The 54,803-nt window shown below is 60.9% G+C and carries 58 protein-coding genes (2 of these 58 cut by a window edge); 34 read left to right on the top strand and 24 right to left on the bottom strand.

The window, feature by feature from the left end; genetic code table 11:
• Window positions 1–745, bottom strand: the 5' portion of a protein-coding gene (gene trpB / locus J5M57_RS16110) for a tryptophan synthase subunit beta (RefSeq protein ID WP_207848714.1). The gene continues 488 nt to the left of window position 1, outside the view; 745 of the gene's 1,233 nt are visible here — the first part of the coding sequence; its start codon is at window positions 743–745; its stop codon lies off the left edge, out of view.
• Between the two features lie 113 nt (window positions 746–858).
• Between trpB and J5M57_RS16105 the strand changes: the two genes are divergently transcribed.
• Window positions 859–1,776, top strand: coding sequence for a LysR family transcriptional regulator (locus J5M57_RS16105; RefSeq protein ID WP_083367410.1), 918 nt, complete (start codon window positions 859–861; stop codon window positions 1,774–1,776).
• On the opposite strand, the gene J5M57_RS16100 is transcribed toward J5M57_RS16105, so the two are convergent.
• The gene (locus J5M57_RS16100) at window positions 1,749–2,075 is read right to left on the bottom strand and encodes a DUF883 family protein (RefSeq protein WP_003220391.1); all 327 of its coding nucleotides are present in this window, start codon (window positions 2,073–2,075) and stop codon (window positions 1,749–1,751) included. The two genes, J5M57_RS16105 and J5M57_RS16100, sit on opposite strands and share 28 nt — an antisense overlap.
• 170 nt (window positions 2,076–2,245) lie before the next feature.
• Here J5M57_RS16100 and J5M57_RS16095 point away from each other — a divergent pair, with 170 nt between their 5' ends.
• Together J5M57_RS16095 and J5M57_RS16090 are read left to right on the top strand one after the other, a co-directional pair.
• On the top strand, window positions 2,246–2,461 hold the full coding sequence (locus J5M57_RS16095) for a dodecin (RefSeq protein WP_083367411.1): 216 nt from the start codon (window positions 2,246–2,248) through the stop codon (window positions 2,459–2,461).
• A 124-nt stretch (window positions 2,462–2,585) separates the two neighbouring features.
• Window positions 2,586–2,807 (top strand): DUF1161 domain-containing protein, encoded by a 222-nt coding sequence (locus J5M57_RS16090; protein WP_207848713.1) that lies wholly within the window; start codon window positions 2,586–2,588, stop codon window positions 2,805–2,807.
• 72 nt (window positions 2,808–2,879) lie between these two features.
• Here J5M57_RS16090 and J5M57_RS16085 read toward each other — a convergent pair whose 3' ends face one another.
• Window positions 2,880–3,881: an LLM class flavin-dependent oxidoreductase gene (locus tag J5M57_RS16085; RefSeq protein WP_207848712.1), complete on the bottom strand. Its 1,002-nt coding sequence runs from the start codon at window positions 3,879–3,881 to the stop codon at window positions 2,880–2,882.
• Window positions 3,882–4,121: 240 nt separating this feature from the next.
• Between J5M57_RS16085 and J5M57_RS16080 the strand changes: the two genes are divergently transcribed.
• On the top strand, window positions 4,122–4,553 hold the full coding sequence (locus J5M57_RS16080; protein ID WP_207848711.1) for an OsmC family protein: 432 nt from the start codon (window positions 4,122–4,124) through the stop codon (window positions 4,551–4,553).
• A gap of 221 nt (window positions 4,554–4,774) precedes the next feature.
• A complete protein-coding gene (locus tag J5M57_RS16075; RefSeq protein WP_207848710.1) occupies window positions 4,775–5,014 on the top strand; it encodes a DUF1161 domain-containing protein in 240 nt (79 codons plus the stop codon).
• A gap of 6 nt (window positions 5,015–5,020) precedes the next feature.
• On the opposite strand, the gene J5M57_RS16070 is transcribed toward J5M57_RS16075, so the two are convergent.
• Window positions 5,021–5,440: a hypothetical protein gene (locus tag J5M57_RS16070; protein ID WP_169842787.1), complete on the bottom strand. Its 420-nt coding sequence runs from the start codon at window positions 5,438–5,440 to the stop codon at window positions 5,021–5,023.
• Window positions 5,441–5,480: 40 nt separating this feature from the next.
• Complete coding sequence (locus tag J5M57_RS16065; protein WP_207848709.1) at window positions 5,481–5,903, bottom strand: hypothetical protein; 423 nt, start codon at window positions 5,901–5,903, stop codon at window positions 5,481–5,483.
• A 58-nt stretch (window positions 5,904–5,961) separates the two neighbouring features.
• On the opposite strand from J5M57_RS16065, the gene J5M57_RS16060 reads away from it, so the two are divergent.
• Window positions 5,962–7,053: an aminopeptidase gene (locus J5M57_RS16060; RefSeq protein ID WP_207848708.1), complete on the top strand. Its 1,092-nt coding sequence runs from the start codon at window positions 5,962–5,964 to the stop codon at window positions 7,051–7,053.
• A gap of 100 nt (window positions 7,054–7,153) precedes the next feature.
• On the opposite strand, the gene J5M57_RS16055 is transcribed toward J5M57_RS16060, so the two are convergent.
• Both J5M57_RS16055 and J5M57_RS16050 read right to left on the bottom strand, forming a co-directional pair.
• Window positions 7,154–7,804 (bottom strand): HAD family hydrolase, encoded by a 651-nt coding sequence (locus tag J5M57_RS16055; protein ID WP_207848707.1) that lies wholly within the window; start codon window positions 7,802–7,804, stop codon window positions 7,154–7,156.
• A 28-nt stretch (window positions 7,805–7,832) separates the two neighbouring features.
• Complete coding sequence (locus tag J5M57_RS16050; RefSeq protein WP_169842791.1) at window positions 7,833–8,378, bottom strand: gamma carbonic anhydrase family protein; 546 nt, start codon at window positions 8,376–8,378, stop codon at window positions 7,833–7,835.
• Window positions 8,379–8,466: 88 nt separating this feature from the next.
• Between J5M57_RS16050 and prlC the strand changes: the two genes are divergently transcribed.
• Window positions 8,467–10,518, top strand: a complete 2,052-nt coding sequence (gene prlC, locus J5M57_RS16045) for an oligopeptidase A (protein ID WP_207848706.1) — start codon at window positions 8,467–8,469, stop codon at window positions 10,516–10,518.
• A complete protein-coding gene (locus J5M57_RS16040; RefSeq protein ID WP_064585299.1) occupies window positions 10,515–10,802 on the top strand; it encodes a YheV family putative zinc ribbon protein in 288 nt (95 codons plus the stop codon). The genes prlC and J5M57_RS16040 overlap by 4 nt, the downstream gene beginning before the upstream one ends.
• Window positions 10,803–10,847: 45 nt before the next feature.
• On the opposite strand, the gene J5M57_RS16035 is transcribed toward J5M57_RS16040, so the two are convergent.
• Entirely contained in the window at window positions 10,848–11,492 is a 645-nt protein-coding gene (locus J5M57_RS16035) for a dual specificity protein phosphatase family protein (protein WP_083367416.1), read from the bottom strand.
• Window positions 11,493–11,797: 305 nt separating this feature from the next.
• Here J5M57_RS16035 and J5M57_RS16030 point away from each other — a divergent pair, with 305 nt between their 5' ends.
• From J5M57_RS16030 to J5M57_RS16020, 3 genes are read left to right on the top strand one after another with little or no spacing between them, the layout of a single operon-like run.
• The gene (locus J5M57_RS16030) at window positions 11,798–12,544 is read left to right on the top strand and encodes a gluconate 2-dehydrogenase subunit 3 family protein (RefSeq protein WP_169842793.1); all 747 of its coding nucleotides are present in this window, start codon (window positions 11,798–11,800) and stop codon (window positions 12,542–12,544) included.
• A gap of 2 nt (window positions 12,545–12,546) precedes the next feature.
• The gene (locus tag J5M57_RS16025; protein WP_064585294.1) at window positions 12,547–14,331 is read left to right on the top strand and encodes a GMC family oxidoreductase; all 1,785 of its coding nucleotides are present in this window, start codon (window positions 12,547–12,549) and stop codon (window positions 14,329–14,331) included.
• A 12-nt stretch (window positions 14,332–14,343) separates the two neighbouring features.
• Window positions 14,344–15,642, top strand: a complete 1,299-nt coding sequence (locus tag J5M57_RS16020) for a cytochrome c (RefSeq protein WP_207848705.1) — start codon at window positions 14,344–14,346, stop codon at window positions 15,640–15,642.
• 55 nt (window positions 15,643–15,697) lie between these two features.
• On the opposite strand, the gene J5M57_RS16015 is transcribed toward J5M57_RS16020, so the two are convergent.
• Window positions 15,698–15,967, bottom strand: a complete 270-nt coding sequence (locus J5M57_RS16015; RefSeq protein WP_207871973.1) for a hypothetical protein — start codon at window positions 15,965–15,967, stop codon at window positions 15,698–15,700.
• A gap of 260 nt (window positions 15,968–16,227) precedes the next feature.
• Between J5M57_RS16015 and J5M57_RS16010 the strand changes: the two genes are divergently transcribed.
• Complete coding sequence (locus tag J5M57_RS16010) at window positions 16,228–16,773, top strand: hypothetical protein (RefSeq protein ID WP_169842796.1); 546 nt, start codon at window positions 16,228–16,230, stop codon at window positions 16,771–16,773.
• A gap of 105 nt (window positions 16,774–16,878) precedes the next feature.
• On the opposite strand, the gene J5M57_RS16005 is transcribed toward J5M57_RS16010, so the two are convergent.
• Window positions 16,879–17,181 (bottom strand): hypothetical protein, encoded by a 303-nt coding sequence (locus J5M57_RS16005; RefSeq protein ID WP_169842797.1) that lies wholly within the window; start codon window positions 17,179–17,181, stop codon window positions 16,879–16,881.
• A gap of 241 nt (window positions 17,182–17,422) precedes the next feature.
• Here J5M57_RS16005 and J5M57_RS16000 point away from each other — a divergent pair, with 241 nt between their 5' ends.
• The 3 genes from J5M57_RS16000 (at window position 17,423) to J5M57_RS15990 (ending at window position 21,067) form a co-directional block, all read left to right on the top strand.
• Window positions 17,423–18,481 carry a PA0069 family radical SAM protein gene (locus J5M57_RS16000; protein WP_207848704.1) on the top strand — a complete coding sequence of 353 codons (1,059 nt, stop codon included), beginning with the start codon at window positions 17,423–17,425 and terminating at the stop codon, window positions 18,479–18,481.
• A 237-nt stretch (window positions 18,482–18,718) separates the two neighbouring features.
• The gene (locus tag J5M57_RS15995) at window positions 18,719–19,450 is read left to right on the top strand and encodes a carbonic anhydrase (protein WP_207848703.1); all 732 of its coding nucleotides are present in this window, start codon (window positions 18,719–18,721) and stop codon (window positions 19,448–19,450) included.
• Window positions 19,451–19,540: 90 nt separating this feature from the next.
• Window positions 19,541–21,067: a SulP family inorganic anion transporter gene (locus tag J5M57_RS15990; protein WP_064585287.1), complete on the top strand. Its 1,527-nt coding sequence runs from the start codon at window positions 19,541–19,543 to the stop codon at window positions 21,065–21,067.
• Between the two features lie 123 nt (window positions 21,068–21,190).
• Here the strand turns inward: J5M57_RS15990 and J5M57_RS15985 are convergent, their stop codons facing one another.
• Window positions 21,191–21,823, bottom strand: a complete 633-nt coding sequence (locus J5M57_RS15985) for a hypothetical protein (protein WP_169842800.1) — start codon at window positions 21,821–21,823, stop codon at window positions 21,191–21,193.
• Window positions 21,824–22,193: 370 nt separating this feature from the next.
• On the opposite strand from J5M57_RS15985, the gene coxB reads away from it, so the two are divergent.
• The 4 genes from coxB (at window position 22,194) to J5M57_RS15965 (ending at window position 26,610) form a co-directional block, all read left to right on the top strand.
• On the top strand, window positions 22,194–23,321 hold the full coding sequence (coxB, locus tag J5M57_RS15980) for a cytochrome c oxidase subunit II (RefSeq protein WP_064585283.1): 1,128 nt from the start codon (window positions 22,194–22,196) through the stop codon (window positions 23,319–23,321).
• A gap of 82 nt (window positions 23,322–23,403) precedes the next feature.
• A complete protein-coding gene (gene ctaD, locus J5M57_RS15975; RefSeq protein WP_083367421.1) occupies window positions 23,404–24,990 on the top strand; it encodes a cytochrome c oxidase subunit I in 1,587 nt (528 codons plus the stop codon).
• 155 nt (window positions 24,991–25,145) lie between these two features.
• Window positions 25,146–25,697 (top strand): cytochrome c oxidase assembly protein, encoded by a 552-nt coding sequence (locus tag J5M57_RS15970; protein ID WP_064585280.1) that lies wholly within the window; start codon window positions 25,146–25,148, stop codon window positions 25,695–25,697.
• 25 nt (window positions 25,698–25,722) lie between these two features.
• Complete coding sequence (locus tag J5M57_RS15965; RefSeq protein ID WP_064585278.1) at window positions 25,723–26,610, top strand: cytochrome c oxidase subunit 3; 888 nt, start codon at window positions 25,723–25,725, stop codon at window positions 26,608–26,610.
• Window positions 26,611–26,617: 7 nt separating this feature from the next.
• Here the strand turns inward: J5M57_RS15965 and J5M57_RS15960 are convergent, their stop codons facing one another.
• A complete protein-coding gene (locus J5M57_RS15960; protein ID WP_041073718.1) occupies window positions 26,618–26,821 on the bottom strand; it encodes a twin transmembrane helix small protein in 204 nt (67 codons plus the stop codon).
• Between the two features lie 70 nt (window positions 26,822–26,891).
• Between J5M57_RS15960 and J5M57_RS15955 the strand changes: the two genes are divergently transcribed.
• Genes J5M57_RS15955 through J5M57_RS15935 form a run of 5 tightly spaced genes read left to right on the top strand, consistent with a single transcriptional unit; the run spans window position 26,892 to window position 30,800 of the window.
• Window positions 26,892–27,632 (top strand): SURF1 family protein, encoded by a 741-nt coding sequence (locus tag J5M57_RS15955; protein WP_207848702.1) that lies wholly within the window; start codon window positions 26,892–26,894, stop codon window positions 27,630–27,632.
• Complete coding sequence (locus tag J5M57_RS15950) at window positions 27,598–28,191, top strand: hypothetical protein (RefSeq protein WP_064585274.1); 594 nt, start codon at window positions 27,598–27,600, stop codon at window positions 28,189–28,191. The genes J5M57_RS15955 and J5M57_RS15950 overlap by 35 nt, the downstream gene beginning before the upstream one ends.
• A 10-nt stretch (window positions 28,192–28,201) precedes the next feature.
• Window positions 28,202–29,281, top strand: a complete 1,080-nt coding sequence (locus J5M57_RS15945) for a COX15/CtaA family protein (protein ID WP_207848701.1) — start codon at window positions 28,202–28,204, stop codon at window positions 29,279–29,281.
• Complete coding sequence (gene cyoE, locus J5M57_RS15940; protein ID WP_207848700.1) at window positions 29,269–30,168, top strand: heme o synthase; 900 nt, start codon at window positions 29,269–29,271, stop codon at window positions 30,166–30,168. Before J5M57_RS15945 ends, cyoE begins: the two co-directional genes overlap by 13 nt.
• Complete coding sequence (locus J5M57_RS15935) at window positions 30,165–30,800, top strand: SCO family protein (RefSeq protein WP_169842802.1); 636 nt, start codon at window positions 30,165–30,167, stop codon at window positions 30,798–30,800. Before cyoE ends, J5M57_RS15935 begins: the two co-directional genes overlap by 4 nt.
• Window positions 30,801–31,031: 231 nt before the next feature.
• Here the strand turns inward: J5M57_RS15935 and J5M57_RS15930 are convergent, their stop codons facing one another.
• From J5M57_RS15930 to J5M57_RS15920, 3 genes are all read right to left on the bottom strand, one after another.
• Entirely contained in the window at window positions 31,032–31,805 is a 774-nt protein-coding gene (locus J5M57_RS15930; protein WP_207848699.1) for a MetQ/NlpA family ABC transporter substrate-binding protein, read from the bottom strand.
• 75 nt (window positions 31,806–31,880) lie between these two features.
• Window positions 31,881–32,591: a methionine ABC transporter permease gene (locus tag J5M57_RS15925; protein WP_162276305.1), complete on the bottom strand. Its 711-nt coding sequence runs from the start codon at window positions 32,589–32,591 to the stop codon at window positions 31,881–31,883.
• 5 nt (window positions 32,592–32,596) lie between these two features.
• Window positions 32,597–33,604: a methionine ABC transporter ATP-binding protein gene (locus J5M57_RS15920; protein WP_083367424.1), complete on the bottom strand. Its 1,008-nt coding sequence runs from the start codon at window positions 33,602–33,604 to the stop codon at window positions 32,597–32,599.
• A 260-nt stretch (window positions 33,605–33,864) separates the two neighbouring features.
• Between J5M57_RS15920 and katE the strand changes: the two genes are divergently transcribed.
• Window positions 33,865–36,006 carry a catalase HPII gene (gene katE / locus J5M57_RS15915; protein ID WP_207848698.1) on the top strand — a complete coding sequence of 714 codons (2,142 nt, stop codon included), beginning with the start codon at window positions 33,865–33,867 and terminating at the stop codon, window positions 36,004–36,006.
• Window positions 36,007–36,085: 79 nt separating this feature from the next.
• Here the strand turns inward: katE and J5M57_RS15910 are convergent, their stop codons facing one another.
• The 4 genes from J5M57_RS15910 to J5M57_RS15895 are packed head-to-tail and all read right to left on the bottom strand — an operon-like array spanning window position 36,086 to window position 38,885.
• Window positions 36,086–36,799, bottom strand: coding sequence for a PA5502 family lipoprotein (locus J5M57_RS15910; RefSeq protein WP_207848697.1), 714 nt, complete (start codon window positions 36,797–36,799; stop codon window positions 36,086–36,088).
• A 37-nt stretch (window positions 36,800–36,836) separates the two neighbouring features.
• Entirely contained in the window at window positions 36,837–37,625 is a 789-nt protein-coding gene (gene znuB / locus J5M57_RS15905; RefSeq protein WP_041073699.1) for a zinc ABC transporter permease subunit ZnuB, read from the bottom strand.
• Window positions 37,618–38,403, bottom strand: coding sequence for a zinc ABC transporter ATP-binding protein ZnuC (gene znuC, locus J5M57_RS15900; RefSeq protein WP_169842805.1), 786 nt, complete (start codon window positions 38,401–38,403; stop codon window positions 37,618–37,620). The genes znuB and znuC overlap by 8 nt, the downstream gene beginning before the upstream one ends.
• Window positions 38,403–38,885 (bottom strand): Fur family transcriptional regulator, encoded by a 483-nt coding sequence (locus J5M57_RS15895; RefSeq protein ID WP_064585259.1) that lies wholly within the window; start codon window positions 38,883–38,885, stop codon window positions 38,403–38,405. The genes znuC and J5M57_RS15895 overlap by 1 nt, the downstream gene beginning before the upstream one ends.
• Window positions 38,886–38,942: 57 nt before the next feature.
• Between J5M57_RS15895 and J5M57_RS15890 the strand changes: the two genes are divergently transcribed.
• Entirely contained in the window at window positions 38,943–39,872 is a 930-nt protein-coding gene (locus tag J5M57_RS15890) for a zinc ABC transporter substrate-binding protein (protein WP_207848696.1), read from the top strand.
• 127 nt (window positions 39,873–39,999) lie between these two features.
• Here J5M57_RS15890 and J5M57_RS15885 read toward each other — a convergent pair whose 3' ends face one another.
• Complete coding sequence (locus J5M57_RS15885) at window positions 40,000–40,953, bottom strand: homoserine kinase (RefSeq protein WP_064585255.1); 954 nt, start codon at window positions 40,951–40,953, stop codon at window positions 40,000–40,002.
• A 62-nt stretch (window positions 40,954–41,015) separates the two neighbouring features.
• The gene (locus tag J5M57_RS15880) at window positions 41,016–41,312 is read right to left on the bottom strand and encodes a DUF2782 domain-containing protein (protein ID WP_064585254.1); all 297 of its coding nucleotides are present in this window, start codon (window positions 41,310–41,312) and stop codon (window positions 41,016–41,018) included.
• A 74-nt stretch (window positions 41,313–41,386) separates the two neighbouring features.
• Between J5M57_RS15880 and polA the strand changes: the two genes are divergently transcribed.
• Window positions 41,387–44,191, top strand: coding sequence for a DNA polymerase I (polA, locus tag J5M57_RS15875; RefSeq protein WP_207848695.1), 2,805 nt, complete (start codon window positions 41,387–41,389; stop codon window positions 44,189–44,191).
• A gap of 410 nt (window positions 44,192–44,601) precedes the next feature.
• On the opposite strand, the gene yihA is transcribed toward polA, so the two are convergent.
• Complete coding sequence (gene yihA / locus J5M57_RS15870) at window positions 44,602–45,246, bottom strand: ribosome biogenesis GTP-binding protein YihA/YsxC (RefSeq protein ID WP_047597033.1); 645 nt, start codon at window positions 45,244–45,246, stop codon at window positions 44,602–44,604.
• Between the two features lie 191 nt (window positions 45,247–45,437).
• Here yihA and J5M57_RS15865 point away from each other — a divergent pair, with 191 nt between their 5' ends.
• The 7 genes from J5M57_RS15865 (at window position 45,438) to J5M57_RS15835 (ending at window position 52,770) form a co-directional block, all read left to right on the top strand.
• Window positions 45,438–45,743, top strand: a complete 306-nt coding sequence (locus tag J5M57_RS15865) for a c-type cytochrome (protein ID WP_025112302.1) — start codon at window positions 45,438–45,440, stop codon at window positions 45,741–45,743.
• Between the two features lie 32 nt (window positions 45,744–45,775).
• On the top strand, window positions 45,776–46,387 hold the full coding sequence (locus J5M57_RS15860; RefSeq protein WP_064585251.1) for a c-type cytochrome: 612 nt from the start codon (window positions 45,776–45,778) through the stop codon (window positions 46,385–46,387).
• Between the two features lie 200 nt (window positions 46,388–46,587).
• On the top strand, window positions 46,588–47,229 hold the full coding sequence (locus J5M57_RS15855; protein ID WP_169842809.1) for a thiol:disulfide interchange protein DsbA/DsbL: 642 nt from the start codon (window positions 46,588–46,590) through the stop codon (window positions 47,227–47,229).
• 14 nt (window positions 47,230–47,243) lie between these two features.
• Entirely contained in the window at window positions 47,244–48,122 is an 879-nt protein-coding gene (locus J5M57_RS15850; RefSeq protein ID WP_064585247.1) for an endonuclease/exonuclease/phosphatase family protein, read from the top strand.
• A complete protein-coding gene (locus J5M57_RS15845; protein ID WP_207848694.1) occupies window positions 48,119–50,200 on the top strand; it encodes a GGDEF domain-containing protein in 2,082 nt (693 codons plus the stop codon). The genes J5M57_RS15850 and J5M57_RS15845 overlap by 4 nt, the downstream gene beginning before the upstream one ends.
• A gap of 100 nt (window positions 50,201–50,300) precedes the next feature.
• Entirely contained in the window at window positions 50,301–51,080 is a 780-nt protein-coding gene (locus tag J5M57_RS15840) for an N-acetylmuramoyl-L-alanine amidase (RefSeq protein WP_207848693.1), read from the top strand.
• A 76-nt stretch (window positions 51,081–51,156) separates the two neighbouring features.
• On the top strand, window positions 51,157–52,770 hold the full coding sequence (locus J5M57_RS15835) for an EAL domain-containing protein (protein ID WP_169842812.1): 1,614 nt from the start codon (window positions 51,157–51,159) through the stop codon (window positions 52,768–52,770).
• On the opposite strand, the gene J5M57_RS15830 is transcribed toward J5M57_RS15835, so the two are convergent.
• Both J5M57_RS15830 and algB read right to left on the bottom strand, forming a co-directional pair.
• Complete coding sequence (locus tag J5M57_RS15830) at window positions 52,767–54,557, bottom strand: KinB sensor domain-containing domain (protein ID WP_064585243.1); 1,791 nt, start codon at window positions 54,555–54,557, stop codon at window positions 52,767–52,769. The two genes, J5M57_RS15835 and J5M57_RS15830, sit on opposite strands and share 4 nt — an antisense overlap.
• Before the next feature lie 10 nt (window positions 54,558–54,567).
• A protein-coding gene (gene algB, locus J5M57_RS15825) for a sigma-54-dependent response regulator transcription factor AlgB (protein WP_003220286.1) crosses the window boundary here: on the bottom strand, window positions 54,568–54,803 show its 3' end. Its footprint extends 1,111 nt past the window's final position; only the last 236 of its 1,347 coding nucleotides appear in the window; its start codon lies off the right edge, out of view; its stop codon occupies window positions 54,568–54,570.

Raw genomic sequence — 54,803 nt, 5'->3', positions numbered from 1 at the left:
CGTTGGAACCGCCACCGATGCACGCCACGAGGCTGTCCGGCAGACGCCCCTCCTGTGCCTGCAGCTGCTCGCGGGTTTCCTTGCCGATCACGGCCTGGAAGTCACGCACCATCGCCGGGTACGGGTGCGGGCCGGCCACGGTGCCGATCAGGTAGAAAGTGCTGTCGACGTTGGTCACCCAGTCACGCAGGGCTTCGTTCATTGCGTCTTTCAGGGTGCCGGTGCCGGCCACCACCGGGATCACTTCGGCGCCCAGCAGCTTCATGCGGAACACGTTGGCCTGCTGACGCTCGATGTCAGTGGTGCCCATGTAGATCACGCAGTCCAGACCGAAGCGTGCGGCCACGGTGGCGGTTGCCACGCCATGCATGCCAGCGCCAGTTTCGGCGATGATGCGTTTCTTGCCCATGCGCCGCGCCAGCAGGATCTGGCCGATGCAGTTGTTGATCTTGTGCGCGCCGGTGTGGTTCAGCTCTTCGCGCTTGAGGTAGATCTTGGCGCCGCCACAGAATTCGGTCAGTCGCTCGGCGAAATACAGCGGGCTTGGACGTCCGACGTAATCACGCTGGAAGTAGGCCAGCTCTTCCTTGAACGCCGGATCTTCCTTGGCCGCTTCATATTCGCGGGCCAGATCGAGAATCAACGGCATCAGGGTTTCCGCCACGTAGCGGCCACCGAACGCGCCGAACAGGCCGTTATCGTCAGGGCCGCTGCGCAGATTGGAAGTGTTCGACGTCTGGGTCATGGTGTGCTCTAGGTGAATTCGGTTCGAAAGACAATGACGCCACTCTACCCCTCACCTTCCACGCTGAAAACCGATAAGATCGCCACAACCTGTCAGGAAAAATCACAGATACCATGAGCCATGACCTTCCCCCGCTGAACGCCTTGCGGGCCTTTGAAGCCACCGCCCGGCTGAACAGCGTCAGTCAGGCCGCCGAGCAGCTGCACGTTACTCACGGTGCAGTCAGCCGCCAGCTCAAAGTGCTCGAAGAGCATCTGGGCGTGAGCCTGTTCGTCAAGGACGGGCGCGGCTTGAAACTCACAGATGCCGGCATTCGTCTGCGAGACGCCAGCGGCGAGGCATTCGATCGATTGCGCAGTGTGTGTGCCGAGTTGACGCAAAGCACCGCCGACGCGCCATTCGTCCTCGGCTGCTCGGGGAGCCTGTTGGCGCGCTGGTTCATTCCACGCCTGGGCCGGCTGAATGCCGACTTGCCGGACTTGCGTCTGCACCTGTCGGCCGGTGAAGGCGATCTCGATCCCCGGCGCCCCGGACTCGACGCCTTGCTGCTGTTCGCAGAGCCGCCATGGCCGGCAGACATGCAGGTGTATGAACTGGCGGCGGAACGCATCGGGCCGGTGATGAGCCCGCTGTTCAGCGGTTATCAGCGCCTGCAAACCGCGCCGGCGTCCGCCTTGCTCAGCGAACCGTTGTTGCACACCACCTCGCGCCCGCAAGCCTGGCCGAGCTGGGCACAGCAAAGCCACCTCGACGCCAAGGCGTTGAAGCTCGGGCAAGGTTTTGAGCATTTGTATTATTTGCTGGAAGCCGCAGTGGCCGGACTCGGCGTGGCGATCGCGCCAGAGCCGCTGGTGGCGGAAGATCTGAAGGCCGGTCGCCTGGTTGCGCCGTGGGGCTTCTGTGAAACCCCGGCGCAACTGGCGCTGTGGCTACCCAAGCGCGCCGCAGACGGGCGCGCCCGGCAACTGGCGCAGTGGCTCAAGAACGAACTGCGCCAGTCGGATCACTCGCCGCGCTTGAACAGCAAGTAAGCGGCCAGCAAGCCGATTGCACCGACTGCCACACCGGCGGTGGTCCAAGGATGTTCCTGAGCGTAATCGCGGGTGGCGATGCCGGTCTCGCGGGTTTTCACTTTGACTTCTTCATAGGCATCGCTGAGCAGGCTGCGCGAATGTTTCAGCGCGCTTTCAGCGTTGCTCTTGAGCGCCTTGAGGGTCTTGCGCGACTCGTCAGAGGCGTCATCCTTCAGGCTTTCCAACGATTTGAGCAGACTCTCGATCTCGGCTTCCATGCTTTGCAACGAGGCTTTACGTAAAGAGGTGTTGGCCATGGTGGCTCTCCTGCATTGGTGATGAGTGGCGTGTGTTGGTTGGGACTTCGCCGGTTCGAGAAAGTGCAGAAAATCTGAACTTCGCTTGCGCCGTGGCACCGAAATCAACAGAGCAGATTCACTGCTAATCTCAATTCCACACGTCAATTTCACCCGTCAAGGAGTTCGCCATGAGTGACCATCACACGTACAAGAAAGTCGAGCTGGTCGGCTCGTCCACCACCAGCATCGAAGACGCCATCAACAATGCGCTGGCTGAAGCGAACAAGAGCATCAAACACCTGGAATGGTTTGAAGTGGTCGAGACCCGTGGCCACATCAAGGACGGCAAGGCAGCGCATTTCCAGGTCACGCTGAAAGTCGGCTTCCGGATTGCCAGCAGCTGAGTTTGCGCTACGCTTCTGAACTTGCGCGCTGGCCGAGTGCCATAGGAATGGCAAAGCGCTACAAGGTGAGCGCATCGGGATGCCCGATGCCCGCCTCTTTTAATCCGACCAGGGAGTGCGACCGATGAAGAAGTTCATATTGGCAGTAGGTTTGTTGAGCCTTGCGGGTGGCGCGTTTGCTGCTGGCAAGCCTTGTGAAGAGCTGAAAAGCGAGATTGCGGCGAAGCTGGATGCCAAGGGCGTTGCAGGGTATTCGCTGGAGGTTGTCGATAAGGGAACCAATGGCGGAAAAGTCGTTGGCACCTGCGAGGGCAAGACCAAGGAAATCGTGTACAAACGCGGGTGATCGCGATTGAAATGCAAAAGCCGACGCGAAGGCGTCGGCTTTTTTGTGGGTGATGATTTTCTATTGCGGGCGTCAGCCCTTCATCACCTGCGCCAGCAATTCATAGGAATGCAGGCGATCGGCATGCTCATACAGGTCGCAGGTGAAAATCAGCTCATCGGCCTGGGTCTGCTCGACCAGCACCTCCAGCTTCGCACGGATCTTCTGCGGGCTGCCGACCATCGCCAGACCGAGGAAATCACCCACCGCCTCGCGTTCATGGGGCAGCCACAGGCCGTCCATGCTTTTCACTGGCGGACGCTGCACCAGACTCTGCCCACGCATCAGCGCGAGAATGCGCTGGTACACCGAAGTCGCCAAGTAATCGGCCTTCTCATCGGTATCCGCCGCCACCAGCGGCACACCAAGCATCACGTACGGTTTATCGAGCACCGCCGACGGTTTGAAGTGGTTGCGATAGACGCGAATCGCCTCATGCATGAAACGCGGCGCGAAGTGCGAGGCAAAGGCATAAGGCAAACCGCGCTCACCGGCCAGTTGCGCACTGAACAGACTGGAACCGAGCAACCAGATCGGCACATGGGTGCCGGTGCCGGGCATGGCGATCACCCGCTGATCCGGGGTGCGCGGACCGAGGAACCGCGCCAGCTCGGCGACGTCTTCCGGGAAGTCATCGGCACTGCCGGAACGCTCGCGGCGCAGGGCACGGGCAGTCATTTGATCGGAACCCGGCGCACGGCCCAGACCCAGGTCGATGCGTCCCGGATACAGGCTTTCCAGGGTGCCGAACTGTTCGGCGATCACCAGCGGCGCGTGGTTGGGCAGCATGACGCCGCCGGAGCCGACGCGAATCGTCGAGGTGCCGCCGGCCAGATAGCCCAGCAACACCGAGGTGGCCGAACTGGCGATGCCGTCCATGTTGTGGTGCTCGGCGACCCAGAACCGGGTATAGCCGAGCTTCTCGACGTGCTGCGCCAGGTCCAGCGAGTTGCGCAGCGACTGCGCCGGGCTGCCGTTTTCGCGCACCGGCACCAGATCGAGGGTAGAAAATTTTACATCTGAGAGTTGCTTCATAAACCTGCTTCTCCGAGTGAGGAGGCAGGTTTTTCTTGCGAACGAAAACCTGCCGAATCCATAAGCGTGTTTTGTGCAATGAGGGCATATACCCGAATTTCAATAGCGCAGACGAAATTTCCTACTAAAAAAGTCAACCATTCAGATGAGCTGAACTTTGTCCCGGCGTCTATCCTCAGAAGCCTTGCAAGCAAAACCACGACGGCGCGGCGTTCCGCGCCAGATCTTGAGGAGGCAGACATGGCTATCGTGAAGAAAGCATCCGCACATTGGGCAGGCGATCTGAAAACCGGCATCGGCTCGATCTCGACCGAAACCGGTGTCCTCAGAGAAGCGCCCTACGGCTTCAAGGCCCGCTTCGAAGGCGGCAAGGGCACCAACCCGGAAGAACTGATTGGCGCGGCCCATGCCGGCTGTTTTTCCATGGCGTTTTCGATGATTCTCGGCGATGCCGGCCTGACGGCCGAGAGCATCGACACCAACGCTGAAGTCACTCTGGATAAAGTCGAGGGTGGTTTTGCGATCACCGCGGTGAAGCTGATCCTCAAGGCGAAAATCCCGGGGGCGACCCAGGCGCAGTTTGAAGAACTGAGCAACAAGGCCAAGGAAGGGTGCCCGGTGTCCAAGGTGTTGAATGCCAAGATCACCCTTGAAGCTTCGTTGGTCAGCTAAGTCGGCGCTGACTGGCCCATTCGCGAGCAGGTCGCTCCCACAGGGGATGTGTTTGTGAACACGTCCAATGGGGGGGCGAGCCTGCTCGTGATGGCGATCCAAAATTACCGCAGTACTTGAAGATGTGAGCGAAGTCAGAACCCGCCGCGCAAAAATATGGTCGAATACGTGACAGCAGCTTCAGCGCACGCCCGTGCGCGCTGCACCAGGGAGCTTCATCTATGAAACGTATTGGCTTGGCTATTCTCTGCAGTGCACTGGCCACAACGGTTCTGGCCGCACCGAAAGATTGTGAAGAATTGAAGAACGAGATCGAGGTCAAGATCCAGGCTAACGCGGTGCCCTCCTACACGCTGGAAATCGTCAGCAAGGAAGAGGCCGACAAGCACGACGTGGCCATGGTCGTCGGCACCTGCGACTACGGCACCAAGGCGATCATTTATCAGAAAAACGGCAACTGATCCGTCTCAGCTGACGCAGTTGATATCGCGATCCTCGGCAACGATCTCGCGTTTGGCGTTGTACAACCGCGCACTCGGCGTGAACCCCAGCGAACGCCCTTCCAGCAAGTAACGCTGGCCGGCTTCGAAATGGTCGTAGCGGATATACAAGTAGCACAGGCGCTCGACCGGGCCGGTCATCAAGCTGCCGCCGCCGCCAAACACTTCGAAGTCGTAACGCACCCGCAGCTCATGGCTGCCGGGCGTGACCTGGAAAAATCTGCCGTCAGTCAGCCGTACATTATCCAGACGCTCGGCCATGAGCAGTTTGCCGCCGGGGGTCGGGGTCGCGAAATCGACCCAGGCCATTTGTGGATCAACCGGTGGCAACGGGGTCTGGCAACCGGCGAGAGCGCCGACCGCGAGCAACAGCATCAACTTGCGCATGATGGATGTCCAAGGATTCAGACCTTCAGCATAGCGCCGATCACGTGCGTTGACAGCCTGCAGGGGTGCCTTGGCCGACGACCTTGCGCTGCTCGTCGTAGAGCTTCGCCCATGGCCGGAAACCGATGCTGCCGGCCTGCAGTTGATAGCGCTGACCCGCGCTGAAATCCTTGAATTTCACATTCAACTGACAGTCGCGCCACAGCGGCTCGGCATCGGGGCCGATGTTGGTGGCGTCGACCGGGAATTGATAGCGCACCTGCAATTGGTGGCTGCCGGGCTCAACTTCAAAATAACGTTTTTCGACGGTCGCCTTGTCATCGACTTTCAGCGCTTGCAGCGCCGTGTCCTGTTGCCGGGCATCGAGGTCGATCCAGGCTTGCGAGGGGTCAGGGTCGGGCATTCCGAATCCGGCACAACCGGCCAGCGTCAGCAGGCCTCCTGTCAGCAACAACATGCGCATAGCGAAGCTCCAAATGGCGGGATAGTCTTGCGGGCAGACTTTCCAAAGGATTTTTATTTTGAGCAGGCCGCTTCCCAGCCATGGGTTACTTGATCGCGTTTTTCGGATTTTGTTTCCGGGTGTGATGTTTTTGTTGCTCAACGGTTGTTCCAGCGTCAGCTATTACAGCCAGCTGGCCAGCGGTCAGTTGCAACTGCTGCGGGCGCGCGAGCCGGTAGCCAAGGTGATCGCCGACCCCAGCCGCGATGCGGCATTGCGCACGCACCTGATCCAGTCGCAGAAGGCTCGGGCCTTCGCCAGCGAACAACTGCACCTGCCGGACAACCAGAGCTATCGCCTGTACGCCGACATTGGCCGGCCCTACGTGGTGTGGAACGTGTTCGCCACCCCGGAGTTTTCCCTGACCCCGCAGAACCATTGCTTCCCGATCGCCGGTTGCGTGGCCTATCGCGGCTACTACAGCCAGAGCGCTGCCCGTGGTGAAGCGGCGATCCAGCGTCTGCAAGGCATGGACGTGTCGATTGGCGGCGTCGAGGCCTATTCGACCCTGGGCTGGTTCAACGACCCGATTCTCAACTCGATGATGGGCTGGGGCGACGAGCGCCTGGCCACGCTGATCTTCCATGAACTGGCGCACCAGCGCTTCTATGTGAAGGACGACACCGAGTTCAACGAGTCCTTTGCCACGTTTGTGGAACAGGAAGGCACCCGGCAGTGGCGGGCGTTTCGGGGCCTGCCGCCAGACACTGACTCGCGGCTCCAGCAACGTGACCAGTTCATCGAGTTGGTCCTGGAAACGCGCTCACGCCTGGAAAAGCTCTATGCCCAGGCACTGCCGGCCGAGCAGATGCGCGAGCGCAAAGCGGCAACGTTCGAGCAGTTTCGTCGCGAATATCGACTGATGCGCGACAGCCAGTGGGCCGGGGACAAGCGCTATGACGCCTGGGTGAATATGCCGCTGAACAATGCGCGGTTGTTGCCGTTCGGGCTGTATGACCAGTGGCTGCCGGCGTTTGCGGCGCTGTTCAGGCAAGTTGGGGGGGATTGGGCGCGGTTTTATGCTGAGGTCGAGAAATTGGGTGAACTGCCGGTGGCTGAGCGCAAGGCAGCGCTGAAATCGCTGGCAGATTCTCAGCCCTTCAATGGCTGAATCGGCCTCATCGCTGGCAAGCCAGCTCCCACAGGTGAGTGATGTATTCAGGTCCACCTCAATCACTGTGGGAGCTGGCTTGCCAGCGATGGTGTACTGATCAGTGCCGCAAAAACGCCTGATGCAACTCCGCCAGCGTTTCAAAGTGATAAGCCGGCGCTTCGGCATTCAACTCTTCAAAACTGCCAAACCCGTAACCTACCGCCGCCGCGTCGAGCCCGTTGCTGCGCGCGCCGATCAGGTCGTGCTTGCGATCGCCGATCATCAGCGTAGTGGCCGGGTCCAGCCCCTCTTCGGCCACCAGGTGCGCAATCAGCTCGACCTTGTTGGTCCGCGTGCCATCCAGTTCACTGCCGTAGATCACCTTGAAGTGTTTGGCGAAGTCGAAATGCCGGGCGATCTCGCGGGCGAACACCCATGGCTTGGAGGTCGCGATATACAGCTGTCGCCCCTGGCCGGTCAGGGTTTCGAGCAATGGCGTGACGCCGTCGAACACGCGGTTTTCGTAGAGGCCGGTGACCTTGAAGCGCTCGCGATAGAAATTCACTGCTTCCCAGGCCTTGGCCTCATCGAAACCATAGAACTGCATGAACGCCTGCAACAGCGGCGGGCCGATGAAATGTTCGAGCTTGGTCAGGTCCGGCTCATCGATGCCGAGCTTGCCGAGGGCGAACTGGATGGAACGGGTGATGCCCTCACGCGGGTCGGTCAGGGTGCCATCGAGGTCGAATAGTACGGTCTGGTAATGCATGAAAAATCCCGGGCAATAGAGAGAAAAGTCAGAGCTGGTCGTAGCCTTCGGCCAGATGCAGATCCTTGAGCTTCACGTAGTTCGCCGCGCTGTAGGTGAAAAAGGCGCGTTCCTTGTCGGTCAGCGGGCGGACTTGTTTCACCGGGCTGCCCACGTAAAGGAAGCCGCTTTCCAGGCGCTTGCCCGGCGGCACCAGACTGCCGGCGCCGATGATCACGTCATCTTCAACCACCGCGCCGTCCATGACGATGCTGCCCATGCCGATCAGCACGCGGCTGCCGACGCTGCAGCCATGCAGCATGACCTTGTGGGCAATGGTCACGTCATCGCCGATCAGCAGCGGGAAGCCGTCCGGGTTGAACGGGCCGGCATGGGTGATGTGCAGCACGCAGCCGTCCTGCACGCTGGTGCGCGCACCGATACGGATGCGGTGCATGTCGCCGCGGATCACGGTCAGCGGCCACACGGAGCTGTCTTCGCCGATTTCGACGTCGCCGATCACCACCGCCGAGGCGTCGACAAACGCGCCTTTGCTGAGCTGCGGGGTGTGATTCTGATACTTGCGAACGGACACGATAAGTTCTCTCTCTGTCGCCGATAGCTGCGGTGAATGCCGATTGTAATTAAGATGGTTGCATGTTTCCCCAGCCAAGGTGCCAACCGTGAGCGTGAACAACCCTCTTCTGCAGTCCTACGACCTGCCCCCGTTCTCCACGATCCGTGCCGAACATGTGCTGCCAGCGATTGAAACCATTCTGGCCGACAACCGTGCCGCCATTGCCGAGATCCTCAAGACCCAGGGTCAGAACCCTACCTGGGCCGGCCTGGTATTGGCGATGGACGAACTCAATGATCGCCTCGGCGCCGCCTGGAGCCCGGTCAGCCACCTCAACGCCGTGTGCAACAGCGCCGAACTGCGCGAAGCCTACGAGTCGTGCCTGCCGGCCCTGAGCGCCTACTCCACCGAGATGGGCCAGAACCGCGAGCTGTTCCAGGCCTATGAAGCGCTGGCCAACAGCCCGGAAGCCGCCGGTTTCGACGTGGCGCAAAAGACTATTCTGGAACACGCCCTGCGCGATTTCCGCCTGTCGGGTATCGACCTGCCGGAAGCCGAGCAGAAGCGCTACGCCGAAGTGCAGAGCAAACTGTCCGAGCTGGGCAGCCGCTTCTCCAACCAGTTGCTCGACGCCACGCAAGCCTGGACCAAGCACGTCACCGCCGAAGCCGCCCTCGCCGGCCTGACCGATTCGGCCAAGGCGCAAATGGCGGCTGCCGCACAGGCCAAGGGCCTCGACGGCTGGCTGATCACCCTGGAATTCCCGAGCTACTACGCGGTGATGACCTACGCGCAAGACCGCGCGCTGCGTGAAGAAGTCTACGCCGCCTACTGCACCCGTGCCTCGGATCAAGGCCCGAACGCCGGGCAGAACGACAACGGCCCGGTGATGGAAGAGATCCTCGACCTGCGCCAGGAACTGGCCAAATTGTTGGGTTTCGCCAGCTTCTCCGAGCTGAGCCTGGCGACCAAGATGGCCGAGTCCAGCGATCAGGTGCTGAGCTTCCTGCGCGACCTGGCCAAGCGCAGCAAGCCGTTTGCCGCACAGGACCTGCAACAGTTGCGTGCCTTCGCCGCCGAACAGGGCTGCGCCGATCTGCAAAGCTGGGACAGCGGTTTCTACGGCGAAAAACTCCGCGAGCAACGCTACAGCGTCGCTCAGGAAACCCTGCGTGCCTACTTCCCGATCGATAAAGTCCTCGGCGGTCTGTTCGCCATCGTCCAGCGCCTGTACGGCATCGAAATCGCCGAACTGAAAGGCTTCGACACCTGGCACCCCGACGTGCGCCTGTTCGAGATCAAGGAAAACGGCCAGCACGTCGGCCGCTTCTTCTTCGACCTCTACGCCCGCGCCAACAAGCGCGGCGGTGCCTGGATGGACGGCGCCCGCGACCGTCGTCGTACCGTCGACGGCGTGCTGCAAAGCCCGGTCGCCAACCTGGTGTGCAACTTCACCCCGGCCGACAGCGGCAAGCCTGCGCTGCTGACCCACGATGAGGTGACCACCCTGTTCCACGAATTCGGCCATGGCCTGCATCACCTGCTGACCCGCGTTGATCACGCCGGTGTCTCCGGGATCAACGGCGTGGCCTGGGATGCGGTCGAGCTGCCGAGCCAGTTCATGGAAAACTGGTGCTGGGAGCCGGAAGGCCTGGCGCTGATTTCCGGTCATTACGAAACCGGCGAGCCGCTGCCACAGGACCTGCTGGAAAAAATGCTCGCGGCGAAGAACTTCCAGTCCGGGCTGATGATGGTGCGCCAGCTGGAATTCTCGCTGTTCGACTTCGAACTGCACGCCACCCACGGTGATGGCCGCAGCGTTGCCCAGGTGCTGGAAGGCGTGCGCGACGAGGTGTCGGTCATGCGTCCTCCGGCGTACAACCGCTTCCCCAACAGCTTCGCGCACATCTTCGCCGGCGGTTACGCGGCTGGCTATTACAGCTACAAGTGGGCCGAAGTGCTGTCGGCAGATGCCTTCTCCAAGTTCGAAGAGGATGGCGTGCTCAATGCCGACACCGGTCGTGCCTTCCGCGAAGCGATTCTGGCCCGTGGCGGTTCGCAGGCGCCGATGGTGCTGTTCGTCGACTTCCGTGGCCGCGAGCCATCGATTGACGCACTCTTGCGCCATAGCGGCCTGAGTGAGGACGCGGCAGCATGAGTGAGGCACCTGTGATTACCAAGAAACGCTTTATCGCCGGGGCTGTCTGCCCGGCGTGCAGCGAGCCGGACAAGCTGATGATGTGGAGCGAAGACAACGTGCCGCACCGCGAGTGCGTGGCCTGCGGTTACTCCGATACGCTCAATGAGCAGGGGCTGTCGGTACCGAAAGAGCTGGGCACGCGGGTCAACACCAGCGCGCTCAACAAACCTGCTCCGGACAAAACGGTGCAGGCGGTCCAGTTCTTCCCGAATCCGAAACTGAAGAAAAAGTCCGAAGACTGAGCCGGTGAATAGCCCTCCACGGAGCAACGCCGTGGAGGGCTCGGCTTATTTGAGGTTGACCGACTGCAACCAGCTCTTCATCGAGCAGGTCGCAAACGCACTGGTGCTGCAATCGCCATTGGCCAGCGCGGTGCGCAGTTTGTCGGCATCGGCCTGCATCACATAGCGCACGCCATCCTTGAAATGGCCGCTTTCACCAAACCCGCCCTGAGTCATCTCATTCAGCGCGTCTTCCTTGCTCCAGCCCTGCACCACGATCCGGTACATCGCAGCCATCAGGCCAGTACGGTCGGAACCGTGCTTGCAATGCATCAACACCGGGCCATTGGCTTCGGCAGCCTGAATCGCGCGCAACGCCTTGAGCACATCGGCGTCATCAACATGGTTGGTGCGATAAGGCAGTTGCACCTGATTGATGCCTGGTTCGGACAGCCAGCGGCTGTCGGCTTCCGGCAGGAAGTTGATCACCGTCGCCACTTTCAGGTTCTTCAGCAACGGCACCGCGCCAGCATCCGGCAAGGCACTGCGGTAAAGCGTTGGCGACATCTGGAACAGGTTGTACTGGACTTCAACCGGTTGTGCCCACTCAGGCGGACGCGATGACGCAGAAGCGTCAGCTTGTGCCGGCATCAAGTGCAGCAGGGCAACCAGCGACAAACATAAAACAGGAAAAAGGCGCACTCGTGACATGCTGGGCTGACCGTATCGGGATTCATCAATGAAAGGCCTTGCAGCTTCCACGTCCGACGGTCAAAGCCCTGTGAGGCACTTGTCAAAGAATCGTGAATCCGCGCGATTTCATTGAGCGCCGGGTAAAAAAACCGCGGCTTTTTCCGCTGAATCGGTTCAACCCGATGATTAGCCTGCTACCATTTGTCACACGATGTTGCAGGCGTCCCCCTTTTCCCGGTCAACCGGGACTCGCGCCGCGACGAAAAAATGCTCAAGCCGTTCGCAGAAACGGACAACCATCAATGCCTGATGAGGTGCACCCCATGTCTGATGCAGATCGAGACAACCCGCGGCGTGAGTTCTTGCGCAAATCCCTGACCCTGATTCCCGTGGTCACTCTCGCCGGTAGCGGCTTGGGCAGCAGCGTGTTGCAAGCGGCGCCTGAAGCCACCCCGACGGCGCCCGCAGCAACCCCGACGAAAACCGAGGCCGGTGCCTACCAGCCGAGCTATTTCACCGCCGAGGAATGGGCCTTCATCAATGCCGCCGTGGCGCAATTGATCCCCAACGACGCCCAGGGCCCGGGTGCCCTGGAAGCCGGCGTGCCGGAATACATCGACCGCCAGATGAACACCCCGTACGCCGCCGGTGCCCTGTGGTACATGCAGGGTCCGTTCAACGCAGACGCCGCCCCGGAGATGGGTTGGCAGAGCAAACTGGTGCCCAAAGAGATCTATCGCCTCGGCATCGCTGCCACGGACCAGTGGGCAAAATCCCTCAACGGTAAAACATTTGCCGAGCAAGACAGCGCTACCCGAGACGATTTGCTCAAGCAACTGGAAGCCGGCAAACCGCAGTTCGATGCGGTTCCGGCGAAGATTTTCTTCAATCTGCTGCTGCAAAACACCAAGGAAGGGTTCTTCTGCGACCCGATCCACGGCGGCAATAAAGGCATGGTCGGCTGGACCATGATCGGCTTCCCCGGCGCCCGCGCCGATTTCATGGATTGGGTGGAACGCAACGAGCAATACCCCTTCCCGGCAGTTTCGATTCGCGGCGAGAGGGCTTGAGCATGGCAACCGTAATGAAGAAGGTCGACGCGGTGATCGTCGGTTTCGGCTGGACCGGCGCAATCATGGCCAAAGAGCTGACCGAAGCCGGGCTCAATGTACTGGCGCTGGAGCGCGGGCCGATGCAGGACACCTACCCCGACGGCAACTATCCGCAGGTGATCGACGAACTCACCTACAGCGTGCGGAAAAAACTCTTTCAGGACATCTCGAAAGAAACCGTCACCATCCGCCACAGCGTCAACGACATCGCCCTGCCGAACCGCCAGTTGGGTGCGTTCCTGCCGGGTAATGGCGTGGGCGGCGCCGGGTTGCACTGGTCGGGCGTGCACTTCCGGGTCGATCCGATCGAGTTGCGCATGCGCAGCCATTACGAAGAGCGCTACGGCAAAAGCTTCATCCCCAAGGACATGACCATCCAGGACTTCGGCGTCAGCTATGAAGAGCTGGAGCCGTTCTTCGATTTCGCCGAGAAAGTCTTCGGCACCTCGGGCCAGGCCTGGACCGTGAAGGGCCAACTGGTCGGTCAGGGCAAAGGCGGCAACCCGTACGCGCCGGATCGTTCCAACCCGTTCCCGCTCGAGGCGCAGAAAAACACCGTTTCCGCACAGCTGTTCGGCAAAGCGGCGACAGAAGTCGGTTACAAACCCTACAACCTGCCCTCGGCGAATACCTCAGGCCCGTACACCAATCCCTACGGCGCACAGATGGGCCCGTGCAACTTCTGCGGATTCTGCAGCGGCTACGTGTGCTACATGTATTCCAAGGCCTCGCCGAACGTGAACATTCTGCCGGCGCTCAAGCCGCTGCCGAATTTCGAGCTGCGGCCTAACGCCCATGTCCTGCGGGTCAACCTCGACAGCACCAAGTCCAAGGCCACCGGCGTGACTTACATCGACGGTCAGGGCCGCGAGATCGAGCAACCGGCGGATCTGGTGATCCTCGGCGCCTTCCAGTTGCACAACGTGCGCCTGATGCTGCTCTCGGGCATCGGCAAGCCGTACGACCCGATCAGCGGCGAAGGCGTGGTCGGGCGCAACTTCGCCTACCAGAACATGGCGACCATCAAGGCGTTCTTCGACAAGGACACCCACACCAACAACTTCATCGGTGCCGGCGGCAACGGCGTGGCGCTGGATGACTTCAACGCCGACAACTTCGACCACGGTCCGCACGGCTTTGTCGGCGGTTCGCCGATGTGGGTCAACCAGGCCGGCAGCCGGCCGATTGCCGGCACTTCAAACCCGCCGGGCACTCCGGCCTGGGGCAGCGCGTGGAAACGTGCGACCGCCGATTACTACACCCACCAGGTGTCGATGGACGCCCACGGCGCGCATCAATCCTACCGTGGCAACTACCTCGATCTGGACCCGGTGTACCGCGATGCCTACGGCTTGCCGCTGCTGCGCATGACCTTCGACTGGCAGGAAAACGACATCAAGATGAACCGGTTCATGGTCGAAAAAATGGGCAAGGTCGCCCAAGCCATGGGGCCGAAAGCCATCGCGGTGATCGGCAAGCAGGTCGGTGATCACTTCAACACCGCGGCCTACCAGACCACCCACCTCAACGGTGGCGCGATCATGGGCACCGATCCGAAGAAGAGCGCGCTGAACCGCTACCTGCAGAGCTGGGACGTGCACAACGTGTTCGTACCGGGTGCATCGGCATTCCCGCAGGGTCTGGGCTACAACCCGACCGGGCTGGTGGCGGCGTTGACCTACTGGTCGGCCAAGGCGATCCGCGAGCAGTACCTGAAAAACCCCGGCCCGCTGGTTCAGGCATAAGGAGCGATGACCATGAAAAATCTCGTTATCGCGACCCTGGCCCTGCTCGGCAGCGCGGCTGTACACGCTGCCGACGTTGATTCAGCGTTGATCAAACAAGGCGAATACCTCGCCCGCGCCGGCGACTGCGTGGCCTGTCACACCGCCAAGGGCGGCAAGCCGTTCGCCGGCGGCCTGCCGATGGAAACCCCGATCGGCACGATCTACTCGACCAACATCACCCCGGACAAAACCGGCCTCGGTGAGTACAGCTTCGAGGACTTCGACAAAGCCGTGCGCCATGGCGTCGCGAAAAACGGCAGTACCTTGTACCCGGCGATGCCGTATCCGTCCTACGCCCGCGTCAGCGAAGCCGACATGCAAGCGCTGTACGCGTACTTCATGCACGGCGTAGAACCGGTGGCACAGGAGAACAAGGCCAGCGACATCCCATGGCCGTTGAGCATGCGCTGGCCGTTGATGGGCTGGCGCTGGCTGTTTGCGCCGAAGGTCGAGGATTACCAGGCAACGTCGGACGATCCGGTGATCGACCGTGGCGCCTATCTGGTCGAAGGCCTCGGCCATTGCGGCGCGTGCCATACGCCACGTGCCCTGACCATGCAGGAAAAATCCCTGAGCGCCACTGACGGCAAAAACTTCCTCGCCGGCAGTGCACCGCTGGAAGGCTGGATCGCCAAGAGCCTGCGCGGGGATCACAAGGACGGTCTCGGCAGCTGGAGCGAGGCGCAACTGGTGCAGTTCCTCAAGACCGGGCGCAGCGACCGCAGCGCGGTGTTCGGCGGCATGAGCGATGTGGTCACCCACAGCATGCAATACATGACCGACGCCGACCTGACCGCGATTGCCCGTTACCTCAAGTCGCTGCCAGCGACTGATCCGAACGATCAGCCGCACCAGTACGACGAGAAAGCCGCCAAGGCCCTGTGGAACGGCGACGACAGCCAACGCGGCGCAGCGGTGTACATCGACAATTGCGCGGCCTGCCACCGCACCGACGGCCACGGCTATACCCGAGTGTTCCCGGCCCTGGCGGGCAATCCGGTGCTGCAATCGGACGACCCGACCTCGTTGATTCACATCGTGCTCAAGGGCGGAACATTGCCGGCCACGCACACGGCGCCATCGACCTTCACCATGCCGGCATTTGCATGGCGCCTGTCAGACCAGGAAGTCGCCGACGTGGTGAGCTTTATCCGTGGCAGTTGGGGCAACAAGGGCGCACCGGTAAAGGCTGCCGACGTCGAAAGCCTGCGCAAGAATGATATGCAGACCACTTCCGGGGATGATCTGGGGCAAGTCACTTCGCATTAACGAGACATGAATACCGCTGACATGGCATTAATGCTTTGTTGTGTCAGCGGGTAATTCAACGCCTGGACTGAAAGCCCTTGAATTGTGCAAAGGCATCGGCCAACTGCAAGTAGAGCTTCTTGTCGTATTTATCGACGTCGCCATCGCCGTCGACAACGTCTTCGGAAATCAAGTCATAACGACCGTTACCTTCCGTCGAAGAAGCGAACAACGAGTAGTCGTAATCCATCATTTTGGTGGCGTCTTTATCGTAGTGATAAAACACGACTTCCGGATTTCCGTCTCGGTCCATATCCGCAATTTCCAGCAACATCCTGCTAGTCATGCCGTAAATCCTTCAGTTGATTGCACTGGCCAATCGGCAATCTTCCGCTGTTTTCCAGAAGTTAACGAGTGGGAGAAATCCGGTCTACTGTCAGGCTTGACAGGGTGTACAACATCCAGTCAGTAAACTTGAGTCCTCCATGCTGTAAATGCATACACCTGTCAATTCTGACAGTAGACGTTCGCTTTTACGTTACTTAGGGTGCAAAGGGACACAGATCCGATTGCCCTTAATATCGCGCTGGCATGGAGCACAAAGACATGAGCTATTCACTGTTATATGAGTTCAAAGACACGGATGGGAACGGAACAGCTGAAGCGGTAATTTCCCGATACAACAATGGAGACGCTGTTAACTCCGCGCCTGACGTGGTGGTCACAGCGTACGCCAGTGCCGCCAACGGAAAATATGACACGGTCACCGGAGTCGACGATGTCGAGGGCGACGGCGACATAGATGAGGATGACGAATCCTATTACACCCTGGCAGGCGAACTTGCCTCTGCTTTGGTCGGTTTGAGTACTGTCGGTGCGGGCCGTCTCTACAAATGCATACTTATCTCATTCGGAGACAACGCCTCAGGGAACAAAATTGCCGACGTTAATATTGGCTTGTTTAACGTGGCGAACCCCGATTTGACTCGCCCGGATGCAGTGGTGACCGTCACAGGTTATGACAAGGGGTTGTATAAAAAAGTGTCAGGGTCGACGGACGCAGACGGTGATGGCGATATTGATCTGGACGATGAGTTTATTTTCAGAAAAATCGCCGGTTCCTTTGCGTCAATGAGAGACTTTAAAATTTGAAATAACCGCTGACATAGTGAGTGCGGTGTCGACGAAACACAGTCCGACAAAAACCCTGCATGCGTAATTCATGCAGGGTTTTCTGTGCATTTATCGCGGTGCGCCTTACGGATTAACGATACTTGCATAAGCCTTGGCCAGCGCCGCCAACTTGGCTTTGTCATCACCATCAATGTCACCGTCGCCATCCACATCCTTCTTGTCCGTGCGAATAGTGAACGACTTGCCGCGATCAGCGGATACAGCGACCACGTAAATCGAATCAACCAACGCCTCGGTCGACAGTTGCTCTTCGGCATTCCAACCCAGTTCTTTGCGGGCAAGTTGCATGGAAACAATAGTATTGGGCTCCGATGGATCCGGAAGCATCATTTGCAGAAAAACACCACGCTGATTGAGGTACGACATAAATAACATCCTTGAAAATATTTATCAGGCGTCAGTGCCCGTAAGTTTCGAAGACTATATTTGCCAACTTTCCTTCACAACCGGGCATATGTTTCTCGGGTTGTCGATTGTTAAATTTATGCAACCAAGCCACGAACCGGTTTCCAGGTTTTGCGCTGTTTTGATTCCCTGGCCGAACGGTACTGGATCGCGTCAAGGCTGATCGGATACTGTATGGACATACAGATACGAGATTGCCTCAATGATCAGCCCTCTCCCGCCGCGTGGCCGCGGCACCGCCACCAACCCGCACAACCGCTTTGCGCCGAACCGTTCGGTGGCCGAGGATGACGGCTGGTATCAGGAAGTGCCCGACACGCAGAACACCGAGGTGATGATCGAAACCGCGAAAACCATCATTACCCGCAACACCTCGCCGGACCTGCCCTTCGACCGCTCGATCAATCCCTATCGCGGCTGCGAGCACGGCTGCATCTATTGCTACGCGCGACCCAGCCACGCCTATTGGGACATGTCGCCGGGGCTGGATTTTGAAACGAAGCTGATCGCCAAGACCAACGCCGCCCAGGTGCTGGAAGAACAGTTGAGCAAACGCGGCTACCAGTGCGCGCCGATCAACCTTGGCTCCAACACCGATCCGTATCAGCCCATCGAACGCGAACACCGGATCACCCGCCAGACCCTCGAAGTGCTGCTGCGCTATCGGCACCCGGTGACCATCGTCACCAAGGGTTCGCTGATTTTGCGCGACCTCGACCTGCTCACTGAACTGGCGCAGCAACGGCTGGTGGCGGTGATGATCAGCCTGACCACCCTCGACGACGAACTCAAACGCATCCTCGAACCGCGCGCAGCGGCGCCCAAGGCCCGATTGCGGGCGATACGGGTGATGCGCGAAGCGGGCATTCCCGTGGGGGTGCTGTGTTCGCCGATGATTCCGATGATCAACGACAGCGAAATCGAAAGCCTGCTGACCGAGGCGCATGCCGCCGGTGCGCAAAGCGCCGCATACATGATGCTGCGCCTGCCGCTGGAGGTGGCGCCGCTGTTCGAAGAATGGTTGCAGGCGCACTACCCGCAGCGTGCCGCGCATGTGCTGAGCCTGGTGCGCCAGAGCCGGGGCGGCGAGCTGTACGACAGCCGTTTTGGCGTCAGGATGCGCGGCGAGGGGCCGTTCGCCGATCTGCTCGCGCAGCGTTTCGCCAAAGCCATTAAACGTCTCGGTTTAAATCACCGCGAAGGCTACAACCTCGATTGCACGGCCTTCTGTCCGCCGGGTCGTCAGATGTCGTTGATTTAGCGACAATCCGCCTTGGTTGATGGGTTGAAATCCTTTCATCGAAATGCCCCAGTCACGTTTTTTGTGATCTGGAACACACGTTCTAGAGCGCTTGATTCAGTTTGAGTTAAGTTTCGGCGGCTACCTTGTTCATCGAGTGACTGACGGGTCTGGATGACCCGGATGTTTTAAACAGCCACTGGCTTTACACCGGAATACACGGGAATGACTCCCCGAATCCGCCAAAGAGGATGAATCATGAGTGACAAGGATAAACAGCCGTTGGCTGCGTCGGCGCAAGCCGTCCCTGGGGCGGTATCCGCCGATGCAGCGCTGAAAACCATCGTTGACGGCTTTTTGCATTTTCATCATGAGGTCTTCCCGCAGCAGGAAGAACTCTTCAAGAAACTCGCCACGGCGCAATCGCCACGCGCGATGTTCATTACCTGCGCCGACTCGCGCATCGTGCCCGAACTGATCACCCAGAGTTCACCCGGCGATCTGTTCGTGACCCGTAACGTCGGCAACGTCGTACCGCCTTACGGCCAGATGAACGGCGGCGTCTCCACCGCCATCGAATACGCGGTGCTGGCGCTGGGCGTACAGCACATCATCATCTGCGGCCACTCCGATTGCGGCGCCATGCGCGCAGTGCTCAATCCGGACAGTCTGGAAAAAATGCCGACGGTCAAAGCCTGGCTGCGTCATGCGGAAGTGGCAAAAACCATGGTGCACGAAAACTGTAACTGCACCGACGAAAAAGAAAGCATGCCGATCCTCACCGAGGAGAACGTCATCGCCCAATTGCAGCACTTGCGTACCCATCCTTCGGTAGCCTCGCGCATGGCGAACGGTCATCTGTTCATCCATGGCTGGGTCTACAACATCGAAACCAGTGAAATCAAAGCTTACGACGCGGATCAGGGACGTTTCCTGCCGCTCGACGGCAGCCATCCGATTCCGGTGGCGACGCCCAAAGCGCGCTTCTAAATCCTCCTAAACATCTGTGTGGTTTGACGCCGGTCGCTGTTTCAGCGATCCGGCCTCGCCATGCCTGAAGAAAACTTCGGGAGAGTCACCATGCGTGCTGCTCAATTGAAAGCGGTTCTGCCACGGGAGCTGCTGGCTTCGGTGGTTGTGTTCCTGGTCGCCCTGCCGCTGTGCATGGGTATTGCGATTGCTTCCGGGTTGCCGCCGGCCAAAGGCCTGATCACCGGGATCATCGGCGGTCTGGTGGTCGGTTGGCTGGCGGGCTCGCCACTGCAGGTCAGCGGTCCGGCGGCCGGGCTGGCGGTGTTGGTGTTCGAACTGGTGCGCCAGCACGGGATCGAGATGCTCGGGCCGATTCTGTTGCTCGCCGGTTTCCTGCAACTGGTGGCCGGGCGCCTGAAACTCGGTTGCTGGTTTCGGGTGACGGCGCCAGCGGTGGTCTACGGCATGCTGGCGGGGATCGGCGTGTTGATCGTGCTCTCGCAAGTGCACGTGATGCTCGACGCCAAGCCGCAACCCTCCGGCCTGGATAACCTCACGGCCTTCCCCGGCGCGGTGGCGCAAGCCTTGCCGTCGTTCGGCTGGCAGGCCGGTCTGCTCGGGCTGGCGACCATCGCGGTGATGTGGCTGTGGGAGAAGTTTCGCCCGCATTCGCTGCGATTCATTCCCGGTGCGCTGCTCGGTGTTGGCCTGGCGACCGGCGCCAGCCTGCTGCTGGCGTTGCAGGTCAAACGGGTTGAGGTACCGGAGAACCTGGCCGAAGCCATCGACTGGCTGAAACCGGCGGACCTGCTCAGCCTCGCTGATCCAACCCTGTTGATTGCTGCGTTTGCCGTGGCGTTCATCGCCAGCGCCGAAACCCTGCTGTCGGCGGCGGCGGTGGACCGCATGCACAGCGGTGTGCGTTCAGACTTCGACCGTGAGCTGTCGGCGCAAGGTGTCGGCAACATGCTCTGCGGACTGGTCGGTGCGCTGCCGATGACCGGGGTGATCGTGCGCAGCTCGGCCAACGTCCAGGCCGGTGCGACCACGCGTTATTCGACGATCTTCCATGGCCTGTGGCTGCTGGGCTTCGTGCTGTTGCTGTCGAGCGTGCTGCAAAGCATTCCGGTGGCGAGTCTGGCGGGGGTGCTGGTGTACACCGGTTTCAAACTGGTCGACCTCAAAGCATTTCGCGGTCTGGGTCGTTATGGGCGGATGCCGATGTTCACCTACGCCGCCACGGCGCTGGCGATCATCTTCACCGACCTGTTGACCGGCGTGCTGATTGGTTTCGGTCTGACCCTGTTGAAACTGGCGTTCAAGGCTTCGCGGTTGAAAATCAGCCTGATCGACCTGCCGCAGGACGGCGAGATGGAGTTGCGCCTGGTCGGTGCAGCGACCTTCCTCAAGGTGCCGGCGCTGACCCAGGTACTGGGCAGCATTCCAGCGGGCACGACGGTGCATGTGCCGCTCAATAACCTGAGCTACATCGATCATTCGTGTCTGGAGTTGCTGGAAGAATGGGGCCGGGCGAACGCGGCGAAGGGGTCGAAGCTGTTGATCGAGTCGCGAGGGTTGAAGCGCAGGCTTGAGGGACGGATTCGCACAACCACAGGTATCGGCGCGGCCGGTTAAATCTTCCCGCCTGAACACAAACCCTGTAGGAGCTGCCGCAGGCTGCGATCTTTTGATCTTGATTGTTAAGAACCACATCAAAAGATCGCAGCCTGCGGCAGCTCCTACATTGGATTGTGTAACTCAGGCGGCAGGCTGGTCGAGTTCCAGGCCCACGCCCAGGCGACGGCTCATGCACGGCCAGCGTTTCCAAGCGGCGCCGGTGTCCGGGCTGCTGAGTTTCTCGCGATAGGCTTCCACCGATTCCAGCGCAAAGCTGTCATCGTCGAGCATGGTGTCCACCGCGTGGTGGACGACTTCATCCAGTTCGTTGGCAAATTTCTCACCGAGCAACTGGTGAGCAATCAGGTTGGCGACCGTCATGTCCAAGGGGATCAGTGGCTGGCCAAAATGCTTGATGTACAGGTCGTTGACCTCTTCGACAAAGCGATGCGCCAGATAGGCCTCGTCCAGCAGATGTTCCAGGCCCACTGGTGGCTGGAGGAAATACTGCTCGGCGATTTTCAGCACCGGTTTGATCTGTGACTCGATTCCCGCTTCCCTGGCGACTTCATTGGCTGCATCCAGCAGGTCAGGCACTTCATCGATGTAGGCTTCGACAAAACGCGTCAGCACGGCCTTGGCATCGGTTTCCGGCAATTGGATCGAGGGGTGCAAATGGGGCAGTTGTTCTTCCAGCTGACGAGTCAGCCGTCCGGTTTCGTTTTCGGTTTGTCGGGCTTTTTGGATCTGCTCGCGCAATGCGGCGGTGTTCATGAAAACTCCAGGGTACAAGGCATTGAAATAGGGAAGACATAAGTTAGCTGGCTTACGAAAAATGCTAAGACGCATTTGTCATAATTATTTCATCCTTGATGCACCGGCGTTATATCGGCTCGCCACCACTCGTCTGCATCCTTCTCCATTCGTGCCCTTGAACGCAAGCCCCGGCTGTTTCAGATCATTTACGCGCCGACATTGCAATTCCCGATGGCTGTCTATACTCGCCATTGAATGGAGTTAGCTGATGACGCCCGACTGCACCCGCAGCAAGGCCCGGCGATTCAAGTTCGTAGTCTGATGCAGCCGCTCCCTTGCCGCAGGCGTTACGCCTCCGGGATAACAAGAACGATAAGGGGAACCCGCAATGATGCGACATCCACACGTCTGGATGGGCCTCCTGTTGTGGTCGATTTTCAGCCAGGCCAACGCGGCCTGGACTGTGAATATGGCGCCTGGAGCGACTGAAATCAGTCACGCAGTATTCGACCTGCACATGACCATTTTCTGGATCTGTGTGGTGATCGGGATCATCGTCTTCGGCGCCATGTTCTGGTCGATGATCGTGCATCGCCGCTCGACCGGGCAGGTCGCCGCGAAATTCCACGAAAGCACCACCGTCGAAATTCTCTGGACCGTCGTGCCGCTGCTGATTCTGGTGGCGATGGCGGTTCCGGCGACTGCGACCCTGATCCGCATGTACGACACCAGTGAGCCGGATATCGATATCCAGATCACCGGTTACCAGTGGAAGTGGCACTACAAATACCTGGGCCAGGACGTCGAGTTCTTCAGCAACCTGGCCACACCCGCCGAACAGATCCACAACAAGGAAGCCAAGGGCGAGCACTACCTGCTCGAAGTCGACAAGCCGCTGGTGCTGCCGGTCGGCGCCAAGGTGCGTTTCCTCGTGACCTCCGCCGACGTGATCCACTCGTGGTGGGTGCCGGCGTTCGCGGTCAAGCGCGATGCGATCCCGGGGTTTGTCAACGAAGCCTGGACGCGCATCGACAAACCCGGCATTTACCGCGGCCAGTGCGCCGAGCTGTGCGGCAAGGATCACGGCTTCATGCCGATCGTGGTCGACGTCAAGGAGAAGCCCGACTACGACAAGTGGCTGGCCGACCGCAAGGCCGAAGCGGCGCAGCTCAAGGAGCTGACCAGCAAGGAATGGACGCTGGACGAGCTTAAAGAGCGCGGCGACAAGATCTATCACACCACTTGCGTGGCCTGTCACCAGGCTGAAGGCCAGGGCCTGCCGCCGATGTTCCCGGCGCTCAAGGGCTCGAAAATCGCCACAGGGCCGAAAGAAGGCCACCTGAGCATTGTCTTCCACGGCAAGCCCGGCACCGCCATGGCGGCGTTCGGCAAGCAGTTGTCGGAAGTCGATATCGCAGCGGTCGTGACCTACGAACGTAACGCCTGGGGCAACAACAAGGGCGACATGGTCACGCCAAAAGAAGTGCTTGAGCTCAAACAGGCGGAAAGCAAATGAGCCGGCCCACCGCGTATTTCGTGAAACGGCCGGGGCAGCGTGCCCCGGCCAGCCCCGTCCACTCACGTAAAGGAGACCGGCCATGAGCGCTGTAATCGATGACCACGGTCATGCCGACCACGCCCACGGCCCCGCCAAAGGCCTGATGCGCTGGGTGCTGACCACCAACCACAAGGACATCGGCACGCTGTACCTGTGGTTCGCCTTCTGCATGTTCCTGCTTGGCGGCTCGTTCGCCATGGTGATCCGCGCCGAACTGTTCCAGCCCGGCCTGCAGATCGTCGAACCGGCGTTCTTCAACCAGATGACCACCATGCACGGTCTGGTGATGGTCTTCGGTGCGGTGATGCCGGCGTTCGTCGGCCTCGCCAACTGGATGATCCCGCTGATGATCGGCGCGCCGGACATGGCCCTGCCACGGATGAACAACTTCAGCTTCTGGCTGCTGCCGGCGGCGTTCCTGCTGCTGGTCTCGACCCTGTTCACCGCCGGTGGCGGACCGAACTTCGGCTGGACATTCTACGCCCCGCTGTCCACCACCTACGCGCCGGAAAGCGTCACCTACTTCATCTTCGCCATCCACCTGATGGGGATCAGTTCGATCATGGGCGCGATCAACGTGATCGCCACCATCCTCAACCTGCGCGCCCCCGGCATGACCCTGATGAAAATGCCGCTGTTCGTCTGGACCTGGCTGATTACCGCGTTCCTGCTGATCGCGGTGATGCCGGTGCTGGCCGGGTGCGTGACGATGATGCTGATGGATATCCACTTCGGCACCAGCTTCTTCAGTGCCGCCGGTGGCGGTGACCCGGTCTTGTTCCAGCACGTGTTCTGGTTCTTCGGCCACCCCGAGGTGTACATCATGATCCTGCCGGCCTTCGGCGCCGTCAGCCAGATCATCCCGACCTTCTCGCGCAAGCCGCTGTTCGGCTACACCTCGATGGTCTATGCGACGGCGAGCATCGCGTTCCTGTCGTTCATTGTCTGGGCGCACCACATGTTCGTGGTCGGCATCCCGCTGGTGGGCGAGTTGTTCTTCATGTACGCGACCATGCTCATCGCCGTGCCGACCGGGGTCAAGGTGTTCAACTGGGCCAGCACCATGTGGCAAGGCTCGCTGACCTTCGAGACGCCGATGCTGTTTGCCGTGGCTTTCGTGATCCTGTTCTCGATCGGCGGTTTCTCCGGACTGATGCTGGCCATCGCCCCGGCGGACTTCCAGTATCAGGACACCTACTTTGTGGTGGCGCACTTCCACTACGTGCTGGTGCCGGGGGCGATCTTCGGGATCTTCGCCTCGGCCTATTACTGGTTGCCGAAGTGGACCGGGCACATGTACGACGAAACCCTTGGCAAGCTGCATTTCTGGCTGTCGTTCGTCGGCATGAACCTGACCTTCTTCCCGATGCACTTCGTGGGGTTGGCGGGGATGCCGCGGCGGATTCCGGACTACAACCTGCAGTTCGCCGACTTCAACATGGTCTCGTCGATCGGCGCGTTCATGTTCGGTGCCACGCAGATCTTCTTCCTGTTCATCGTGATCAAGACCATTCGCGGCGGCCCACCGGCCCCGGCCAAACCGTGGGATGGCGCTGAAGGCCTGGAGTGGAGCGTGCCGTCGCCGGCGCCGTATCACACCTTTACTACGCCGCCGGAAGTGAAATGAAACGCTCCTCTGCTAACGCGACCCCTGTGGCGAGGGAGCTTGCTCCCGCCTGGGTGCGCAGCGCCCAAAAAATCCTTGGGGCGGCTGCGCCACCCAGCGGGAGCAAGCTCCCTCGCCACAACGGCTCACTCGCACCTTCGAGAGAGGCATGAACCATGGCTGACTCGATCTCGCTGAAAAAACTGGTCACCCGCCTGCTCGGAGTCGTCGTCGCAATGTTTGTCTTCGGCTTTGCCCTGGTGCCGATCTACGACGTGATGTGCAAGGCCTTCGGCATCAACGGCAAGACGGCCGGGCAATACGAGGGCGAGCAGGTGGTGGATAGCACGCGGCAGGTGCGCGTGCAGTTTCTGTCGACCAACAACATCGACATGCCGTGGGAGTTCTACCCCAAGCACGATGAACTGACCGCCAACCCGGGCGCGGTCAACGAGATGATTTTCGTGGCGCGCAACCCCACCGACAAACCGATGAGCGCCCAGGCCGTGCCGAGTATCGCGCCCAGCGAAGCGGCGGCGTATTTCCACAAGACCGAATGCTTTTGCTTTACCCAGCAGGTGCTGCAGCCGGGTCAGCAGATCGAGATGCCGGTGCGTTTCATCGTTGACCGCGACATGCCCAAGGACGTGAAGCACCTGACGCTGTCCTACACGCTGTTCGATATCACCGCCCGACATCCTCCGGTGGCTGCAAACACTGGCGGTTAAGCGTGCCCGATAAGGAGAACAATAAATGGCAACTCATGAGCACTATTACGTCCCGGCCCAGAGCAAATGGCCGATCATCGCCACCTTCGGCATGGTCATCACCGTGTACGGCCTGGCGACCTGGTTCAACGATCTGAAGGCGGCGCGTCCGGAATCCCACGGCCCGTACATCTTTTTCGTCGGCGGGTTGTTACTGGCGTACATGCTGTTCGGCTGGTTCGGTGCGGTGATCAAGGAAAGCCGCGCAGGGCTCTACAGCCCGCAGCTGGATCGCTCGTTCCGCTGGGGCATGAGTTGGTTCATCTTCTCCGAGGTGATGTTCTTCGTCGCCTTCTTCGGTGCGCTGTTCTACGTGCGGCACATTTCCGGGCCGGCGCTGGGTGGCGAAGGCCCGAAAGGCATCGCCCACATGCTCTGGCCGAACTTCCAGTTCACCTGGCCGCTGCTACACACGCCGGATCCGAAACTGTTCCCGCCACCGAAGGAAGTCATCAGCCCGTGGGGCCTGCCGCTGATCAACACGATTCTGCTGGTCAGCTCCAGCGTGACCATCACCATCGCCCACCATGCCTTGAAAAAGGGCCATCGCGGCGCGCTGAAAATCTGGCTGGCGATCACCGTGCTGCTGGGCTGCGCGTTCCTCGGTTTCCAGGCTGAGGAATACATGCACGCCTACCACGAATTGGGGCTGACCCTGGGTTCGGGCATCTACGGCGCGACGTTCTTCATGCTCACCGGTTTCCACGGCGCCCACGTGACCATCGGCACGATCATCCTGTTCGTGATGCTGATGCGCATCATGAAGGGCCATTTCGATGCCGAACATCAGTTCGGTTTCGAGGCGGCGAGCTGGTATTGGCACTTCGTCGATGTGGTGTGGATCGGCTTGTTCGTCTTCGTTTACGTACTCTGAGCGCCCGCTACCAAGGCGCGTGCGACACCAGTTGGCCGCTGTAGAAGCCCCAGGCGATCAAGCCGACGGTGGCGGCGGCCAGTGCCACCCGAACACTCAAGGCGATCACCAGGCGATTGGAACTGCTGTCGTCCTTGACCAGGAAAAACAGGCCGCTGAACAGGCTGATCACCGTGGCAATCAGCAGCACGACAATGGCTGCTTTGAGCATGGGAAGACTCCGGGGGACAGGCGATGCAGTTGAGTATAGCGATCGCGACGACTGACTTTATGGCGCGGCCATGAAGCGCTTTCGCCCGGGCGTGATACCGACCGTGGTGGTGGTGCTGTTGTTGCCGCTGCTGGTGTCGCTTGGGTTCTGGCAGCTGGGTCGGGGCGCGGAGAAAACCGCGCTGCTCGCCAGTTACGCCGAACGCCGCGCCGCCGAACCGATGGCCAGCAGCGAATTGCTCCACGGCAGCGACCCGGCCTATCGCCGCGTGCACCTGTACGGCCAGTTCGATGGCGCGCACAGCCTACTGCTCGATAACCGCCAGCGCAACGGCAAGGTCGGCGTCGAGCTGCTGCAACCGTTTCAGGACCGCGCCACCGGCCTGTGGCTGCTGGTCAATCGTGGCTGGCTGCCATGGCCGGACCGCCGCGTCACGCCGCAATTCACCACCCCGACCGAGGCGCTGAGCCTCGACGCCTGGGTCTACGTCGCTCCCGGCGCCACCTTCCAGTTACACGCCGACCCGGTCAGCAGCACCTGGCCGCAAACCATCACCGCCGTCGAGCCCGCCAGACTGTGGAAAACCCTCGAGCGCGACGGTTTCGCTTACGAATTACGCGCCGAACCCGGCCCCGCCAGCTATGAGGCCGACTGGCCGGTCGTCGCCATGGGCCCGGAAAAACACCTCGGTTACGCCGTGCAGTGGTTCGCCATGGCCACCGCCCTGCTCGGTCTCTACCTCTACCTCGGCTGGCACAACGCAAAGGAGAACAACCATGGGAACGGCCATGAATCCACCCAGCATGTCTGAGGCAAAAACCCCGGCCAGCCGTCGTCGCGGACGGCTCCAGCTGCTGCTGATTGTGCTCGGCGTGGTCGGCCCGATGATCCTCGCCACCGGCATGTACAAATTGCAGTTCTGGGTGCCGGAAGGGCGCAGCTACCACGGCGAGCTGATCGGCAACGGCCAGTCCCGCGCCGACCTCGGTGTGCAGGCCGATGAACAGCGTTGGCAGATGCTGGTCACGGCGCCCAAGGATTGCGCGGTCGACTGCCAGCAACTGGTGTACCTCGCCCGGCAGATCCAGATCGGCCTCGGGCGCGATGCCGGACGCGCCAGCCACGCCCTCGCCGCCGCGCAACCGTTGAGCGCCGACTACGAAGCCAAGCTGAGCCGCGAATACCCGCAATTGCAACGCTACCCGCTGGACGCCGCCGCCTTCAGCAAGGCCACCGGCGACAAGGCCACGCCGCAGCTGTGGGTCATCGACCCGCACGGCAACCTCGTGCTGCGCTACGACCCGAGTGTGAAGGGCAAGGATCTGCTCAACGACCTGCGCCACCTGCTGAAACTGTCGAACATCGGATAAGGGCATCGTCATGGCCAAACCTGGATTTCGCCTCGCGCTGTTTGCCACCCTGCTGGCACTGATCGTCGTGCTGCTCGGTGCCTACACCCGCCTGACCCACGCAGGCCTCGGCTGTCCGGACTGGCCGGGGTGCTACGGCTTTATCAGCGTGCCGAAAAGCGAAGCCCAACTGGCCCATGCCGAACTCCACTACCCCGACTCGCCGGTGGTGGCGCACAAGGGCTGGAACGAGATGATCCACCGCTACTTCGCCGGCACCCTCGGTCTGCTGATTTCGATCCTGGCCGGGCGCGCCTGGGTCAATCGGCGTCATCCCGGCCAGCCGCTGAAGCTGCCGCTGTTTCTGCTGGCGGTGGTGTTCGCCCAAGCGGCGTTCGGCATGTGGACGGTGACGCTCAAGCTCTGGCCGCAAGTGGTCACCGGGCATTTGCTCGGCGGTTTTGCGACATTGAGTCTGCTGTTCCTGCTGACCTTGAGATTGTCCGGGGTGTTGCCGGCGCTGACCGTGCCCAAGCGCTTGCAGTATTGGGCGACTGCCGGGCTGTTGCTGGTGATTGCCCAGATCGCGCTGGGTGGCTGGGTCAGTTCCAACTACGCGGCAGTGGCCTGCATCGACTTCCCGACCTGCCACGGCCAATGGTTGCCGCCCGCCGACTTCGCCAATGGTTTTCACCTGACTCAACACATCGGCCCGAACTACCTCGGCGGACAACTCGACAGCGATGCGCGCACGGCGATTCACCTGACCCACCGCATCGGCGCCCTGCTGGTGACGCTGGTGCTGCTGGGGCTGGCCTGGCAACTCAGGGCCGTCGGCATGACCCGGCTCGCCGGTCTGGTACTGGTCGCCCTCGGCGCACAAATCACTCTTGGCATCAGCAACGTGCTGTTCCATTTGCCGCTGCCGGTGGCCGTGGCACACAACGCCGGCGGCGCAGCACTGCTGCTGACCATGGTGCTGGTCAATTACCACGCGCGGACCAGTCTGGTCCGGGTCAAACAGCCGGTGCTCGCACGCTGGCGCCTGAGCCCGCGTAAACAGGTGGCCGCGCCCATCACGATAAAAGGAGAAACGCCATGGCGCTTCTGATCGGCGAACGTCCCGCGCAAGCGCTGTGGCGTGACTATCTGGAGCTGACCAAGCCGAAAGTGGTGGTGCTGATGCTCATCACCTCGCTGGTCGGCATGTTCCTCGCGACCCGCGCCGGGGTGCCGTGGACGGTGCTGGTGTTCGGCAACCTGGGTATTGCGCTGTGTGCCGGCGGTGCGGCAGCGGTCAACCATGTGGTGGACCGGCGCATCGATGCGGTGATGGCGCGTACCCACAAACGGCCGTTGGCTGAAGGCCGGGTGTCGCCTGCTGCGGCACTGACCTTTGCCTTGATGCTGGCGCTGCTCGGCCAGGCGTTGTTGCTGACCTTCACCAATCCACTGACTGCCTGGCTGACCCTCGCTTCGTTACTCGGCTACGCGGTGATCTACACCGGTTTCCTCAAACGTGCGACGCCACAGAACATCGTCATCGGCGGCCTCGCCGGCGCGGCACCACCGCTGCTCGGCTGGACCGCCGCCACCGGTCATGTCAGCGCCGAACCGTTGCTGCTGGTGCTGATCATCTTCGCCTGGACCCCGCCGCACTTCTGGGCGCTGGCGATTCATCGCAAGGAGGAATACGCCAAGGCCGACATCCCGATGCTGCCGGTGACCCACGGCGAGCACTACACCAAGGTGCACATTCTGCTGTACACCTTTGCGCTGCTGGCGGTGAGTCTGCTGCCGTACGTGATCCACATGAGCGGCGTGCTGTACTTGCTGTGCGCCCTCGCGCTGGGCGCAAGGTTTCTGCAATGGGCCGTGGTGCTGTACCGTGGCACTCGGCCGCACGCGGCGATCAACACCTTCAAGTACTCTATTTATTACTTGTTCCTGTTGTTCATCGCCCTGCTCGTAGACCACTACTTACTGTTGAACCTATGACTCGAACCCAGAAAACCGTCTTCATCCTCGTCGCCGTGATCGCGCTGATCCTGGGACTGACCGTCAACAAAGTGCTGAGTGGCAAGGGCCAGGGTGATCCCACCGCACTGATCGACGCCGGCATCATTCTGCTGCCGCAGAGCCGTACCCTGCCGGGCGTGACGATGACCAACCAGGATGGCCAACCGGTCGCCATCGACGAATTGAAGGGCAAGTGGAGCCTGCTGTTCTTCGGCTACACCTTCTGCCCGGACATCTGCCCGACCACCCTCGCGCAACTGCGCCAGATCAAGAGCGAGTTGCCCAAAGACGCTGTGGATAAGTTGCAGATCGTGCTGGTCAGCGTTGACCCGAACCGCGATAACCCGCGGCAGTTGAAGCAGTACCTGGGCTACTTCGATCCGCAGTTCGTGGGCCTCACGCCGAAGTCGATCGAAGAACTGCAGAAGGTCGCCAACGCGGTGAGCATTCCGTTTATTCCGGCAGACACCAGCAAGCCGAATTACACCGTCGACCATAGCGGCAATCTGGCGGTGATCGGCCCGGACGGCACGCAGCGCGGCTTTATTCGTGCGCCGCTGAACAACGCCAAACTGGTTGCGCAGCTCCCGGTAATGCTTAACCGCAAGTAATGCCTTGATGAAAATCTGTGGCGAGGGAGCTTGCTCCCGCTGGGCTGCGAAGCGGCCCCAAAACCAGCTGATGCGGACTAATAGTTGCACCGCAACAGTTGGGTTTACGACTGCTGCGCAGCCGAGCGGGAGCAAGCTCCCTCGCCACAAAAACCGGCATCCAGGGATCTGTGTTTTGGGCACAAAAAAGGGGACGCCATTGGCGTCCCCTTTTCATTGCAGCAATCTGTATCAGAACGCCGGCAATACCGCGCCTTTGTACTTCTCGGTGATGAATTGCTTCACTTCCGGGCTGTGCAGGGCGGCGGCCAGTTTCTGCATCGCGTCGCTGTCCTTGTTGTCCGCACGGGACACCAGGATGTTCACGTAAGGCGAGTCGTTGCCTTCGATCACCAGCGCATCCTTGGACGGATCGAGCTTGGCTTCCAGCGCGTAATTGGTGTTGATCAGTGCCAGGTCGACCTGAGTCAGCACGCGCGGGATGGTCGCGGCTTCCAGTTCACGGATTTTCAGGTCTTTAGAATTCTGCGCGATGTCTTTAACGGTCGACAGGATGTTGGTCGGGTCCTTCAAAGTGATCAGGCCAGCCTTGGCCAGCAGCAGCAGTGCACGGCCGCCGTTGGTGGCGTCGTTCGGGATCACCACGTTGGCGCCGCTTGGCAGATCCTTCAGATCCTTGATCTTGCTCGAGTACGCGCCCAATGGCTCCAGGTGCACGCCGGTCACAGCGACCAGGCTGGTGCCCTTGGCCTTGTTGAACTCATCGAGGTACGGCTGGTGCTGGAAGAAGTTGGCGTCCAGACGCTTTTCGGCGACCTGTACGTTCGGCTGAATGTAGTCGGTGAAGACCTTGACCTTCAGATCCACGCCTTCTTTGGCCAGAGCCGGCTTCACGAACTCGAGGATTTCCGCATGTGGCACCGGGCTGGCGGCAACGGTCAGGGTTTCTTCTGCGTGCGCGGAAAAGGCAGCAACGGCAGCGAGGGCAACGATCAGTTTTTTCATTCAGCTAACTCCTTATTAGGCGCCCGTCTGGCGCCTGCCAGCGAATGGCCGGCTCATTCTTGATTAAAAAACCGGTTATTTGCGCGAGAAATGCACGACCAGTCGATCACCAACCATTTGCAGCACTTGCACCAGAATCAACAGCAGCACCACGGTGACGATCATCACGTCAGTCTGGAAGCGCTGGTAGCCGAAGCGGATCGCCAGGTCACCCAGACCACCGGCACCGACCACACCGGCCATGGCCGTGTAGGACACCAGGGTAATTGCCGTCACCGTAATCGCTGCGAAGATGCCTGGACGGGCTTCCGGCAGCAAGGCGTTCATGATGATCTGCCGGGTAGTCGCGCCCATCGACTGGGTCGCTTCGATGATGCCGCGATCGACTTCACGCAGCGCGGTTTCCACCAGGCGCGCGAAGAACGGGGTTGCCCCCACCACCAGCGGCGGAATCGCACCGGCCACGCCCAGCGAGGTGCCAGTGATCATCACGGTGAACGGGATCATCACGATCAAAAGAATGATGAACGGCAGCGAGCGCAGGATGTTCACCGCCAACGACATGATCGCGTAGACCACCCGGTTTTCCAGCAGCTGGCGCGGGCTGCAGAGAAACAGCAGCACACCCAGCGGCAGGCCGAGCAGAACGGTGAACAACAGCGAACCACCGAGCATCAGCATGGTGTCGTTGGTGGCCAAGCCGATTTCCAGCCAGTCGATGTTCTGGAAGAACAGCTTGATGGCTTCTACTGCGGCGTCGTAGTTCTTGATTGCAGCGTCGTACATTTCCATTAACGCAGCACCTCCATATGAACGTCAGCGGCGGTGAAGCGGGCGAACGCCGCTTCCATGTCGCCACCGGTGACGGCGAGGGTCAATTGCCCGTAAGGAATGTCTTTGATGCGGTCGATGCGACCGGCGAGGATGCTGTAGTCGACCCCGGTTTCCCGGGCGACGGTACCGAGCAACGGCGCGTAAGTCGCTTCGCCCTGGAAGGTCAGACGGACGATGCGACCCGGCACGTGAGCGAAGTCATCACGCTGCTCGTTTTCGTCGATCTGCTCGCTTTCCTGCACAAAACGCTTGGTGGTCGGGTGCTGCGGATGCAGGAACACATCGGCCACCGAGCCTTGCTCGACGATCACGCCGGCGTCCATCACCGCCACCTGATCGCAGACGCGACGGATCACATCCATCTCGTGGGTGATCAGGACGATGGTCAGTTTCAGCTCGCGGTTGATCTCGGCCAGCAGTTGCAGGACCGACGCGGTGGTCTGCGGGTCGAGGGCACTGGTGGCCTCGTCACACAGCAGAATCTTCGGCTTGGTCGCCAGGGCGCGGGCGATGCCGACGCGCTGCTTCTGGCCGCCAGACAATTGCGCCGGGTACTTTTTGGCGTGATCCGACAGACCGACCCGCGCCAGCAACTCGGCAACGCGCTGATTGATCTCGCTGGTCGACAGCTCACCGGCCAGGGTCAGCGGCAGCGCAACGTTGTCGGCCACGGTCTTGGAGGCGAGCAGGTTGAAGTGCTGGAAGATCATCCCGACTTGCTGGCGGAAACGACGCAGGCCGTTGGCGTCCAGCGCGGTGACTTCTTCGCCGTCGACGATGATCTTGCCGCCGCTGGAGTCTTCCAGGCGATTAATCAGACGCAGCAGGGTACTTTTTCCCGCACCGGAATGGCCGATCAGGCCGAAGACCTGACCGTTTTCAATCGAAAGACTGGTCGGGTGCAGGGCGGGAATGTCCTTACCGGCGACGCGGTAAGTTTTGTGGACGTTTTGAAACTCGATCACGTAGCGAACCTTGTGGGGCGCGTTAGAAAAGGATCAGCGGTTAGCCGGGCGCGCATTTTAGCCTGTCCGTATAGAGGTTCTTAGCATTTATTTCGCAATTAACCTTCGATTTGGCAATAACAAGATCAAAGGTCATAAAAAAGGAACGCCCGTTCCTGCTCATTGGTCACTAGTTAAGCGACTTGAAACCCTGGGTAACCGTGCCCGGAAACGCTCAAGAGTCCCCGTTGAAACGGGGTCAACCGAGGAGTTTACGTCTGATGAGCAGCAAGAAACCTACGACCGACAAAAGCCAGCTGGCCGGAACCGATACCAAGGATCGCGCCAACACCAACGCCAAACTCGACAGCTTGGAGAAATTTCGCTCCGACGCTACCGGCCAGGCCCTGCGCACCAACCAAGGGGTGAAGGTCGCCGATAACCAGAACACCCTCAAGGCCGGCCCGCGCGGACCATCGCTGCTGGAAGATTTCATCATGCGTGAAAAGATCACGCACTTTGACCACGAACGCATTCCGGAGCGCATCGTCCACGCGCGCGGCACCGGCGCCCATGGTTTCTTCCAGACCTACGAGAACCATTCGACACTGACCAAGGCCGGTTTCCTGCAGGATCCGGGGAAAAAGACCCCGGTGTTCGTGCGTTTTTCCACGGTGCAGGGGCCACGCGGCTCCGGCGACACCGTGCGTGACGTGCGCGGTTTTGCCGTGAAGTTCTTCACCGACGAAGGCAACTTCGATCTGGTCGGCAACAACATGCCGGTGTTCTTCATTCAGGACGCGATCAAGTTTCCCGACTTCGTCCACGCGGTGAAACCCGAGCCGCACAACGAAATCCCGACCGGCGGCTCGGCCCACGATACGTTCTGGGACTTTGTTTCGCTGGTGCCGGAATCGGCGCACATGGTGATCTGGGCGATGTCCGACCGGGCGATCCCGAAAAGCCTGCGCAGCATGCAGGGCTTCGGCGTGCACACCTTCCGGCTGGTCAACGCCGAGGGCAAATCGCGCTTCGTCAAATTCCACTGGCGCCCTACCGCCGGCACTTGCTCGCTGGTCTGGGACGAAGCACAAAAGCTCGCTGGTAAAGACACCGACTACCACCGTCGCGACCTCTGGGAAGCCATCGAGATGGGCGACTATCCAGAGTGGGAACTCGGCGTACAGATCATCGAGGAGGAAAACGAACACGACTTCGATTTCGACATCCTCGACCCGACCAAACTGATCCCTGAAGAAATCGTGCCGATCACCCCGCTGGGCAAGATGACGTTGAACCGCAACCCGGACAACTTCTTTGCCGAGACCGAGCAGGTTGCGTTCTGCCCCGGCCACATCGTGCCGGGCATCGACTTCTCCAACGACCCGTTGCTGCAAGGTCGGCTGTTTTCCTACACCGACACGCAAATCAGCCGACTCGGTGGGCCGAACTTTCATGAACTGCCAATCAACCGCCCGGTGGCGCCGTTCCACAACGGTCAGCGCGATGCTCAGCACCGCACGGTGATCGACAAGGGGCGCGCGTCTTACGAGCCGAACTCGATTGACGGTGGCTGGCCGAAAGAAACCCCGCCGGCCGCACAGGATGGTGGTTTCGAGACGTATCCGGAACGCATCGATGCCGCCAAGATCCGCCAGCGCAGCGAATCGTTCAGCGATCACTTCTCTCAGGGGCGGCTGTTCTTCCACAGCATGAGCGCACACGAGAAGGAGCACATCATTGCCGCCTACAGCTTCGAGCTGGGCAAGGTCGAGCGCGAGTTCATCCGTGCGCGGCAGGTGAACGAAATTCTCGCCAACATCGACCTGGAACTGGCCAAACGTGTCGCGGCCAACCTGGGCCTGCCGGCACCAGGCAAAGGCACGGTCGAGGTGCGTAAAACCTCGTTCGACAATTCGCCTTCGCTGAGTCAGGCCAACCTGCTGCCGGAGAACATCAAAACCCGCAAAGTGGCGATTCTTGCCGCCAACGGTGTCGATGGTGCGGCGATTGAGGCGATGAAGAAGGCCCTGGCGGCGGAAGGTGCGCACGCCAAGCTGCTCGGCCCGACCTCCGCGCCGGTGAAAACCGCCGATGGCAAGACCCTCGCGGTGGATGCGTCGATGGAAGGCATGCCTTCGGTGATCTTCGATGCGGTGTTCGTGCCGGGTGGCGCAGCATCGATCAAGGCGTTGAGCGGCGACGGCGTGGCGCTGCACTACGTGCTGGAGGCGTACAAGCATCTGAAGGCGATTGCGCTGCATGGCGAGGCCAAGCAGTTGCAAGATCTGCTGAAGCTGGAGGCGGACGCCGGGTTGTTGCAAGGCAAGGATGTGCCGGGGTTGACCAAGCCGTTCTTCGCGGCAATCGGGCAGCATCGGGTTTGGGCGCGGGAGCCTAAGGCGAAAGCCATTCCGGCCTAAAAGCAAAAGATCGCAGCCTTCGGCAGCGCCTACAGAGGATGAGTTTCACCTGTAGGCGTTGCCGGAGGCTGCGAAGCTTTTAAGGTTTACGCGGGCTCAAGACCATCTGCGCCGGCACTGTGCGCAGGATTTGCTTTTCAATCTGCAGATCGAAATCCGGATTCAGTTTCTTCACGCGTTTTTTCAGCAACGTCGCCAGCCAAGGATAATCCTGGGTACGCGGCGCCTGAATGCTCACGGCACACTCGTAATTCACCACATCGGCGGCGATCGCATCCAGTTGCCGGCGAAGTTTGCGACTGTAGTTGATGTTCAGCGCCACCGTGGTGCTCTCGGCGGTCGGATCGATCACCTTGGCTTTCGGCTTGGCTTCGGCCGCCAGCAGCGCCGCTTCGGCCTTTTCCAGCTCGGCCTTACGGGCTTCGGTGATGGCGCCGTTGACGCCACCGGTCAGCGCCGGGGCCTTGGGCATCAGCGCGCGGGCACGACTCAGCGCAGTGGCGGCAGCGTTCACATCCCCTTTCTGCAACACGATCTGGCTGCGGCGCAGGTAGGCTTCGGCCAACTGCCGCTGGTATTGCTCAAGGGACTGATCGTTGGGGCTCTGTGCCTGCAACGCGGCCAGTTGGTCTTCGGCGGTGGCCAGTTCGCTGCTGGCCAGGCTTTGTTCCAGCTGTGCGATGGCCGTGGCCCGCGCGTCGGGGGCTTCGGCCACCGGCGGCGTGCTTTGGCAGGCGCCCAGCAGCACGGAAAATGCGACAAGGAGCAGATAACGGGAGGCGAACGGCTTCATTCCTGCGACTCTCTAATTGCGCAAAAAGCGAGCAAGTCTACACCCCTCGACGGGGCAGAACAAAACTCAGCAGAAACAGTGCGGCCGCCGTCACCACGATTGACGGCCCCGCCGGGGTGTCTTTGAACCATGACAGCGCCAGCCCGCCACACACCGCGAGCATGCCCAGCAGGCTCGCGCCCAGGGCCATCTGCTCCGGCGAGCGGGCGTGACGCTGTGCCGCAGCCGCCGGGATAATCAGCAGCGAGGTAATCAGCAACACCCCGACGATTTTCATCGCCACCGCGATCACCACCGCGATCAACAGCATCAGCGCCATGCGCAGGCCCGCCACCGGCAGGCCTTCGACCTTGGCCAACTCCTCATGCACGGTGATCGCCAGCAGCGGCCGCCACAGCGTCACCAGCAACACCAGCACCGCCGCGCTGCCGCCGAGGATCCACGCCAGATCGGTCGGGCTGATCGCCAGCAGGTCGCCGAACAGATAGGCCATCAGGTCGATCCGCACTTCATGCATGAAGCTTAGTACCACCAAGCCAAGAGAGAGCGTGCTCGGCGCAAGAATCCCCAACAGCGTGTCGGAGGCCAGCGGCTGGCGCTGTTGCAAGGTCACCAGCAGCACTGCCAGCAGCAGGCAGCCGACGGTCACCGCAACGGTCGGGCTGACATCCAGCAGAAAGCCCAGCGCCACGCCCAGCAGCGCGGCGTGCGACAAGGTGTCGCCGAAATAAGCCATGCGCCGCCAGACCACAAACGAGCCCAACGGCCCGGCAACCACCGCCAGTGCCAGACCTGCAAGCAGGGCATACAACAGAAAATCAGCCATGCTTGCAGTGGTCTCCGTGAACGTGGGTATGGCCCGCACCGGGCGCCTTGACCACCGAACCGTGCAGGTCGTGGGCGTGGTCGTGATGGTGGTGATAGATCGCCAGGCTCGGCGCGTTCTTGCCGAACAGCTCGACGAACGCCGGATCGCCGCTGACCTGCTCGGGGTGCCCGGAGCAGCAGACGTGACGATTCAGGCACACCACCTGATCGGTGGTGCTCATCACCAGATGCAAATCGTGGGACACCATCAGCACGCCGCAGCCGTGACGGTCACGCAGGCGGGTGATCAGGCTGTAAAGCTCGGCTTGCCCGGCAACGTCGACGCCTTGCACCGGTTCATCGAGCACCAGCAATTGCGGCTCGCGCAGCAACGCCCGAGCCAACAGCACGCGCTGCATCTCACCGCCGGAAACGCTTTGCACCGGGCTGTCGATGACGTGTTCGGCGCCAACTTCCTTGAGCGCAGCCAACGCACGCGGACGATCAACGCCCGGCACCAGACGCAGGAAGCGCAGCACCGACAACGGCAAGGTCGGGTCGACGTGCAGCTTCTGCGGCATGTAGCCGACGCGCAGTTTCGGCTTGCGCCAGACGCTACCGCTGTCCGGCTTCAACAGCCCGAGCACGGCGCGCACCAGCGTGGTCTTGCCGGCGCCGTTGGGGCCGATCAGGGTGACGATCTGCCCCGGCTCGACGCTCAGCTCGATGTTGTCCAGCACGGTCTGCCCGGCAAACGTCACGGCGACGTGCTGAAGACGGATCAACGGGTTGCTCATCAGGCCCCCTGGCAACCGGCGCACAGGCCGACCACTTCGACGGTCTGCGCTTCGACGATGAAACCGACGTCCTTGGCGCTGTTGATGATCGCGTCACTGATGGCTTTCTGTTCCAGTTCGATGGCAGCGTGGCAGTCGCGGCAGATCAGGAACTGGCCCTGATGCGCATGCTCGGGATGCACGCAACCGACGAAGGCGTTGAGCGACGAGATACGGTGCACCAGGCCGTTTTCCAGCAGAAAATCCAGCGCGCGGTACACGGTCGGCGGCGCGGCGCGGCGGCCGTCCTGCTCACTCAGCACCGCGAGAATGTCGTAGGCGCCCAGCGGCTTGTGGCTCTGCCACACCAGTTCCAGCACCCGCCGGCGCAACGCAGTCAGGCGCAGGCCTTTCTGGGCGCACAAGGCATCGGCCTCGGTCAGTGCGCTGTGTACGCAATGAGAGTGGTCGTGGGGACGGCTGGCAATCGGTGTAATAGGCATGGGCGGCGACGAGTTTTGATAGAGACGTTATTATGTTACCCGTTCTCGCCTCCTTGAGTGGTCATCGTGTCCCGACTTTTTTCTGTTTTTGTGGCGTTTGTCGCCAGTTTTCTGCTGATCGGTTCGGCCCAGGCCGAGGTCAAGGTCCTCACCAGCATCAAACCGTTGCAGTTGATTGCCGCCGCCGTGCAGGACGGCGTGGCCATTCCCGAAGTACTGTTGCCGCCGGGCGCCTCGCCGCATAACTACGCGCTGCGCCCGTCTGATGTGCGCAAGGTGCAATCGGTGGACCTGCTGTACTGGATCGGCCCGGACATGGAGGGTTTCCTGCCCCGCGTATTGAAGGGTCGGACCCTGCCGAGCGTGGCCGTGCAGGATCTGCCGGGCATGAAACTGCGCCGCTTTGCCGAAGACAGCCACTCCCACGCCGAAGACGCCGACGAGCATGATCACGATCACCGCCCGGGCACCCTGGATGCGCATTTGTGGCTATCGCCGGTCAACGCGCGGGTGATTGCCGACAAAATGGCCGCTGACCTGAGTGCAGCAGATCCGGCCAACGCCGAGCGCTATCAGAGCAACGCCAAGGCTTTCGACGGACGCCTCGATGCGCTGGATGCGCGCTTGAAGAAGCGTCTGGCCAGTGTTGAAGGCAAGCCGTACTTCGTGTTCCACGAAGCCTTCGATTACTTCGAGGAAGCTTACGGCCTGAAACACACCGGCGTGTTCAGCGTTGCCGCCGAAGTGCAGCCGGGCGCGCAGCACGTTGCGGCGATGCGCAAACGCCTGCAGGAAGTGGGCAAGACCTGTGTGTTCAGCGAGCCGCCGCTGCGTCCGCGTCTGGCCGAAACATTGGTGGCTGGCCTGCCGGTGAAACTGGCGGAGCTGGATGCGCTGGGCGGATACACCCCGGCGACGGCTCAGGGCTATGAGCAAGTGCTGGAGAAATTGGGTAACGACTTGGCGGGATGCCTGGAGTCGCTGTAACAACGCAAAACCTGTGGCGAGGGAGCTTGCTCCCGCTTGAGTGCGCAGCACTCACAAAAATCAGGCTGACTGCCAGAATTTTGGGGCCGCTTCGCAACCCAGCGCGAGGAAGCTCGCTCGCCACAATTTAAAGCGCGAACGGCAACGGTGTACTGACCTGCTGCCGCTGCGCCAACCGCTGCTCGAACTCCTGCGGATCGTGAATCAGCACGTCCTGCCCGGCAAACTGCTCCGCCGCGATCAACCGCGACAGCCAGAACCGCACACACGCCACGCGCAGCATCGTCGGCCATAGCTCCGCTTCGGCAGCCGTAAACGGCCGCAGCGCCGCATAGGCACCGAGGAACGCACGGGCACGCGGGCCATCGATCAAACCGTCCTCGTCCGAACACCAGTCATTCAAGGCAATCGCCACGTCGTAGAGCATCGGCCCCGAGCAGGCGTTGTAGAAGTCGATCAGGCCGGTCAGGTGCGTGCCTTCGAACATCGCGTTATCGCGAAACAGGTCGGCGTGGATGTTGGCCCGAGGCAGTGCGAGGATCTTCTCTTTGCGCTCAGTGATTTCCTCCAGCGCCTTGTGCAGCAGCGCACGCGGCGCATCGCTCAGGTGCGAAAGAAACTCGCTGCCCTCCTCCAGCATCCAGTCCAGGCCACGATCGGTCTTGCGCTTGATCATGCGCTCGCCCTGGGTCGCCAGGTGCAGATGCGCCTGCAACTCGCCGACCTGCGCGCAATGTTGCGCGTTGGCGACTTTGATGTGCTTGCCCGCCAGACGCGGTTGCAGCAGCGCCGGTTTGCCCTTCAGCTCACGCAACGCTACGCCGTCGGTGGTGCGCAGTGCGTAAGGCACCGGCAGATCGGCCTCGTGCAGGACATCGAGCAGGTCGATGAAGAACGGCATCTCCTGCACCGGGCCGCGCTCGACCAGGGTCAGGACGAATTCGCCCTGCTCCAGGCTGATAAAGAAATTGGTGTTTTCGCTGCCGGCGGCGATCCCCTGGAAATCAAGCAGACGGCCAAGCCCATAAGGGGCGAGAAAGGTTTCCAGCTCGGGCCGAGCCAGGGGGGTGAACACAGACATGGTTAAAAACTGCTCAGTTCGGGCGCCGCTGTCGAGCGGCGCCGATTAAAAAGTCGGGAAACTTACTTCCAGGTAAAGATTTCCCACGACGGAATCAGCATATCCGGCTGGTCGGAGCGGATGTAGTTCGCGTCCGAACCATCGGCGCGCACCAGGAAATACGGTTTACCACCCTTCGGCGTGACCTTGATCGCATAGACGAAGCCACTGCGGCTGTATTCCTGAATGACCTTGTCGCCTTCGGTGTGCGTGTTAATGGTAACTTCCGGCTCCTTTGACGGTGCATCATCCGCCGCCATCGCGGCCAAGGGTGAGGCAGCAATCAAACTGACCAGCAGCAAGCGATTTAGCGTACGCATGATAACCTTGTCCCTTTGTCGTCAACGGTCCCGCTATTCTAGCGCCGGGCCCGCCGAAAAGGTTGATTCTGCTCATGAGCCAAGCCCCCCTCGTCCTGGTGGACGGTTCGTCTTACCTGTACCGCGCTTTCCACGCACTGCCACCGCTGACCACCTCCAAAGGCCTGCCGACCGGCGCGGTCAAAGGGGTGCTGAACATGCTCAAGAGTCTGCGCAAGCAGTACCCGGACAGCCCGTTCGCCGTGGTCTTCGACGCCAAGGGCGGGACGTTTCGCGATGAGATGTACGCCGAATACAAGGCCAACCGCCCGAGCATGCCCGACGACATGCGCGTGCAGATCGAGCCGCTGCACCAGAGCGTGATCGCCCTCGGTTTCCCGCTGCTGTGCGTGGAAGGCGTCGAGGCTGACGACGTGATCGGCACCCTGGCGCGCAGCAGCGCGGCGGCGGATCGCCCGGTGATCATCTCCACCGGCGACAAGGACATGGCGCAACTGGTCGACGGCCACATTACCTTGGTCAATACCATGTCCGGTAGCTCGATGGACGTGGAGGGCGTGAAGGAGAAATTCGGCGTCGCTCCCGAGCAGATCATCGATTATCTGGCGCTGATGGGCGATTCTTCCGACAACATTCCGGGTGTTCCCGGCATCGGCCCGAAGACCGCATCCGGCCTGCTGGTGGGGGTCAACGGTGGCCTCAACGAGCTTTACGCGAATCTCGACATCGTCCCGACCCTGCCGATTCGCGGCGCCAAGACCCTGCCGGCCAAGCTCGAAGAGCACAAGGAGATGGCGTTCCTCTCCTATCAGCTGGCAACGATCAAGATCGACGTGCCGCTGGACATCGGCCTCGACGACCTGCAGATGGGCCAGGAAGACCCGGCCAAACTCTACGAGCTCTACACCCTGCTGGAATTCAAGAGCTGGCTGAATGATCTGGATCGTGACGCCAAGCGCCAGGAACTGAGCGCGGCCGCCGAGCCTGCGCCGGCTGGCGATCTGTTCAGCGCGCCAGCAGAAGAAGCCCCTGCAGCGCCGGCTGAAGCCACGTATGAAACCATCCTCGATCAGGCGCGTTTCGACGTCTGGCTGGAAAAACTCAACAACGCCAAGCTGTTCGCCTTCGACACCGAAACCACCGGCATCGACGCGCAACAGGCGCAACTGGTCGGCCTGTCGTTCGCGGTGCAGGCCAACGAAGCGGCGTACATCCCGCTGACCCACTCCTACATCGGCGTGCCGGAGCAACTGGATCGCGACACCGTGCTGCGCGCGCTGAAGCCGATTCTCGAAGACCCGAACAAACTCAAGGTCGGCCAGCACGCCAAGTTCGACATGAACATCCTGGCCAATTGCGCCATCGGCGGCGATCAGAGCCAGGGCATCAACGTGCGCGGCATCGCCTTCGACACGATGCTTGAGTCCTACGTGCTCAACTCCACCGCCACCCGCCACGACATGGACAGCCTTGCGCAGAAGTACCTGGACCACACCACTGTGAGCTTCCAGGACATCGCCGGCAAAGGCGCCAAGCAACTGACCTTCGACCAGATCGCCCTGGAACAGGCCGGCCCGTACGCCGCCGAAGATGCCGACATCACCTTGCGCCTGCACCAGACCCTGTTCGAAAAACTCAGCGCGATCCCGAGCCTGGCCAGCGTGCTGACCGACATCGAAATCCCGCTTGTGCCGGTGCTGGCGCGCATCGAGCGCCAAGGGGCGTTCGTCGATGCCGAACTGCTCGGCATCCAGAGCATTGAACTGGGCAACAAAATGGTCGCACTGGAGCGCGAAGCGTTCGAGATCGCCGGGGAAGAATTCAACCTCGGCTCGCCGAAGCAGTTGGGCGTGATCCTCTACGAAAAGCTCGGCCTGCCGGTGCTGAAGAAAACCGCCAAGGGCCAGCCATCGACCGCTGAGGACGTGCTGGCGAAACTCGCCGAGGACGATCATCGTTTGCCGAAAGTGCTGATGGAACACCGTTCCATGAGCAAGCTGAAGAGCACCTACACCGATCGCCTGCCGGAGCAGATCAACCCGCGCACCGGGCGTATCCACACTTCGTACCACCAGGCCGTGGCATCCACCGGGCGCTTGTCTTCCAGCGATCCGAACCTGCAGAACATTCCGGTGCGTACCGCTGAGGGCCGGCGTATCCGTCAGGCCTTCGTCGCACCAAAAGGTTACAAACTGCTGGCGGCGGACTATTCGCAGATCGAGCTGCGGATCATGGCTCACCTGTCCAAGGACGAAGGCCTGATGAACGCCTTCCGCAACAACCTGGACGTGCACACCGCCACCGCCGCCGAAGTGTTCCGGGTCGAACTCAACGAAGTGACCTCCGACCAGCGCCGCGGCGCCAAGGCGATCAACTTCGGTCTGATCTACGGCATGGGCGCACAGAAACTCGGCAAGGACATCGGCGTCGACACCAAGACCGCCAAGGCCTACATCGACACCTATTTCGCCCGCTACCCGGGCGTGCGCGAATACATGGAGCGCACTCGCAAACAGGCCGCCGATCAGGGCTACGTCGAGACGTTCTTCGGTCGACGCCTGTACCTGCCGGAGATCAACTCGAACAAACCGCAGGAACGCGCCGCCGCCGAACGCACGGCGATCAACGCGCCGATGCAGGGCACCGCAGCGGACATCATCAAGAAAGCCATGGTGGCGGTGGATAACTGGCTGGCAGCGTCCGGGCTGGACGCCAGAGTCATCTTGCAGGTGCACGATGAACTGGTTCTGGAGGTTCGCGAGGATCTGGTCGATCAGGTGAGCCAGGAAATCCGCCTGCACATGAGCGAAGCGGCGAAGCTGGACGTACCGTTGCTGGTAGAAGTCGGTGTCGGCAACAACTGGGACGAGGCGCACTAAGGCGTCTGGCCCGGCCGTTTGCCGCGACACGGTGTCGCGGCAAACGCCAGAAACGGCCTTATTTCAAAACGCGCTTGGGGTTATTCCAAAGCTTTTTGAAAAAAATCTGAACTAATCTGACCGCTCACTACTCAGAGATACTGAATGGCTGGTGAAGCCCTTCAATGCTCCTATGTTGTGTTAAGTGTTGGCAGATATCTGAACCCCGCCCTAGCGGTTCGGAACTTAAACCCCGGAACTTCTCCCTCCCCATATGAAGTCCGGGGCTTTTTTTGCCTCAAAACTGGCTGCGGCGCCGCCAGACTGCGTTAAAAGCGCAGCTAAAAATGCTCATTCAGGTCCCCTAAACTCCGCTTTTTACCAGCACCTTTGCCTTGCCTGGCAGCACCGCAGACAGTTTTGACAATCCCTCACTCAGCTGTTGCTTCTGCACCTTTATCGGCCAGTTCCATCCAGCCTGCCAACACAGTGTAGGCCTCTTCCAGCCCCATGCGCTTTGGCGCCGAGAACAGCTGGATTGTCACCAGATCGCCCCAACCCTTGCGGATTTCCGACTGCACTTTGAGCAAGGTGTTCTTGGCGGCGCCGTAGGTCAGTTTGTCGGCCTTGGTCAGCAGAATGTGCATCGGCATGCCGGCAGCAACGGCCCAGTCGAGCATCAGCAGGTCGAAGTCGGTCATTGGATGACGGATATCCATCATCAGAATCAACCCCTTCAAACTCTCCCGGCCACCGAGGTACGCCTCGAGGTGACGCTGCCAGTGTTGCTTGAGCGGGATCGGTACTTTTGCATAACCGTAGCCCGGAAGGTCGACCAGACGCCGTTCATCGTCTAGCTTGAAGAAGTTCAACAGCTGTGTGCGACCCGGGGTTTTCGAGGTGCGCGCCAGGCTGGCGTGAGTCAGGGTGTTCAGTGCGCTGGATTTACCGGCGTTGGAACGACCGGCGAACGCCACTTCGAAGCCTTCGTCGTCAGGGCATTGATCGACTTTGGCGGCACTGAGCATGAACGTGGACTGTTGGCACAGGCCGAGGATGGGATTCTTGAGTTGCATGGGATTTCCGATGTGGGCGGCGCCGGGATTGGGCGCGGAACGCGGTGTCGCTTCCGTTTCAGTGACGCCAGTATATAATGCCGCAGATTTTGTGTGTGCTTTGTCCCAGCGAAGGATGAAGTTCACGAGAGCCAAAGACCTTGATTGCGCATCAGAACGCAGAACGCTCTCAACCCTGAAAAGGTCGTTTTATGACGAAATGGCTGCTGGCTGCCGGAGTCCTGATACCGCTTTACAGCGCACAGGCTACACAGGAACCGGAAGCCGTGTACAACCGTGTTTGTGGTGCCTGTCATTCCGGCCAACTCCCCATGGCGCCCGAAAGAGGCGATCAGGAGGCTTGGACGCCGAGGTTGGCGAAAGGTATGGAGACGCTGGTGCAACACGTAACCCAGGGTTTCAAGGCGATGCCGCCGCGTGGTTTGTGCATGGACTGCAGTGCCGAGGATTACCAGGCCATCATCCTTTGGATGAGCGAGAGTAAACCCGGTCCATAACTCTTAACCCTTAGCCGTAGTTGGATTAGCTGATGAACAAATTGATCGTGAGTCTGCTGTTGACCGTGGGAATCTCAGGCATCGCCCATGCTGCAGGGGATGCAGCAGCCGGCCAGGCAAAGGCTGCCGTATGCGGCGCCTGCCATGGCCCGGACGGGAACAGCATGGCACCCAACTTTCCGAAACTGGCAGGTCAAGGTGAACGCTACCTGACCAAGCAACTGCACGACATCAAGTCAGGCAAGCGCACCGTTCTGGAAATGACCGGCCTGCTGACCAACCTGAGCGATCAGGACCTGGCCGACATCGCCGCCTACTTCGCCAGTCAGAAAGGCAGCGTCGGCGCAGCCGATCCAAAGATCGTCGCTCGCGGTGAAGCTTTGTTCCGCGGCGGTAATCTGGCCAAGGGCCTGCCAGCCTGCACCGGTTGCCACTCGCCGAATGGCGCCGGCAACGCCGCCGCCGGCTTCCCGCATCTGGGTGGCCAACACGCTCAATACATTGCCAAGCAACTGACCGATTTCCGCAAGGAAGAAGGCGGCCGCAACAACGACGGCGACACCATGACCATGCAAACGATCGCCAAGCGCCTGAGCGACGAGGACATCGCTGCGGTCGCCAGCTACATTCAGGGCCTGCACTAACCGCCCTGAATCGAGCGTTAACGGTGATGGACATCTCCTGCAACGTTAACGCTCGATTAATCCGTCGCAGCAAGTATAAAAAGGGTGGCTTTGGCCGCCCTTTTTTGTGGCCGCTGCCGTTACACTACAGAACTCATGCCCGTCAGGATCTGTCTGAAAACAGGTCGCGCGAGGCGACCAAAATTGTCCAGGAGTAAAGCATGCGTAATCTGATCATCAGCGCCGCTCTCGTCGCTGCCAGTCTGTTCGGCGTGACCGCCCAGGCCGCTGAAGCACCGGCCGCCCCTTACGTCGAACTGGCTAACCCGGTGCCGGTGGCAGTGCCTGGCAAAATCGAAGTGGTGGAACTGTTCTGGTATGGCTGCCCGCACTGCTACGCCTTCGAGCCGGTGATCAATCCATGGGTTGAAAAACTGCCTTCCGACGTCAACTTCGTGCGCATTCCGGCCATGTTCGGCGGCCCGTGGGACGCTCACGGTCAAATGTTCCTGACCCTGGAAGCGATGGGTGTCGAGCACAAGGTTCACAACGCCGTGTTCAACGCAATCCAGAAGGAACACAAACGCCTGACCACTCCAGAAGAGATGGCTGAGTTCCTCGCCACTCAAGGCGTGGACAAGGACAAGTTCCTGGCAACATTCAACTCCTTCGCCATCAAAGGCAAAATCGTCCAGGCTAAAGAGCTGGCGAAAAAGTATGAAATCACTGGCGTACCAACCATGATCGTCAACGGCAAATACCGCTTCGATATCGGCTCCGCCGGTGGTGCCGAAGAAGCCTTGAAACTGGCTGATCAACTGGTCGCCAAAGAGCGAGCAGCCAACAAGGCCGCCGCCAACTAAGCGCGGTAACCGCCATGCGCCGCTGGGGAACCGAACGCATCGTTGGCCTGCATGATCCGCAGGTCAACGAGCATCATCTGGAGTCCACGGGCCTGCCCGCAGACCATCGTCTGCGCTTGCTCAGTTTCAATATCCAGGTCGGCATCAGCACCGAGCGCTATCGGCATTACCTGACCCGCAGCTGGCAGCACCTGCTGCCGCACACCGGGCGCTCAAGCAACCTGCAGAAGATTGGCGACCTGCTGGGCGACTTCGATCTGGTCGCCCTGCAGGAAGCCGATGGCGGCAGCCTGCGTTCAGGCTACGTCAATCAGGTCGAACACCTGGCGCACCTCGGCGCCTTTCCCTACTGGTACCAACAACTCAATCGCAACCTCGGCCGACTGGCCCAGCACAGCAATGGCGTGCTCAGTCGCCTGAAGCCGTGGGCGATCGAAGACCATCCGCTGCCCGGCCCGAAAGGTCGCGGCGCGATCCTGCTGCGCTTCGGCGAAGGCCCGGAAGCGCTGGTGGTGGTAATGATGCACCTGGCGCTTGGCGCGCGAGTGCGCAGCCTGCAACTGGCCTACATTCGTGACCTGATCAGTGGCTACAAGCACCAGATATTGATGGGTGACATGAACACCCATGCCAGTGATCTGCTACAACAGTCACCGTTACGCGATCTCGGCCTGCTGGCCCCGCAGATGGAAGCCACGTTTCCCAGCTGGCGGCCGCAGCGTTGCCTGGATCATATTTTGCTCAGCCCGACCCTGACCCTGGAAAAGGTCGAAGTGCTGGCTCAACCCATTTCCGATCACCTGCCGGTCGCGGTAGAGATTCGTCTGCCGGGTTCGCTCACGGCCGATGCATTGCCCGCGTTGAGTCCTGCCCCTCGCGGAACCCCTGAATGAGCGACGACGCCCAGCGCTGGAAAGAGAAATACCTCAAAAGCATCGAACAACAGGACAAGCTCGAACGTCGCTGGGCCGCCAGGCTCGACTTGCTGCGTCGCGGCTTGGTGCGCAGCACCCTGGCGGCCGAAGGCACCGACAAAGTCGTTGATCAGTGCATGAAAGAGATGCGCGACGTGGTGCGCACCGACGATATGGACGCCGGCCTCGCCGCCCTGCTGCCGCGTCTAGAGAAAGCCGTACTCGACTCCGAGCAGCGCCGCGAGACCCGCATCGATCAGGTCAGCACGGCGTTGACCGCGCTGGTCACCCAGCTGCAAGCCTTGCCGCTGCCGCGTGAAGTCGCGCAACCGCTGAAGAAGTTCGCCAAGCAACTCGACAGCCGGGTCGGCCAGGCGCGGGAAATGCCGTTGCTGCTGAGTGAGCTCAGCGGCTTGCAAGGCAAGGCCTTGAGCCAGCTGGAAACGCCCGCCGGACCGGACCGCCCGGGTTTTCTGCAGCGTCTGTTTGGCAATCGCGACAGTGAAGAGACGCCGGCAACACCTGCGCCGGCGCCGGTAGCGGAGCAACCTCAAGCGCCAACGCCAACGCAACCTACACCCAGCGCAGAGCCAGCGCCGCAGCCTGTGCAGGCAGCTCCCGCCGAGCCGACTCCAGCGCCGCCCGTCATCGCGCCCCCTGAGGTCATTTTTGATCAAGAGCAAGCGCCGGCCGAATCACCCGTGGTTTCGTTCGTGCCGCCGGTCATCGCGGTCGACGCAGGCGCTGAAACAGCTGCCGCCCCCACGCAGCCGGTACCCGAGCCGCAATCCGAACCGTCGGCCGCGCCAATCGCACCGCCAGCCGCTTCGATGGCAGCAGCGACGTTCAACCCCGACGAACTGATCCATCCCGGGGACATCCCAAGCACCACGCCGCTGATCCTCGACAGCCTGCCCCTGCCCGAACCCATCGCCCAGGCATTGGCCGCCATCGATCCGGAGCAATCGGAACAAGACATTCTCTACGCCCTGCCCGATTCGCCGGAGCCGTCGTACAGCTCGGTGGCCAAGCACATCGAAGACACGCTGATCGGGCTGCTCGACGACCTGACCCTGCCCGAGCGCCATCGACCGCAGGCCGAGGCAATGCGCGACCGTTTGAAAAACGGGCTGAACTGGTACGAACTACTACCGATTCTCGACGATCTTGCCACGTTGATGCTGGCGATCACCGACAGCGGCCAGCACGAATTCGAAGCCTATCTGCAACAACTCAACGAACGTCTCGAAGCGTTCCAGAGCAACTTGCAGGCCGCCAGCGACGGCCACGCCGACAACAGCTCGGCGGCGCGGGCGATGGACACGCAGATCCGTGAACAGGTCGACGGCTTGCAGACCAGCATGCAGGAAGCGGCCGACCTGGACGACCTCAAGCAAGTGCTGGAGAACCACCTCGAAGGCCTGCTCGGTACCATGGACCAGCACCAGAAACAACGCGATGCCCGCGAGCAGGAAGTCGCGGCACGCCTCAAGGGCCTGGCCGAACGCGTGGCGCACATGGAGCAGGAAGCCCTGGGCTTCCGTGAGCACTTGGAAGAACAACGCCAGAAAGCCTTGATCGACCCGCTCACCGGCCTGCCCAACCGCGCCGCATGGAGCGAACGGCTCGAACACGAGATCAAGCAGTGGCAGCAGCACGGCAACACCCTGAGCCTGGCGATGCTCGACCTCGATCACTTCAAGCGAATCAATGACAACTACGGTCATCTGGCCGGCGACAAGGTGCTGAAGATCATCGCCACCGTGCTGCGCAAACGCCTGCGCGGTGCAGATTTCATTGCCCGTTTTGGTGGTGAGGAATTTGTTCTGCTGATGCCGGCGACCACACCCGCCGTGGGCGCCAAACTGCTGGAGACCCTGCGCGCCGCAATCGAAGCCTGCCCGTTCCACTTCAAGGGCGAGCGAGTGACGATCACCCTTTCCATGGGACTCGCATCGTTCCGGCCGGGAGAACACAGCGATCTGGTGCTTAAAAGAGCCGATCAGGCGCTGTACCGCGCTAAAAACGGTGGACGCAACCGGATCGAACTGGGCTGAACAATTGTTCCATTTTGTTTAAATCAGCCCGTCGACCGTCGATACGCAAGGCAGTACGTTACACTGTTGCATTACTGTCTTGCGTGTACTGCCTCCTGCCATGAAATTTTTTACCCTCCTCGCGTCACTGCTCGTCCTGGCCGGTTGTGCCAGCGGCCCGCGTTACGACACCAGCCATCCTTCCGCCAACCACGACAGCCGCGTGCAGTTCGTGATCGTGCATTACACCTCCGCGTCACTCGCGCGTTCGCTGCAACTGCTGACCCATGGCGAAGTCAGCAGCCACTACCTGATCGGCGACGACAAGAGCGGCACCATCTACAAGCTCATGGATGAAAACCAGCGCGCCTGGCACGCCGGGGAGAGCCAATGGCAGGGCCGTACCTGGCTCAACTCCAGCTCGATCGGCATCGAAATCGTCAACCCGGGCTTTAAGGACACCCCGAACGGGCGCCTGTGGTACCCGTACAGCGAAGCGCAGATTCAATCGCTGATCGTGTTGCTCAAGGACATCAGCCAGCGCCAAGGCATCAGCCCGCGCCATATCATCGGCCACAGTGACATTGCGCCGTTGCGCAAACTGGATCCGGGCCCGTTGTTTCCGTGGAAGCGCCTGGCCGCCGAAGGCTTGGGCATATGGCCCAATGAACAAGCGGTGGCGCGTCAGCAGGCGCAGTTCAACACCGAGTTGCCAAGCATCAGTTGGTTCCAGGAACAACTGGCGCGTGTCGGTTACGACACCCCGCAAACCGGCGAGCTGGATGTCGCAACCCGCCACGTCCTGGCCGCGTTCCAGATGCATTACCGGCCTTCACGCTTTGACGGCACGCCGGACGCGCAAACGGCCGCGTTGTTGCTGGTACTCAACCAGACAAAATAATGACGCCCGCCCGACGGTCAGGGCGAAACCGCAATCAGCAGCTATAACTCATTGGTAACTCTTCGGATATTCCATGATGGTTGCTACCCGAGAGACGCTGCGTAGCTGGTTTTATCGCCCCTGGTTTTTGGCGATGATCGCGGCTGTCCTCAGTGCTGCGCTGCTGATCACCGGTGGAATGTTCTTCGCCGTGCATCAGATCGAACAGAACGAGAGCCAGGAAATGAACGCTCAGGGCGAACGCTTCCTGGCACGTCTTGAGCAATTGTTCGGGCAGTTGCGCGAAAGCCTCGATGATCTCGAGGCACAGCCTTTGCGCAGTTGCGATGACGAAATGATCGCCACCCTGCAACAGGTGACCTTCAACTATCGCTTCGTCTACGAAGCGGCCTACATGGACGGCTCACGGATCTGCTCCAACCGGCCTCGGCAGGAAGGACTGTCAGTTGCTCGCGCACCGGACATCAAAGGGCCGACCTACAGCTACTGGCTCAACACCACCACCGAACCTGATGAAAACCGTGCCGCGCTGATGCTCGGGCGCGGTAATTTTCGCGTCGCGACTTCTCGCGGGCATTTGACGGACATGGTCGATCTGCCGCCGGACAGCAGCTTGCTGGTGGTGCTGGATCACGGCAAACGGGCGATTCCGGTACTCGGCACGGCTCAGGCGTGGCCACCGGCCGAGGCCTGGCCACCAAAGAGCCGCGAAGCCCTGCAGGTGACCCAGTCCCAACTGATCTACCGGATGCCGACGAACAACCCGGAATACCAGTTGGTGCTGATCACGCCGCGTAGCGGTATGCACATTCCGTCGGTCTGGTGGTGGATGCTGCCGGTCTGCCTGCTGCTGGGGGCGTTTATCGGGTTCTGCGTATTTTTGCTGGTGCGCCAGCGTCAGTCGCTGGACGCCGAGCTGCAGGGCGCGATCCGTCGCGGGGAGCTGCAGGTGCTGTATCAACCGATCTTCGACCTCGACAGCCGCAACTGCGTGGGTGCCGAAGCCCTGCTGCGCTGGCGCCGTCCGGATGGCACGTTGACCAGTCCCGACCTGTTCATTCCTTTGGCGGAAAACACCGGGCAGATTCGGCAGATGACCGATTTCGTCCTGCAACGGCTGCTGGAACAACTGGGGCCGGTGCTGCGCGCCAATCCGCAGCTGTACATCTCGGTCAACCTCGCCGCGTGCGACGTGATGGTGCCGCGCATCGGCCAGGTCATGGCCAGGCTGTTGACCCTGCACCGGGTCGCGGCACGGCAGATTGCCTTCGAGGTCACCGAACGCGGGCTGATCGATGTCGTGGTGGCACGGGAGAACCTGCAAGCCTTGCGCGATGTCGGCCATCAAGTGTTGATCGATGACTTCGGCACCGGCTATTGCAGCCTCGCCTACCTGCAAACGCTGCCGGTGGACTGCCTGAAGATCGACAAGGCGTTTATCGACGCGCTTGGGCATGACGCCGCCAGCAGCGGCGTTGCCCCGCACATCATTCACATGGCACAGGCACTGGAGTTGAAAGTGATCGCCGAGGGCATCGAGCATGAAGCGCAAGCCGTGTTTCTCAGCAGCGAAGGGGTGAAATTCGGCCAAGGCTGGTTGTTCGCCCAGGCCCTGAGTGCTGTGCAGTTCATTGAGCTGATCACCCGTGGCCGGCGCCTCGCCGGACGCCGACTGGACGACGAAGCCTAAACCGCCAGCGCCATGTAGAACTGCGTGCCCTGCCCCGGCCGCGAATAAACCCCCATCCGCCCGCCGTGCAACTGGACGATTTCCTTGCACAGCGCCAGACCGAGCCCGGCACCACCCTTCTTGCGCCCGACCTGCACGAACGGTTCGAAGATCCGCCCCTGCTGACCGTAGGCAATGCCCTCGCCGTTATCTTCCACGCTGATGATCACCCGCTCACCGTGCCGGCGCGCCTGCAGGCGGATCTGCCCGTCGCGAGCGGTATGGCGCAGGGCGTTGTCGATGAGGTTGTCCAGTACCCGGTCGAGTTGCGCCTGATCGGCCTGCAAGCGTGGCAGCGGCCCCTGCACTTCGACGTTGAGGGCAATGCCCTTGCTCGCGGCCGAATCGGCGAAACGCAATTGCGCTTGCTCCAGCAAGTCTTCGATGGAACACGGCGCCAGCGTGAGTTTCTGCAAACCGTTCTGGTAACGCGAGAAGTTGAGCAGGTCGTTGATCAGTTGCATCAGGCGCTGCATCTCTTCGTTGACCGTGTCGAGCAGGTCTGCCTCGCGTGATTCCGGGGGAAACTTGGCCCGCTCGCGAAACAGGCCGAACGCCATGTGCATGCCGGTCACCGGCGTGCGCAGTTCATGGGAAGCGCGCAGCACAAACTCACTGCGCACCCGCTCGAAAGCGCGCTGCTCGGTGACGTCGTGCAACACCATCACCGCGCCGAGGATATGCCCTTGCGTGTGGCTGACCGGGGTCAGGCTGTACGTCAGCAAACGGGATTCGCCATCGACTTCGATGCTCAAATCTTCCGGCGCGCGCTCCAGCGTGCCGCCGCGCAGTACCAGGTGCAGCTGTGCATCGAGCTCCGGGCGCTGCAGCGCTGCGCCCAGTCCTTGGCCCAGCCGATCGCTGTCCCAGCCGAGTTGCCGCTGGGCCACCGGATTGAGGTGTTCCAGATGCCCTTCGCGGTCGATCATCAACAAGCCGTCGTCAATGCTGTCGAGTACCGCCTGCAAACGCTGTTGACCGGCCAACAGTTCGTCGACATTGGTCGCCTGATGTTCGCGCAGCGCTTCGGCCATCAGCCCGAAGCGCTTGGTCAACTGGTTCATCTCGGCCGCTGAGGAAATCGGCAGGGTCACTTCGAAATTGCCCTGACCGATGTTGTCCGCCGCTTGCGCCAGTGCCTCGATCGGCGCGCCAAAACGCCGGGCAATCGCATGCGCCGTGACAAAACCGATGATCAACACCGCCAGTCCCACCAGACCGAGGAGGCCCGAAACCAGCAGCGCCCGCTCTCTGGCGTCATGCTGGACCGCGTTGATGTTGTCCAGCGCGTGCTTGTGCTCGGCGATCAATCCGTTGCGCAGGGTGTTGAAGTGCTCTCTGAGATCGCTGTTGCCATTGAGCACGTTGCCCGGATCACGCGACAGCTCGAATGCCTGCAGAAAACTCAGATAATCGGCTTTGGCCTGTGTAAACCCGTACTGCCGACCATCGCCCTCTTCCTCCTTGGCAATACCTTCATCAAGCAATTGCAGGTAATGCTGCTTTGACGCTTCGAACGCGACGGGATCGGGCTTCTCGGCCAGCATCAGCACCAGTTGGTCGCCGAGGGTCTGGCGCAATTTGAGCCCCAGGTCCAGGGTCACGAAGTTGCTGCGGATTGTCGCCTCCTGAGTACCGGCCATCTGCATCACGCTGACCAGCCCGAGCAGCAGCCCGAGCAAAGCAACCGTGATCAGCGCAGAAATACTCAGGAACAAGCGAGTGCGCAACTTCATCGCCAGTTTCATCGTCGGGCGCTCACAGGTTGTACTGCTTGCGCTTGCGATACAGAGTCGACGCGTCGATGCCCAAGGTCTTGGCCGCCTGATCCAGGGTACCGGCCGTTGCCAGCACCGCACCGATGTGGGCTTTTTCCAGTTCATCCAGACTCAGCGCCGCGCCGACCCGGGGTGCGTTGTTGGCCGGTTGTTCGGCCATGCCGAGGTGGCTGATTTCCACGCGTTCCTGCGGACAGATGATGCTCGCCCGCTCGA

Source organism: Pseudomonas sp. 86_A, from assembly GCF_017491705.1.
Classification (GTDB): Bacteria; Pseudomonadota; Gammaproteobacteria; order Pseudomonadales; family Pseudomonadaceae; genus Aquipseudomonas; species Aquipseudomonas koreensis.
Note: the sequence above shows the minus strand (reverse complement) of the source record. Positions and strands in the feature narration are given on the sequence as shown.

What these genes read in the sequence shown, in the direction of transcription:
- J5M57_RS16105 (WP_083367410.1), top strand. Translation starts at nt 859, where the DNA reads ATGAGCCATGACCTTCCCCCGCTGAACGCCTTGCGGGCCTTTGAAGCC.
- J5M57_RS16100 (WP_003220391.1), bottom strand. Translation starts at nt 2,075, where the DNA reads ATGGCCAACACCTCTTTACGTAAAGCCTCGTTGCAAAGCATGGAAGCC.
- J5M57_RS16095 (WP_083367411.1), top strand. Translation starts at nt 2,246, where the DNA reads ATGAGTGACCATCACACGTACAAGAAAGTCGAGCTGGTCGGCTCGTCC.
- J5M57_RS16090 (WP_207848713.1), top strand. Translation starts at nt 2,586, where the DNA reads ATGAAGAAGTTCATATTGGCAGTAGGTTTGTTGAGCCTTGCGGGTGGC.
- J5M57_RS16085 (WP_207848712.1), bottom strand. Translation starts at nt 3,881, where the DNA reads ATGAAGCAACTCTCAGATGTAAAATTTTCTACCCTCGATCTGGTGCCG.
- J5M57_RS16080 (WP_207848711.1), top strand. Translation starts at nt 4,122, where the DNA reads ATGGCTATCGTGAAGAAAGCATCCGCACATTGGGCAGGCGATCTGAAA.
- J5M57_RS16075 (WP_207848710.1), top strand. Translation starts at nt 4,775, where the DNA reads ATGAAACGTATTGGCTTGGCTATTCTCTGCAGTGCACTGGCCACAACG.
- J5M57_RS16070 (WP_169842787.1), bottom strand. Translation starts at nt 5,440, where the DNA reads ATGCGCAAGTTGATGCTGTTGCTCGCGGTCGGCGCTCTCGCCGGTTGC.
- J5M57_RS16065 (WP_207848709.1), bottom strand. Translation starts at nt 5,903, where the DNA reads ATGCGCATGTTGTTGCTGACAGGAGGCCTGCTGACGCTGGCCGGTTGT.
- J5M57_RS16055 (WP_207848707.1), bottom strand. Translation starts at nt 7,804, where the DNA reads ATGCATTACCAGACCGTACTATTCGACCTCGATGGCACCCTGACCGAC.
- J5M57_RS16040 (WP_064585299.1), top strand. Translation starts at nt 10,515, where the DNA reads ATGAGTGAGGCACCTGTGATTACCAAGAAACGCTTTATCGCCGGGGCT.
- J5M57_RS16035 (WP_083367416.1), bottom strand. Translation starts at nt 11,492, where the DNA reads ATGTCACGAGTGCGCCTTTTTCCTGTTTTATGTTTGTCGCTGGTTGCC.
- J5M57_RS16030 (WP_169842793.1), top strand. Translation starts at nt 11,798, where the DNA reads ATGTCTGATGCAGATCGAGACAACCCGCGGCGTGAGTTCTTGCGCAAA.
- J5M57_RS16025 (WP_064585294.1), top strand. Translation starts at nt 12,547, where the DNA reads ATGGCAACCGTAATGAAGAAGGTCGACGCGGTGATCGTCGGTTTCGGC.
- J5M57_RS16020 (WP_207848705.1), top strand. Translation starts at nt 14,344, where the DNA reads ATGAAAAATCTCGTTATCGCGACCCTGGCCCTGCTCGGCAGCGCGGCT.
- J5M57_RS16015 (WP_207871973.1), bottom strand. Translation starts at nt 15,967, where the DNA reads ATGACTAGCAGGATGTTGCTGGAAATTGCGGATATGGACCGAGACGGA.
- J5M57_RS16010 (WP_169842796.1), top strand. Translation starts at nt 16,228, where the DNA reads ATGAGCTATTCACTGTTATATGAGTTCAAAGACACGGATGGGAACGGA.
- J5M57_RS16005 (WP_169842797.1), bottom strand. Translation starts at nt 17,181, where the DNA reads ATGTCGTACCTCAATCAGCGTGGTGTTTTTCTGCAAATGATGCTTCCG.
- J5M57_RS16000 (WP_207848704.1), top strand. Translation starts at nt 17,423, where the DNA reads ATGATCAGCCCTCTCCCGCCGCGTGGCCGCGGCACCGCCACCAACCCG.
- J5M57_RS15995 (WP_207848703.1), top strand. Translation starts at nt 18,719, where the DNA reads ATGAGTGACAAGGATAAACAGCCGTTGGCTGCGTCGGCGCAAGCCGTC.
- J5M57_RS15990 (WP_064585287.1), top strand. Translation starts at nt 19,541, where the DNA reads ATGCGTGCTGCTCAATTGAAAGCGGTTCTGCCACGGGAGCTGCTGGCT.
- J5M57_RS15985 (WP_169842800.1), bottom strand. Translation starts at nt 21,823, where the DNA reads ATGAACACCGCCGCATTGCGCGAGCAGATCCAAAAAGCCCGACAAACC.
- coxB (WP_064585283.1), top strand. Translation starts at nt 22,194, where the DNA reads ATGATGCGACATCCACACGTCTGGATGGGCCTCCTGTTGTGGTCGATT.
- ctaD (WP_083367421.1), top strand. Translation starts at nt 23,404, where the DNA reads ATGAGCGCTGTAATCGATGACCACGGTCATGCCGACCACGCCCACGGC.
- J5M57_RS15970 (WP_064585280.1), top strand. Translation starts at nt 25,146, where the DNA reads ATGGCTGACTCGATCTCGCTGAAAAAACTGGTCACCCGCCTGCTCGGA.
- J5M57_RS15965 (WP_064585278.1), top strand. Translation starts at nt 25,723, where the DNA reads ATGGCAACTCATGAGCACTATTACGTCCCGGCCCAGAGCAAATGGCCG.
- J5M57_RS15960 (WP_041073718.1), bottom strand. Translation starts at nt 26,821, where the DNA reads ATGCTCAAAGCAGCCATTGTCGTGCTGCTGATTGCCACGGTGATCAGC.
- J5M57_RS15955 (WP_207848702.1), top strand. Translation starts at nt 26,892, where the DNA reads ATGAAGCGCTTTCGCCCGGGCGTGATACCGACCGTGGTGGTGGTGCTG.
- J5M57_RS15950 (WP_064585274.1), top strand. Translation starts at nt 27,598, where the DNA reads ATGGGAACGGCCATGAATCCACCCAGCATGTCTGAGGCAAAAACCCCG.
- J5M57_RS15945 (WP_207848701.1), top strand. Translation starts at nt 28,202, where the DNA reads ATGGCCAAACCTGGATTTCGCCTCGCGCTGTTTGCCACCCTGCTGGCA.
- cyoE (WP_207848700.1), top strand. Translation starts at nt 29,269, where the DNA reads ATGGCGCTTCTGATCGGCGAACGTCCCGCGCAAGCGCTGTGGCGTGAC.
- J5M57_RS15935 (WP_169842802.1), top strand. Translation starts at nt 30,165, where the DNA reads ATGACTCGAACCCAGAAAACCGTCTTCATCCTCGTCGCCGTGATCGCG.
- J5M57_RS15930 (WP_207848699.1), bottom strand. Translation starts at nt 31,805, where the DNA reads ATGAAAAAACTGATCGTTGCCCTCGCTGCCGTTGCTGCCTTTTCCGCG.
- J5M57_RS15925 (WP_162276305.1), bottom strand. Translation starts at nt 32,591, where the DNA reads ATGTACGACGCTGCAATCAAGAACTACGACGCCGCAGTAGAAGCCATC.
- katE (WP_207848698.1), top strand. Translation starts at nt 33,865, where the DNA reads ATGAGCAGCAAGAAACCTACGACCGACAAAAGCCAGCTGGCCGGAACC.
- J5M57_RS15910 (WP_207848697.1), bottom strand. Translation starts at nt 36,799, where the DNA reads ATGAAGCCGTTCGCCTCCCGTTATCTGCTCCTTGTCGCATTTTCCGTG.
- znuB (WP_041073699.1), bottom strand. Translation starts at nt 37,625, where the DNA reads ATGGCTGATTTTCTGTTGTATGCCCTGCTTGCAGGTCTGGCACTGGCG.
- znuC (WP_169842805.1), bottom strand. Translation starts at nt 38,403, where the DNA reads ATGAGCAACCCGTTGATCCGTCTTCAGCACGTCGCCGTGACGTTTGCC.
- J5M57_RS15895 (WP_064585259.1), bottom strand. Translation starts at nt 38,885, where the DNA reads ATGCCTATTACACCGATTGCCAGCCGTCCCCACGACCACTCTCATTGC.
- J5M57_RS15885 (WP_064585255.1), bottom strand. Translation starts at nt 40,953, where the DNA reads ATGTCTGTGTTCACCCCCCTGGCTCGGCCCGAGCTGGAAACCTTTCTC.
- J5M57_RS15880 (WP_064585254.1), bottom strand. Translation starts at nt 41,312, where the DNA reads ATGCGTACGCTAAATCGCTTGCTGCTGGTCAGTTTGATTGCTGCCTCA.
- polA (WP_207848695.1), top strand. Translation starts at nt 41,387, where the DNA reads ATGAGCCAAGCCCCCCTCGTCCTGGTGGACGGTTCGTCTTACCTGTAC.
- yihA (WP_047597033.1), bottom strand. Translation starts at nt 45,246, where the DNA reads ATGCAACTCAAGAATCCCATCCTCGGCCTGTGCCAACAGTCCACGTTC.
- J5M57_RS15865 (WP_025112302.1), top strand. Translation starts at nt 45,438, where the DNA reads ATGACGAAATGGCTGCTGGCTGCCGGAGTCCTGATACCGCTTTACAGC.
- J5M57_RS15860 (WP_064585251.1), top strand. Translation starts at nt 45,776, where the DNA reads ATGAACAAATTGATCGTGAGTCTGCTGTTGACCGTGGGAATCTCAGGC.
- J5M57_RS15855 (WP_169842809.1), top strand. Translation starts at nt 46,588, where the DNA reads ATGCGTAATCTGATCATCAGCGCCGCTCTCGTCGCTGCCAGTCTGTTC.
- J5M57_RS15850 (WP_064585247.1), top strand. Translation starts at nt 47,244, where the DNA reads ATGCGCCGCTGGGGAACCGAACGCATCGTTGGCCTGCATGATCCGCAG.
- J5M57_RS15845 (WP_207848694.1), top strand. Translation starts at nt 48,119, where the DNA reads ATGAGCGACGACGCCCAGCGCTGGAAAGAGAAATACCTCAAAAGCATC.
- J5M57_RS15840 (WP_207848693.1), top strand. Translation starts at nt 50,301, where the DNA reads ATGAAATTTTTTACCCTCCTCGCGTCACTGCTCGTCCTGGCCGGTTGT.
- J5M57_RS15835 (WP_169842812.1), top strand. Translation starts at nt 51,157, where the DNA reads ATGGTTGCTACCCGAGAGACGCTGCGTAGCTGGTTTTATCGCCCCTGG.
- J5M57_RS15830 (WP_064585243.1), bottom strand. Translation starts at nt 54,557, where the DNA reads ATGAAACTGGCGATGAAGTTGCGCACTCGCTTGTTCCTGAGTATTTCT.